General features: G+C 68.3%; 59 protein-coding genes and 4 pseudogenes (2 of these 63 cut by a window edge). 17 read left to right on the top strand and 46 right to left on the bottom strand.

Features of this window, described 5'->3' with window-relative positions:
* The 15 genes from recQ to OG390_RS30440 form a co-directional block, all read right to left on the bottom strand.
* A protein-coding gene (gene recQ, locus OG390_RS30510; RefSeq protein ID WP_406172655.1) for a DNA helicase RecQ crosses the window boundary here: on the bottom strand, positions 1-1200 show its 5' portion. 801 nt of this gene lie to the left of the window's left edge; only the first 1200 of its 2001 coding nucleotides appear in the window; its start codon is at positions 1198-1200; its stop codon lies beyond the left edge, outside the window.
* Between the two features lie 405 nt (positions 1201-1605).
* Complete coding sequence (nuoN, locus tag OG390_RS30505) at positions 1606-3255, bottom strand: NADH-quinone oxidoreductase subunit NuoN (RefSeq protein ID WP_406172654.1); 1650 nt, start codon at positions 3253-3255, stop codon at positions 1606-1608.
* Positions 3252-4823: an NADH-quinone oxidoreductase subunit M gene (locus OG390_RS30500; RefSeq protein ID WP_406172653.1), complete on the bottom strand. Its 1572-nt coding sequence runs from the start codon at positions 4821-4823 to the stop codon at positions 3252-3254. Before OG390_RS30500 ends, nuoN begins: the two co-directional genes overlap by 4 nt.
* A 5-nt stretch (positions 4824-4828) precedes the next feature.
* Positions 4829-6742 carry an NADH-quinone oxidoreductase subunit L gene (gene nuoL, locus OG390_RS30495; RefSeq protein ID WP_406172652.1) on the bottom strand — a complete coding sequence of 638 codons (1914 nt, stop codon included), beginning with the start codon at positions 6740-6742 and terminating at the stop codon, positions 4829-4831.
* A 14-nt stretch (positions 6743-6756) separates the two neighbouring features.
* Positions 6757-7056, bottom strand: a complete 300-nt coding sequence (gene nuoK, locus OG390_RS30490) for an NADH-quinone oxidoreductase subunit NuoK (RefSeq protein WP_006382214.1) — start codon at positions 7054-7056, stop codon at positions 6757-6759.
* Entirely contained in the window at positions 7053-7871 is an 819-nt protein-coding gene (locus OG390_RS30485) for an NADH-quinone oxidoreductase subunit J (protein WP_406172651.1), read from the bottom strand. Before OG390_RS30485 ends, nuoK begins: the two co-directional genes overlap by 4 nt.
* Entirely contained in the window at positions 7868-8470 is a 603-nt protein-coding gene (nuoI, locus tag OG390_RS30480) for an NADH-quinone oxidoreductase subunit NuoI (protein ID WP_406172650.1), read from the bottom strand. The genes OG390_RS30485 and nuoI overlap by 4 nt, the downstream gene beginning before the upstream one ends.
* Positions 8463-9836: an NADH-quinone oxidoreductase subunit NuoH gene (nuoH, locus tag OG390_RS30475; protein ID WP_406172649.1), complete on the bottom strand. Its 1374-nt coding sequence runs from the start codon at positions 9834-9836 to the stop codon at positions 8463-8465. Before nuoH ends, nuoI begins: the two co-directional genes overlap by 8 nt.
* Entirely contained in the window at positions 9833-12337 is a 2505-nt protein-coding gene (locus OG390_RS30470) for an NADH-quinone oxidoreductase subunit G (protein ID WP_406172648.1), read from the bottom strand. Before OG390_RS30470 ends, nuoH begins: the two co-directional genes overlap by 4 nt.
* Entirely contained in the window at positions 12334-13683 is a 1350-nt protein-coding gene (nuoF, locus tag OG390_RS30465; protein ID WP_406172647.1) for an NADH-quinone oxidoreductase subunit NuoF, read from the bottom strand. The genes OG390_RS30470 and nuoF overlap by 4 nt, the downstream gene beginning before the upstream one ends.
* Positions 13680-14489 carry an NADH-quinone oxidoreductase subunit NuoE gene (gene nuoE / locus OG390_RS30460; RefSeq protein ID WP_406177926.1) on the bottom strand — a complete coding sequence of 270 codons (810 nt, stop codon included), beginning with the start codon at positions 14487-14489 and terminating at the stop codon, positions 13680-13682. Before nuoE ends, nuoF begins: the two co-directional genes overlap by 4 nt.
* Positions 14490-14518: 29 nt before the next feature.
* Positions 14519-15859 (bottom strand): NADH-quinone oxidoreductase subunit D, encoded by a 1341-nt coding sequence (locus OG390_RS30455; protein WP_406172646.1) that lies wholly within the window; start codon positions 15857-15859, stop codon positions 14519-14521.
* Positions 15856-16617 carry an NADH-quinone oxidoreductase subunit C gene (locus OG390_RS30450; RefSeq protein ID WP_406172645.1) on the bottom strand — a complete coding sequence of 254 codons (762 nt, stop codon included), beginning with the start codon at positions 16615-16617 and terminating at the stop codon, positions 15856-15858. Before OG390_RS30450 ends, OG390_RS30455 begins: the two co-directional genes overlap by 4 nt.
* Positions 16614-17168, bottom strand: a complete 555-nt coding sequence (locus tag OG390_RS30445; protein WP_003998928.1) for an NADH-quinone oxidoreductase subunit B family protein — start codon at positions 17166-17168, stop codon at positions 16614-16616. Before OG390_RS30445 ends, OG390_RS30450 begins: the two co-directional genes overlap by 4 nt.
* A gap of 14 nt (positions 17169-17182) precedes the next feature.
* Positions 17183-17542 carry an NADH-quinone oxidoreductase subunit A gene (locus OG390_RS30440; protein ID WP_007383963.1) on the bottom strand — a complete coding sequence of 120 codons (360 nt, stop codon included), beginning with the start codon at positions 17540-17542 and terminating at the stop codon, positions 17183-17185.
* A 714-nt stretch (positions 17543-18256) separates the two neighbouring features.
* Here OG390_RS30440 and OG390_RS30435 point away from each other — a divergent pair.
* Complete coding sequence (locus OG390_RS30435) at positions 18257-19084, top strand: C40 family peptidase (RefSeq protein WP_406172644.1); 828 nt, start codon at positions 18257-18259, stop codon at positions 19082-19084.
* A gap of 92 nt (positions 19085-19176) precedes the next feature.
* Here the strand turns inward: OG390_RS30435 and OG390_RS30430 are convergent, their stop codons facing one another.
* Entirely contained in the window at positions 19177-20985 is a 1809-nt protein-coding gene (locus tag OG390_RS30430) for an FAD-dependent oxidoreductase (RefSeq protein WP_406172643.1), read from the bottom strand.
* Positions 20986-21077: 92 nt separating this feature from the next.
* Here OG390_RS30430 and def point away from each other — a divergent pair, with 92 nt between their 5' ends.
* Positions 21078-21704, top strand: coding sequence for a peptide deformylase (gene def / locus OG390_RS30425; protein ID WP_406172642.1), 627 nt, complete (start codon positions 21078-21080; stop codon positions 21702-21704).
* Positions 21705-21713: 9 nt separating this feature from the next.
* Here def and OG390_RS30420 read toward each other — a convergent pair whose 3' ends face one another.
* Positions 21714-23009 carry a geranylgeranyl reductase family protein gene (locus OG390_RS30420; RefSeq protein WP_406172641.1) on the bottom strand — a complete coding sequence of 432 codons (1296 nt, stop codon included), beginning with the start codon at positions 23007-23009 and terminating at the stop codon, positions 21714-21716.
* Between the two features lie 98 nt (positions 23010-23107).
* Between OG390_RS30420 and OG390_RS30415 the strand changes: the two genes are divergently transcribed.
* Positions 23108-23614, top strand: coding sequence for a GNAT family N-acetyltransferase (locus OG390_RS30415; RefSeq protein WP_406172640.1), 507 nt, complete (start codon positions 23108-23110; stop codon positions 23612-23614).
* 108 nt (positions 23615-23722) lie between these two features.
* On the top strand, positions 23723-24031 hold the full coding sequence (locus OG390_RS30410) for a PASTA domain-containing protein (protein ID WP_406172639.1): 309 nt from the start codon (positions 23723-23725) through the stop codon (positions 24029-24031).
* A gap of 291 nt (positions 24032-24322) precedes the next feature.
* Here OG390_RS30410 and OG390_RS30405 read toward each other — a convergent pair whose 3' ends face one another.
* From OG390_RS30405 to OG390_RS30375, 7 genes and pseudogenes are all read right to left on the bottom strand, one after another.
* Entirely contained in the window at positions 24323-25015 is a 693-nt protein-coding gene (locus OG390_RS30405) for a demethylmenaquinone methyltransferase (RefSeq protein ID WP_406172638.1), read from the bottom strand.
* Positions 25016-25097: 82 nt separating this feature from the next.
* Complete coding sequence (locus tag OG390_RS30400) at positions 25098-26216, bottom strand: acyltransferase (protein ID WP_406172637.1); 1119 nt, start codon at positions 26214-26216, stop codon at positions 25098-25100.
* Positions 26102-26377, bottom strand: a pseudogene (locus tag OG390_RS30395) (glycosyltransferase); the annotation flags it as partial. The gene OG390_RS30400 and the pseudogene OG390_RS30395, both read right to left, overlap by 115 nt.
* A 15-nt stretch (positions 26378-26392) precedes the next feature.
* Positions 26393-26578: a hypothetical protein gene (locus OG390_RS30390; RefSeq protein ID WP_406172636.1), complete on the bottom strand. Its 186-nt coding sequence runs from the start codon at positions 26576-26578 to the stop codon at positions 26393-26395.
* On the bottom strand, positions 26560-27318 hold the full coding sequence (locus OG390_RS30385) for a polysaccharide deacetylase family protein (protein WP_406172635.1): 759 nt from the start codon (positions 27316-27318) through the stop codon (positions 26560-26562). The genes OG390_RS30390 and OG390_RS30385 overlap by 19 nt, the downstream gene beginning before the upstream one ends.
* Complete coding sequence (locus tag OG390_RS30380) at positions 27279-27707, bottom strand: hypothetical protein (protein ID WP_406172634.1); 429 nt, start codon at positions 27705-27707, stop codon at positions 27279-27281. The genes OG390_RS30385 and OG390_RS30380 overlap by 40 nt, the downstream gene beginning before the upstream one ends.
* A gap of 19 nt (positions 27708-27726) precedes the next feature.
* The gene (locus OG390_RS30375) at positions 27727-28125 is read right to left on the bottom strand and encodes a hypothetical protein (protein WP_406172633.1); all 399 of its coding nucleotides are present in this window, start codon (positions 28123-28125) and stop codon (positions 27727-27729) included.
* Positions 28126-28432: 307 nt separating this feature from the next.
* Here OG390_RS30375 and OG390_RS30370 point away from each other — a divergent pair.
* Positions 28433-29464 (top strand): annotated as a pseudogene (locus OG390_RS30370) (chitinase).
* A gap of 136 nt (positions 29465-29600) precedes the next feature.
* Here the strand turns inward: OG390_RS30370 and OG390_RS30365 are convergent.
* The 4 genes from OG390_RS30365 to OG390_RS30350 all read right to left on the bottom strand — a co-directional run bounded on the left by OG390_RS30365 (position 29601) and on the right by OG390_RS30350 (position 35417).
* Entirely contained in the window at positions 29601-30053 is a 453-nt protein-coding gene (locus OG390_RS30365; RefSeq protein WP_406172632.1) for a hypothetical protein, read from the bottom strand.
* A gap of 17 nt (positions 30054-30070) precedes the next feature.
* On the bottom strand, positions 30071-31270 hold the full coding sequence (gene mqnC / locus OG390_RS30360) for a cyclic dehypoxanthinyl futalosine synthase (protein ID WP_406172631.1): 1200 nt from the start codon (positions 31268-31270) through the stop codon (positions 30071-30073).
* Positions 31271-31373: 103 nt separating this feature from the next.
* Positions 31374-32267 carry a prepilin peptidase gene (locus OG390_RS30355; RefSeq protein ID WP_406172630.1) on the bottom strand — a complete coding sequence of 298 codons (894 nt, stop codon included), beginning with the start codon at positions 32265-32267 and terminating at the stop codon, positions 31374-31376.
* A gap of 180 nt (positions 32268-32447) precedes the next feature.
* Entirely contained in the window at positions 32448-35417 is a 2970-nt protein-coding gene (locus tag OG390_RS30350; protein WP_406172629.1) for a BTAD domain-containing putative transcriptional regulator, read from the bottom strand.
* Between the two features lie 353 nt (positions 35418-35770).
* Here OG390_RS30350 and OG390_RS30345 point away from each other — a divergent pair, with 353 nt between their 5' ends.
* The 4 genes from OG390_RS30345 to OG390_RS30330 all read left to right on the top strand — a co-directional run bounded on the left by OG390_RS30345 (position 35771) and on the right by OG390_RS30330 (position 38562).
* Positions 35771-36409: a hypothetical protein gene (locus tag OG390_RS30345; RefSeq protein WP_406172628.1), complete on the top strand. Its 639-nt coding sequence runs from the start codon at positions 35771-35773 to the stop codon at positions 36407-36409.
* Positions 36409-37476: a hypothetical protein gene (locus OG390_RS30340; protein ID WP_406172627.1), complete on the top strand. Its 1068-nt coding sequence runs from the start codon at positions 36409-36411 to the stop codon at positions 37474-37476. The genes OG390_RS30345 and OG390_RS30340 overlap by 1 nt, the downstream gene beginning before the upstream one ends.
* Positions 37477-37634: 158 nt before the next feature.
* The gene (locus OG390_RS30335) at positions 37635-38180 is read left to right on the top strand and encodes a SitI3 family protein (protein ID WP_406172626.1); all 546 of its coding nucleotides are present in this window, start codon (positions 37635-37637) and stop codon (positions 38178-38180) included.
* A gap of 7 nt (positions 38181-38187) precedes the next feature.
* Positions 38188-38562 (top strand): DUF6086 family protein, encoded by a 375-nt coding sequence (locus OG390_RS30330; RefSeq protein WP_406172625.1) that lies wholly within the window; start codon positions 38188-38190, stop codon positions 38560-38562.
* A 119-nt stretch (positions 38563-38681) separates the two neighbouring features.
* Here the strand turns inward: OG390_RS30330 and OG390_RS30325 are convergent, their stop codons facing one another.
* Positions 38682-39584, bottom strand: coding sequence for a hypothetical protein (locus OG390_RS30325; RefSeq protein ID WP_406172624.1), 903 nt, complete (start codon positions 39582-39584; stop codon positions 38682-38684).
* A 33-nt stretch (positions 39585-39617) separates the two neighbouring features.
* A pseudogene (locus OG390_RS30320) lies at positions 39618-39920 on the bottom strand (ATP-binding protein); the annotation flags it as partial.
* Between OG390_RS30320 and OG390_RS30315 the strand changes: the two are divergent.
* Positions 39894-40106 (top strand): annotated as a pseudogene (locus tag OG390_RS30315) (Scr1 family TA system antitoxin-like transcriptional regulator); the annotation flags it as partial. The pseudogenes OG390_RS30320 and OG390_RS30315 sit on opposite strands and share 27 nt — an antisense overlap.
* An 8-nt stretch (positions 40107-40114) precedes the next feature.
* Positions 40115-40318 (top strand): DUF397 domain-containing protein, encoded by a 204-nt coding sequence (locus OG390_RS30310; RefSeq protein WP_406172623.1) that lies wholly within the window; start codon positions 40115-40117, stop codon positions 40316-40318.
* 110 nt (positions 40319-40428) lie between these two features.
* Here OG390_RS30310 and OG390_RS30305 read toward each other — a convergent pair whose 3' ends face one another.
* The 14 genes from OG390_RS30305 to OG390_RS30240 form a co-directional block, all read right to left on the bottom strand.
* Entirely contained in the window at positions 40429-41157 is a 729-nt protein-coding gene (locus tag OG390_RS30305) for a hypothetical protein (RefSeq protein WP_406172622.1), read from the bottom strand.
* 3 nt (positions 41158-41160) lie between these two features.
* A complete protein-coding gene (locus OG390_RS30300; RefSeq protein ID WP_406172621.1) occupies positions 41161-41622 on the bottom strand; it encodes a TadE/TadG family type IV pilus assembly protein in 462 nt (153 codons plus the stop codon).
* Positions 41623-41630: 8 nt separating this feature from the next.
* Positions 41631-42086: a TadE/TadG family type IV pilus assembly protein gene (locus OG390_RS30295; protein WP_406172620.1), complete on the bottom strand. Its 456-nt coding sequence runs from the start codon at positions 42084-42086 to the stop codon at positions 41631-41633.
* Positions 42086-42466 (bottom strand): TadE family protein, encoded by a 381-nt coding sequence (locus tag OG390_RS30290; protein ID WP_229703639.1) that lies wholly within the window; start codon positions 42464-42466, stop codon positions 42086-42088. The genes OG390_RS30295 and OG390_RS30290 overlap by 1 nt, the downstream gene beginning before the upstream one ends.
* A 107-nt stretch (positions 42467-42573) precedes the next feature.
* Positions 42574-42825: a hypothetical protein gene (locus OG390_RS30285; protein ID WP_028805786.1), complete on the bottom strand. Its 252-nt coding sequence runs from the start codon at positions 42823-42825 to the stop codon at positions 42574-42576.
* Between the two features lie 51 nt (positions 42826-42876).
* A complete protein-coding gene (locus tag OG390_RS30280; protein ID WP_406172619.1) occupies positions 42877-43800 on the bottom strand; it encodes a type II secretion system F family protein in 924 nt (307 codons plus the stop codon).
* Positions 43797-44777, bottom strand: a complete 981-nt coding sequence (locus OG390_RS30275) for a type II secretion system F family protein (protein WP_406172618.1) — start codon at positions 44775-44777, stop codon at positions 43797-43799. The genes OG390_RS30280 and OG390_RS30275 overlap by 4 nt, the downstream gene beginning before the upstream one ends.
* Before the next feature lie 7 nt (positions 44778-44784).
* On the bottom strand, positions 44785-46098 hold the full coding sequence (locus OG390_RS30270) for a CpaF family protein (protein WP_406172617.1): 1314 nt from the start codon (positions 46096-46098) through the stop codon (positions 44785-44787).
* Entirely contained in the window at positions 46095-46949 is an 855-nt protein-coding gene (locus tag OG390_RS30265; protein ID WP_406172616.1) for a hypothetical protein, read from the bottom strand. Before OG390_RS30265 ends, OG390_RS30270 begins: the two co-directional genes overlap by 4 nt.
* Before the next feature lie 20 nt (positions 46950-46969).
* Positions 46970-47689 (bottom strand): hypothetical protein, encoded by a 720-nt coding sequence (locus tag OG390_RS30260; RefSeq protein ID WP_406172615.1) that lies wholly within the window; start codon positions 47687-47689, stop codon positions 46970-46972.
* Positions 47690-48173: 484 nt separating this feature from the next.
* Positions 48174-48410, bottom strand: a complete 237-nt coding sequence (locus tag OG390_RS30255; protein WP_406172614.1) for a transposase — start codon at positions 48408-48410, stop codon at positions 48174-48176.
* Between the two features lie 54 nt (positions 48411-48464).
* A complete protein-coding gene (locus OG390_RS30250) occupies positions 48465-49109 on the bottom strand; it encodes a hypothetical protein (protein ID WP_406172613.1) in 645 nt (214 codons plus the stop codon).
* Between the two features lie 354 nt (positions 49110-49463).
* Positions 49464-49856 carry a hypothetical protein gene (locus OG390_RS30245; protein ID WP_406172612.1) on the bottom strand — a complete coding sequence of 131 codons (393 nt, stop codon included), beginning with the start codon at positions 49854-49856 and terminating at the stop codon, positions 49464-49466.
* A complete protein-coding gene (locus OG390_RS30240) occupies positions 49853-50134 on the bottom strand; it encodes an Arc family DNA-binding protein (protein WP_406172611.1) in 282 nt (93 codons plus the stop codon). The genes OG390_RS30245 and OG390_RS30240 overlap by 4 nt, the downstream gene beginning before the upstream one ends.
* On the opposite strand from OG390_RS30240, the gene OG390_RS30235 reads away from it, so the two are divergent.
* A complete protein-coding gene (locus OG390_RS30235; protein ID WP_406172610.1) occupies positions 50133-50591 on the top strand; it encodes a hypothetical protein in 459 nt (152 codons plus the stop codon). The two genes, OG390_RS30240 and OG390_RS30235, sit on opposite strands and share 2 nt — an antisense overlap.
* Before the next feature lie 124 nt (positions 50592-50715).
* Here OG390_RS30235 and OG390_RS30230 read toward each other — a convergent pair whose 3' ends face one another.
* Entirely contained in the window at positions 50716-51207 is a 492-nt protein-coding gene (locus OG390_RS30230) for a Uma2 family endonuclease (RefSeq protein WP_406172609.1), read from the bottom strand.
* Here OG390_RS30230 and OG390_RS30225 point away from each other — a divergent pair.
* On the top strand, positions 51206-51529 hold the full coding sequence (locus OG390_RS30225) for a hypothetical protein (RefSeq protein ID WP_406172608.1): 324 nt from the start codon (positions 51206-51208) through the stop codon (positions 51527-51529). The two genes, OG390_RS30230 and OG390_RS30225, sit on opposite strands and share 2 nt — an antisense overlap.
* A gap of 92 nt (positions 51530-51621) precedes the next feature.
* Here the strand turns inward: OG390_RS30225 and OG390_RS30220 are convergent, their stop codons facing one another.
* Positions 51622-52236, bottom strand: coding sequence for a hypothetical protein (locus OG390_RS30220; protein WP_406172607.1), 615 nt, complete (start codon positions 52234-52236; stop codon positions 51622-51624).
* Positions 52237-52744: 508 nt separating this feature from the next.
* On the opposite strand from OG390_RS30220, the gene OG390_RS30215 reads away from it, so the two are divergent.
* The 4 genes from OG390_RS30215 to OG390_RS30200 all read left to right on the top strand — a co-directional run.
* On the top strand, positions 52745-53416 hold the full coding sequence (locus OG390_RS30215; protein WP_406177924.1) for a hypothetical protein: 672 nt from the start codon (positions 52745-52747) through the stop codon (positions 53414-53416).
* On the top strand, positions 53413-54498 hold the full coding sequence (locus OG390_RS30210; protein ID WP_406172606.1) for a hypothetical protein: 1086 nt from the start codon (positions 53413-53415) through the stop codon (positions 54496-54498). The genes OG390_RS30215 and OG390_RS30210 overlap by 4 nt, the downstream gene beginning before the upstream one ends.
* A gap of 207 nt (positions 54499-54705) precedes the next feature.
* Positions 54706-55017, top strand: a complete 312-nt coding sequence (locus tag OG390_RS30205; protein WP_406172605.1) for a hypothetical protein — start codon at positions 54706-54708, stop codon at positions 55015-55017.
* 7 nt (positions 55018-55024) lie between these two features.
* On the top strand, positions 55025-55590 hold the 5' portion of the coding sequence (locus OG390_RS30200; protein WP_406172604.1) for a polymorphic toxin type 30 domain-containing protein. Its footprint extends 3832 nt past the window's final position; only the first 566 of its 4398 coding nucleotides appear in the window; its start codon is at positions 55025-55027; its stop codon lies off the right edge, out of view.

Here is a 55590-nt window from a genome sequence, read left to right as displayed (position 1 = left end):
GGCCAGGAGCTGGGAGCGCCGGCACTGGGCCGTCTCGCACAGCGCGAGCATCGAGTCCAGATGGGCGGCCGCCCGGCGGCGGAACGCCTCGTCGCCTTCCGAGCCCTGGATCAGCTTGCGCTGCTGGACCACGTCCTGAAGGCCGTACGCCATCCATGCCGTGGACGGCAGTCCGTCACGGCCCGCACGGCCCGTCTCCTGGTAGTAGCCCTCGACGGACTTCGGCAGGTCGAGGTGGGCGACGAACCGCACGTCCGGCTTGTCGATGCCCATGCCGAAGGCGATGGTGGCGACCACGACCAGTCCCTCTTCGCGCAGGAAGCGCGACTGGTGGGCCGCACGGGTGCCCGCGTCCAGCCCCGCGTGGTACGGAACTGCCTCGATGCCGTTGCGGGAGAGGAACTCGGACGTCTTCTCCACCGAGTTGCGCGAGAGGCAGTACACGATGCCCGCGTCGCCCGCGTGCTCCTCGCGCAGGAAGGACAGCAGCTGCTTCTTGGGGTCGGCCTTCGGGACGACCCGGTACTGGATGTTGGGGCGGTCGAAGCTCGCCTCGAAGTGCCGGGCCTTCGGCATGCCGAGGCGCTGGGTGATCTCCTTGTGCGTCGCGCGAGTGGCCGTGGCCGTCAGCGCGATCCGCGGAACCTCGGGCCAGCGCTCACCCAGCAGCGACAGCGCCAGATAATCTGGGCGGAAGTCGTGGCCCCACTGGGCCACGCAGTGCGCCTCGTCGATGGCGAAGACGGAGATCTTCGCGCGCGACAGCAGGTCCAGCGTCGTGTCCAGACGGAGCCGCTCCGGGGCCAGGTAGAGCAGGTCCAGCTCCCCTGCCAGGAACTCCGCCTCCACCACCCGCCGCTCGTCGAAGTCCTGCGTGGAGTTCATGAACCCGGCGCGCACGCCCAGCGCGCGCAGCGCGTCCACCTGGTCCTGCATCAGCGCGATAAGCGGGGAGACCACGACGCCCGTGCCCGGTCTGACCAGCGCGGGAATCTGGTAGCAGAGCGACTTGCCGCCACCCGTCGGCATCAGGACGACGGCGTCACCGCCCGTCACCACATGCTCGATGATCGCTTCCTGCTCGCCGCGGAAGGCGTCGTACCCGAAGACCCGGTGGAGCGTGGCCAGTGCCTCGCTGTCGCCCAGTGTCTCCGTCGTGTCCGCTCCGGTCATCGCACCTGCCCCGCCCATCCCGCTCATCGCCCGTCGTCCCCCGTATGTCGTGCTTCGCCCACGACAGCCACCATAGGGCCCCGCACCGACAGCCTCAGAGTTATCCACAGGCTGCAACCGGACGGCTTCGGTACGCACCGGCGCCCGGCCCCTCGCGCTGCCACGGACACGCCCTGTCGGCGTTCAGCCCGTCGGCCCCTTCCGCATGGCGACCCCTCGCGACCGCGGACCGATGCCCGGCCACACCGCCACCATGCCGATCCACTACGACCTGCACGCTGGCTCTACAAAGGCAACCCCCACGGCCTGTTCGACCGGTGGAATCCCACGGTGAAGTGCCCAGCCGACACAGCCCCCTCGACACACTCCGCCCACTGAACGTGCTGCGGGCCCCGCTCCCGAGGAGGGAGCGAGGCCCGGCACCTGCGCGGTTCAGCGGACGAAGACCCCCGCCTGGCCTGCGAGGTCGAGGAAGTACTGGGGCGCCACACCCAGCACCAGCGTGACCGCCACACCCACCCCGATCGCCGTCATGGTCAGCGGCGACGGCACGGCCACCGTCGGCCCTTCCGGCCGCGGCTCGCTGAAGAACATCAGCACGATCACTCGGATGTAGAAGAACGCCGCGATCGCCGACGAGATCACACCGACCACGACCAGCGGGCCCGCGCCGCCTTCCGCCGCCGCCTTGAAGACGGCGAACTTTCCGGCGAAACCGGAGGTCAGCGGGATGCCCGCGAAGGCCAGCAGGAACACCGCGAACACGGCCGCCACCAGCGGGGACCTGCGTCCCAGCCCCGCCCACTTGGACAGGTGTGTGGCCTCGCCGCCCGCGTCCCGGACGAGCGTCACGACGGCGAAGGCGCCGATCGTGACGAACGAGTACGCACCCAGGTAGAAGAGAACGGACGAGACGCCGTCGGGCGAGGTCGCGATGACACCCGCGAGGATGAAGCCCGCGTGGGCGATCGACGAGTACGCCAGCAGCCGCTTGATGTCGGTCTGGGTGATCGCGACGATCGCACCACCCAGCATGGTGACGATCGCGACGGCCCACATGACGGGCCGCCAGTCCCAGCGCAGGCCCGGCAGGACGACGTACAGCAGACGCAGCAGCGCGCCGAAGGCGGCCACCTTCGTCGCCGCCGCCATGAAGCCGGTGACCGGTGTCGGCGCGCCCTGGTAGACGTCCGGCGTCCACATGTGGAACGGCACCGCGCCGACCTTGAACAGCAGGCCCATGACGACCATGGCCGCGCCGATCAGCAGCAGCGCGTCGTTGCCCATGGTGCCGGCCAGCGGCGGGTCGACATTCGTGATCGTGCCGTCGACGACCTGCGCGATCGTCGCGTACGACACCGAGCCCGCGTAGCCGTAGAGCAGGGCGATGCCGAAGAGCGTGAACGCGGAGGCGAAGGCGCCGAGCAGGAAGTACTTGACCGCGGCCTCCTGCGACATGAGCCGCTTGCGGCGGGCCACGGCACACAACAAATACAGGGGCAGCGAGAAGACTTCCAGGGCGATGAACAGCGTCAGCAGATCGTTGGCCGACGGGAAGACCAGCATGCCGCCGATCGCGAAAAGCAGGAGCGGGAACACCTCAGTGGTGGTGAACCCTGCCTTCACGGCGGCCTTCTCGCTGTCACTGCCGGGCACGGAGGCGGCCTGCGCGGCGAACGAATCGACGCGATTGCCGTGCGCCTCCGGGTCGAGCCGCCGCTCGGCGAAGGTGAATACGCCGAGGATGCCCGCGAGCAGGATCGTGCCCTGCAGGAACAGGGAAGGGCCGTCGACCGCGATCGCGCCCATCGCCGCGATGTGCGCCTTGGTGGTGCCGTATCCGCCTGCCGCGAGCGCGACGACCGCGGCGAACGCGGCCGCGAGTGCGACGACGGAGACGAATACCTGGGCGTAGTAGCGCGACTTGCGCGGCAGGAACGCCTCGATCAACACCCCGACGATCGCCGCGCCGATGACGATCAAGGTGGGCGACAATTGCCCGTATTCGATCTTCGGCGCGTCGATCTTGGAAATCGGATCGGTCGCCGTTGTCCACAGGCTGTGGACGGCTGCTGTGCTCACTTGGCCGCCTCCACCTCGGGCTTGGGGTCCTTTTGCTGGACGTCGGACATGGTCTGCTTGACCGCCGGATTGACGATGTCGGTGACCGGCTTCGGGTAGACGCCCAGGAAGATCAGCAGTGCGATCAGCGGGGCGACCACCAGGAGCTCACGCACCCTGAGGTCGGGCATCTCGGCGACCTCCGCCTTCACCGGGCCCGTCATCGTCCGCTGGTAGAGGACGAGTGTGTAGAGCGCGGCGAGGACGATGCCGAAGGTGGCGATGATGCCGACGGCCGGGTAGCGCGTGAACGTGCCGACCAGGACCAGGAATTCACTCACGAAGGGCGCGAGCCCGGGGAGCGAGAGGGTCGCCAGGCCGCCGATCAGGAAGGTGCCCGCGAGCACCGGGGCGACTTTCTGCACCCCTCCGTAGTCGGCGATCAGACGCGAACCGCGCCGCGAGATCAGGAAGCCCGCCACCAGCATCAGGGCGGCGGTCGAGATCCCGTGGTTGACCATGTAGAGCGTCGCGCCCGACTGGCCCTGGCTGGTCATCGCGAAGATGCCCAGGACGATGAAGCCGAAGTGGGAGATCGACGCGTACGCGACCAGCCGCTTGATATCGCGCTGGCCGACCGCGACCAGCGCCCCGTAGATGATGCTGATGAGCGCCAGCACGAGGATGACGGGCGTCGCCCACTTCGACGCCTCCGGGAACAGTTGGAGGCAGAAGCGGAGCATCGCGAAAGTGCCGACCTTGTCGACAACTGCCGTGATCAGTACGGCTACCGGGGCGGTGGCCTCACCCATGGCGTTGGGCAGCCAGGTGTGCAGCGGCCACAGCGGCGCCTTCACCGCGAACGCGAAGAAGAAGCCCAGGAAGAGCCACCGCTCCGTGCTGGTCGCCATGTGCAGCGAACCGTTGGCGCGGGCCTGCACGATCTCCGGGAGCGAGAAGTTTCCGGCCACCACGTAGAGACCGATCACCGCGGCCAGCATGATCAGACCGCCGACCAGGTTGTAGAGGAGGAACTTCACGGCGGCGTAAGTGCGTTGCGTCGCCGCCGCCTTGTCGCCGTGCTCGTGGGCACGGTCCCCGAAGCCGCCGATGAGGAAGTACATCGGGATGAGCATGGCTTCGAAGAAGATGTAGAAGAGGAAGACGTCGGTGGCCTCGAAGGAGATGATCACCATCGCCTCGACGGCCAGGATCAGGGCGAAGAAACCCTGGGTCGGCCGCCAGCGCCTGCTTCCGGTCTCGTGCGGGTCGGCGTCGTGCCAGCCCGCGAGGATCACGAAGGGGATCAGCAGCGCCGTGAGCGCGATGAGCGCCACCGCGATGCCGTCCACCCCGAGCTCGTACCGCACCCCGAAGTCCTTGATCCAGGCGTGGGATTCGGTGAGCTGGTAGCGGTCGCCGCCGGGATCGAAACGCACCAGGATGACGGCGGCGAGCACCAGGGTGCCGAGCGAGACGAGCAGCGCCAGCCACTTGGCGGCGACGCGCTGCGCGGCCGGCACAGCAGCCGTGGCGATCGCCCCGAGGGCCGGGAGCGCCGCCGTCGCTGTCAGCAGAGGAAAGGACATCGGTATCAGACCGCCCTCATCAGCAGGGTCGCGGCGACGAGGATCGCCGCACCGCCGAACATCGAGACCGCGTAACTGCGCGCATAGCCGTTCTGCAGTTTGCGGAGCCGCCCGGAGAGGCCGCCCATCGAGGCCGCCGTCCCGTTGACGACCCCGTCGACCAGGGTGTGGTCGACGTACACCAGGGAGCGCGTGAGGTGCTCTCCGCCGCGCACCAGCACGACGTGGTTGAAGTCGTCCTGGAGCAGGTCACGCCGGGCGGCCCGGGTGAGCAGGGAGCCGCGCGGGGCGACGACCGGAACGGGGTTACGGCCGTACTGGGCGTACGCGATTCCGGCGCCGACGACAAGCAGCACCATGGTGGCCAGCGTGACCGTGAGGGCGCTGACGGGCGAGTTGCCCTCCGAGTGCCCGGTGACCGGCTCCAGCCAGTGCAGGAAGCGATCGCCGAAGCTGAAGAAACCGCCCGCGAAGACCGATCCGAAGGCCAGCGCGACCATGGGGATCGTCATGGACTTGGGCGACTCGTGCGGGTGCGGCTCGTGGCCATCCGCGTCCGGCTGCCAGCGCTTCTCCCCGAAGAAGGTCAGGATCATCACGCGTGTCATGTAGTACGCGGTGATCGCGGCGCCCAGCAGGGCGGCGCCGCCGAGGATCCAGCCCTCGGTGCCGCCCTTGGCGAAGGCCGCCTCGATGATCTTGTCCTTGGAGAAGAAGCCGGACAGGCCCGGGAAGCCGATGATGGCGAGGTAGCCGAAGCCGAAGGTGACGAAGGTGACCGGCATGTACTTGCGAAGGCCCCCGTACTTGCGCATGTCGACCTCGTCGTTCATGCCGTGCATGACCGAGCCGGCGCCGAGGAACAGTCCGGCCTTGAAGAAGCCGTGCGTCACCAGGTGCATGATCGCGAAGACGTAGCCGATGGGGCCGAGGCCCGCCGCCAGCACCATGTAGCCGATCTGCGACATGGTCGAACCGGCGAGCGCCTTCTTGATGTCGTCCTTCGCGCAACCGACGATCGCACCGAAGAGGAGCGTGACGGCGCCGACCACGGTGACGACGAGCTGCGCGTCGGGCGCGGCATTGAAAATCGTGGCCGAGCGGACGATCAGATACACACCCGCGGTCACCATGGTCGCGGCGTGGATGAGGGCCGAGACCGGGGTCGGACCCTCCATCGCGTCCCCGAGCCAGGACTGCAGCGGTACCTGGGCCGACTTGCCGCAGGCTGCGAGCAGAAGCATCAGGCCGATGGCGGTGAGCTTGCCCTCCGTGGCGCCTCCGACCAGCCCCGGATGCTCCTCGGTGCCGAGCACCGGCCCGAAGGCGAACGTCCCGAAGGTGGTGAACATCAGCATGATCGCGATCGACAGCCCCATGTCACCGACGCGGTTGACCAGGAAGGCCTTCTTCGCGGCGGTGGCGGCGCTGGGCTTGTGCTGCCAGAAGCCGATCAGCAGATACGAGGCGAGACCGACGCCCTCCCAGCCGACGTACAGCAGGAGGTAGTTGTCGGCGAGGACGAGCAGCAGCATCGCCGCGAGGAACAGGTTCAGATAGCCGAAGAAGCGGCGCCTGCGCTCGTCGTGCTCCATGTACCCGACCGAGTACAGGTGGATCAGCGAGCCGACGCCGGTGATCAGCAGCACGAACGTCATCGACAGCTGGTCGAGCTGGAAGGAGACGTCGGCCCGGAAGCTGCCGACCGAGATCCAGGTGTACAAGTGTTGGCCGATGGCCCGGTGCTCCGCGTTCTTCCCCAGCATGTCGGCGAAGAGCACCACGCCGATCACGAAGGAGGTGGCCGCGAGGGCCGTACCGATCCAGTGGCCGACGGCGTCAAGGCGCCGTCCGCCGCACAGCAGTACGGCCGCTCCGAGCAGGGGCGCCGCTACCAGCAGCGCAATCAGGTTCTCCACGATTCAGCGACCCCTTACAGCTTCATCAGGCTGGCGTCGTCGACCGAGGCCGAGTGGCGGGAACGGAAGAGCGACACGATGATCGCGAGCCCGACCACGACCTCCGCGGCGGCGACGACCATCGTGAAGAAGGCGATGACCTGGCCGTCGAGATTGCCGTGCATACGGGAGAAGGTGACGAACGCGAGATTGCAGGCGTTGAGCATGAGCTCGACGCACATGAACACCACGATCGCGTTCCGCCTGATCAGCACGCCTGTGGCGCCGATCGTGAACAACAGGGCGGCGAGATAGAGGTAGTTGACCGGGTTCACTTCGACCCCTCTCCCGAGTTCGTGCGCTCCAGGCGCTCCTCGGCGCGCTGCTCCAGGGCCTTCAGATCGCTCAGCGCCTCGGTCGACACGTCACGGATCTGCCCGCGCTCACGCAGCGTCTTGCTGACGGTCAGCTCGGACGGGGTGCCGTCGGGCAGCAGGCCGGCGATGTCCACCGCGTTGTGCCGGGCGTAGACGCCGGGGGCCGGCAGCGGCGGTACGTGCTTGCCCTCCCGTACGCGCTGCTCGGACAGCTCGCGTTGGGTCTTGGCACGCTCGGTGCGCTCGCGGTGCGTGAGGACCATGGCACCGACGGCGGCCGTGATGAGCAGGGCGCCGGTGATTTCGAAGGCGAACACGTACTTCGTGAAGATGAGGGCGGCGAGCCCCTCCACATTGCCGTTCGCATTCGCCTTGGCCAGGCCGTTGAAGTCCTTGATGGACGCGTTGCCGATGCCCGCGAACAGCAGGATGCCGAAGCCGAGCCCGCACACCAGGGCCAGCCAGCGCTGGCCCTTGATGGTCTCCTTCAGGGAGTCCGCCGCGGTGACGCCGACGAGCATGACCACGAAGAGGAAGAGCATCATGATCGCGCCGGTGTAGACGACGATCTGCACGATGCCCAGGAAGTACGCGCCGTTGGCGAGATAGAACACCGCCAGGACGATCATGGTCCCGGCGAGACAGAGCGCACTGTGCACGGCCTTCTTCATGAAGACGGTGCCCAGGGCGCCGAACACGGCGACGGTGCCGAGGACCCAGAACTGGAAGGCCTCTCCGGTGGAGGTGGAGTAGGCGGCGAGCTGCGCACTCATGCCTCCACCTCCTCTCCAGCGGGCTTCTCACCCTTGGACAAGGCCACCTGGCGCTCGGTGCCGGGCGCAGCCTCCGTCACCAGGCCCCGGTAGTAGTCCTGCTCGTCCGTGCCGGGGAAGATCGCGTGCGGTGTGTCGACCATGCCCTCATCAAGCCCGGCGAGCAGTTGCTCCTTGGTGTAGATGAGGTTGGCGCGGCTGCTGTCGGCGAGCTCGAACTCGTTCGTCATCGTGAGCGCGCGCGTGGGGCACGCCTCGATGCACAAGCCGCAGAGAATGCAGCGGGCGTAGTTGATCTGGTAGACGCGGCCGTACCGCTCGCCCGGCGAGTAGCGCTCCTCGTCGGTGTTGTCCGCGCCCTCCACATAGATGGCGTCCGCGGGGCAGGCCCAGGCGCACAGCTCGCAGCCGACACACTTCTCCAGGCCGTCCGGGTGGCGGTTGAGCTGGTGCCGGCCGTGGAACCGCGGGGCGGTGGTCTTCTGCTGCTCCGGGTACTGCTCGGTCAGCCGCTTCTTGAACATGGCCTTGAAGGTCACGCCGAAGCCGGCGACGGGGTTCTGGAAACCGGGCTTGGTCTCCTTCGGCTCCTCAGCCATCGGACCCCTCCTTTCCGTCACGAGATCCGTCAATCGATCCGTCACTCGCAGTATCCGACCCACCACTGACAATCAACTCCCGCTCGCGGCGCGGGCGGCGCCGCGGTACCGGCGGAAGCTCCTGTCCCGGCAGCGGCGGTACGGGGAATCCGCCCGCCATCGGGTCGAAGGCGGCGGGTTCGGCGGGCGCCTCCTCGGCACCCTGCTTGTCGCGGAAGATGTCCGCGGCGAAAGAGAGCAGCAGCAGGACGAGGACGCCTCCGCCGACGTAGAGGGCGATGTCCGCGAAGTCGTAGTTCTCGTTCCTCAGCGTCCGTACCGTCGCGACGAGCATCAGCCAGACCACGGAGACCGGGATGAGAACCTTCCAACCGAGCTTCATCAGCTGGTCGTAGCGGACACGCGGGAGCGTGCCGCGCAGCCAGATGAAGAAGAACAGCAGCAACTGCACCTTCACCACGAACCAGAGCATCGGCCACCAGCCGTGGTTGGCGCCCTCCCAGAAGGTGCTGATCGGCCAGGGGGCCCGCCAACCGCCCAGGAAGAGCGTGGTCGACACGGCCGAGACCGTCACCATGTTGACGTACTCGGCGAGCATGAACATCGCGAACTTGATGGACGAGTACTCGGTGTTGAAGCCGCCGACCAGGTCGCCCTCGGACTCCGGCATGTCGAAGGGGGCGCGGTTGGTCTCGCCGACCATCGTCACGATGTAGATCAGGAACGAGACCGGCAGCAGGACGATGTACCAGCGGTCGTGCTGCTGCTCGACGATCGTCGACGTCGACATCGACCCGGAGTAGAGGAACACCGAGGCGAACGCGGCGCCCATGGCGATCTCGTACGAGATCATCTGCGCGCAGGACCTCAGGCCACCGAGCAGCGGGTAGGTGGATCCAGAACTCCAACCCGCGAGCACGATCCCGTAGATGCCCACCGAGGCGACCGCGAGGATGTAGAGCAGCGCGATCGGGAGGTCGGTGAGCTGCATCGTGGTGCGCTGGCCGAAGATCGAGATCTCGTTGTCGGCCGGTCCGAAGGGGATCACCGCGATCGCCATGAAGGCCGGGATGGCCGCGACGATCGGTGCGAGGACGTAGACCACCTTGTCCGCGCGTTTGACGATGACGTCTTCCTTGAGCATCAGTTTGATGCCGTCGGCGAGCGACTGGAGCATGCCCCAGGGGCCGTGCCGGTTGGGGCCGATGCGCAGCTGCATCCAGGCGACGACCTTGCGTTCCCACACGATGGAGAACAGCACGGTCACCATCAGGAAGGCGAAGCAGAAGACCGCCTTGATGACAACCAGCCACCAGGGGTCGCGGCCGAACATGGAGAGGTCTTCAGCGGCGAGGTACGGGCTCATGCCTCCACCTCCTTGGGGGCCTCGGCGGGCAGGGTCGCCGGGCCGATGCGGACGAGGGCGCCGGACAGCGCCCCGGTGTCGGAGGCGACGCCCCCTCCGGTGGAGTTCAGCGGGAGCCAGACCACGCGGTCGGGCATCTCGGTGATCTGCAGCGGAAGTTCAACCACTCCGGTGGGACCGGCCACGGCAAGGACGTCGCCGTCCTTGACGCCCGCCTCGGCGGCCGTGGCGGCCGACAGGCGCGCGCGTGCTGCGTGCCGGGTCCCGGCGAGCGCTTCGTCACCCTCCTGGAGGCGGCCCTGGTCGAGCAGCAGCCGGTGCCCGGCCAGTACGGCCTCTCCGGCGGCCGGGCGCGGCAAATGCGCCGCGACCTCCAGGGGCTCGGTGGCCCGCGGCCCGTCCCAGGCACCGAGCCGGTCCAGCTCCCCGCGCGCGGTGCGCAGATCCGGCAGCCCCAGGTGTACGTCCATGGCGTCGGCCAGCATCTGCAGGACGCGCGCGTCGGTGGGCGCCAGTCGGCGGGTCATCTGGTCGGGCTTGAGCGCCGCCTCGAAGGAGCGGGCCCGGCCTTCCCAGTTGAGGAACGTGCCCGCCTTCTCGGCGACCGCGGCGACCGGAAGGACGACATCGGCGTGCTCGGTGACCTCGCTGGGGCGCATTTCCAGCGACACCAGGAAGCCCACTTCGGACAGTGCCGCACGCGCGCGTGCCGGGTCGGGAAGGTCGCCGACCTCCACGCCCGCGGCCACCAGGGCCCGCAGTTCGCCACCGGCGGCGGCCTCGACGATCTGTCCGGTGTCGCGGCCGTAGCGGTGCGGAAGTTCGGAGACTCCCCAGGCCGCCGCGACCTCGTCCCGCGCGCGCGGATCGGTGGCCGGACGTCCGCCCGGCAGCAGCGACGGCAGCGCGCCCGCCTCGATCGCGCCCCGCTCGCCCGCCCGGCGGGGAATCCACACCAGCTGGGCGCCGGTCGCGGACGCGGCCCGCGCGGCGGCGGTGAGCCCGCCCGCCACGGCCGCGAGCCGCTCGCCGACGACGATCACCGCACCCTCGGCGCGCAGCGCCTCGGAGGCCTTGGCACCGTCGCCCTCCAGGCCGACACCGCTCGCGAGCGCGTCCAGCCACTCGGTCTCGGTGCCGGGCGCGGCCGGCAGCAGCGTGCCACCCGCCTTCTCCAGGCCGCGCGTCGCGTGCGTGGCGAGCGAGAAGGTCTTCTGTCCGTGCCCCCGCCACGCCTTGCGCAGTCGCAGGAAGACGCCGGGCGCCTCCTCCTCGGACTCGAATCCGGCGAGCAGGACGGCGGGCGCCTTCTCCAGAGAGGTGTACGTGACGCCCGTACCGTCGAGGTCCCGTCCGCGTCCGGCGATCCGGGCCGCCAGGAAGTCGGCCTCCTCGGCGCTGTGCACACGCGCGCGGAAGTCGATGTCGTTCGTGTCGAGGGCCACGCGCGCGAACTTGCTGTACGCGTAGGCGTCTTCGACGGTGAGCCGGCCACCGATGAGGACGCCGGTCCGGCCGCGGGCGCCCGACAGCCCCTCGGCGGCGATCGAGAGGGCCTCCGGCCAGGAAGCGGGCACGAGTTCACCGGACTCGTCGCGAACGAGAGGCGTCTCCAGCCGGTCCCGCTGCTGCGCGTACCGGAAGGCGAACCGCCCCTTGTCGCAGAGCCACTCCTCGTTGACCTCGGGGTCGGGAGCCGCGAGCCGCCGCATGACCTTGCCGCGCCGGTGGTCGGTGCGGGTGGCACAGCCGCCGGAGCAGTGCTCGCACACCGAGTGCGAGGAGATGAGGTCGAAGGGGCGCGAGCGGAAGCGATACGCCGCCGACGTCAGCGCGCCCACCGGGCAGATCTGGATCGTGTTCCCGGAGAAGTACGACTCGAAGGGGTCGCCCTCACCGGTGCCGACCTGCTGGAGCGCGCCCCGCTCGAGCAGCTCGATCATCGGGTCGCCCGCGATCTGGTTGGAGAACCGGGTGCATCGGGCGCACAGCACGCACCGCTCGCGGTCGAGCAGCACCTGGGTGGAGATCGCCACCGGCTTCTCGTACGTACGCTTCTTGCCCTCGAAGCGGGACTCGGCGTTGCCGTGCGACATCGCCTGGTTCTGCAGGGGACACTCGCCGCCCTTGTCGCAGACGGGGCAGTCCAGCGGGTGGTTGATGAGCAGCAGCTCCATGACACCGTGCTGGGCCTTCTCGGCCACCGGGGAGGTGAGGTGAGTCTTGACGACCATCCCGTCCGTACACGTGATCGTGCAGGACGCCATCGGCTTGCGCTGGCCCTCGACCTCGACGATGCACTGGCGGCAGGCGCCGACCGGGTCGAGGAGCGGGTGGTCGCAGAAGCGGGGGATCTCGATGCCGAGTTGTTCGGCGGCCCGGATCACCAGGGTGCCCTTGGGCACGCTGATCTCCACGCCGTCGATCGTCAGCGAGATCAGATCTTCCGGCGGAACCGCCCTCTCTCCTCCACCGGAGGGAGCGCTGGTGGTCACCGTCATGCGTTCACCTCCGTGCGGTCGGCCCAAGCCGTGGACTTGGCCGGGTCAAAGGGGCAGCCGCGGCCCGTGATGTGCTGCTCGTACTCCTCGCGGAAGTACTTGAGAGAGGAGAAGATCGGCGAGGCGGCACCGTCGCCGAGGGCGCAGAAGGACTTGCCGTTGATGTTGTCGGCGATGTCGTTCAGCTTGTCGAGGTCGGACATGACGCCCTTGCCTGCCTCGATGTCGCGCAGCAACTGCACGAGCCAGTACGTGCCTTCGCGGCACGGTGTGCACTTGCCGCAGGACTCATGGGCGTAGAACTCGGTCCAGCGGGTGACGGCGCGGACGACGCACGTCGTCTCGTCGAAGCACTGCAGGGCCTTGGTCCCGAGCATGGAACCCGCGGCACCCACTCCTTCGTAATCAAGAGGGACGTCGAGGTGCTCGTCGGTGAACATCGGCGTCGAGGAGCCGCCCGGCGTCCAGAACTTCAGCCGGTGGCCGGGCCGCATCCCGCCGCTCATCTCCAGGAGTTGACGGAGTGTGATGCCGAGCGGGGCCTCGTACTGGCCGGGATTGGCGACGTGTCCACTGAGTGAGTACAGCGTGAAGCCCGGGGACTTCTCGCTTCCCATCGACCGGAACCATTCCTTGCCTTTTTGCAGAATTGCGGGAACTGACGCGATCGACTCGACGTTATTTACAACAGTTGGGCACGCATAGAGGCCCGCGACGGCAGGGAAAGGGGGACGAAGCCGCGGTTGACCACGGCGGCCTTCGAGCGAGTCGAGCAGTGCGGTCTCCTCACCACAGATGTACGCGCCCGCGCCCGCGTGCACGGTGAGCTTGAGGTCGAGTCCGCTGCCCAGGATGTTCTCGCCGAGGTAGCCCGCCGCGTAGGCCTCACGCACGGCCTCGTGCAACCGCCGCAGTACGGGGACCACTTCACCGCGCAGATAGATGAACGCATGCGAAGACCGGATGGCGTAACACGCGATCACAATGCCCTCGATGAGGCTGTGCGGGTTCGCGAAGAGGAGCGGGATGTCCTTGCAGGTCCCCGGCTCCGATTCGTCGGCGTTGACAACTAGATAGTGAGGCTTGCCATCGCCCTGGGGAATGAACTGCCATTTCATTCCCGTCGGGAATCCCGCGCCGCCGCGGCCGCGCAGTCCGGATTCCTTGACATACGCGATCAGGTCGTCCGGCGACATGGCCAGCGCCTTGCGCAGCCCCTCGTACCCCTCGTGCCGCCGGTAGACATCGAGCGTCCAGGACTCGTCCTCGTCCCAGAAGGCCGACAGCACGGGTACGAGCAGTTTCTCGGGGCTCGTCTCGTTGATCTCGGGTGCCAAGGTCATCACTCCCCCTCCTCGGCTGCAGGACCCGCCGGGTGGGACGGATCGGAGGCCGATGTGTCCTGCGGCGCGTCGTGTGAGCTCAAGTGCTCGGCAGGCGACTCGTCCTGGGGTGCCTCTCCGCCGCGCGGATGCACCACGCGCGCTGGGGCGGTCTCGCCCTTGGCCAGACGAAGGCCGATCAGGGAGGCGGGTCCCGCGCTGCCGCCCGCTTCGACGGCCCCGGCACGCTCGTCGGGGAAGCCCGCCAGGATCCGGGCGGTGTCCTTGAAGGTGCACAACGGGGCGCCGCGGGTGGGCTCGACCTGTGCTCCAGCGCGCAGGTCGTCGACGAGGCTCTTGGCGGAGTCCACGGTCTGGTTGTCGAAGAACTCCCAGTTGACCATCACGACCGGCGCGAAGTCGCAGGCCGCGTTGCACTCGATGTGCTCCAGGGTGACCTTGCCGTCGTCGGTGGTCTCGCCGTTGCCGACGCCCAAGTGGTCCTGGAGGGCCTCGAAGATCGCGTCGCCGCCCATGACCGCGCACAGGGTGTTGGTGCAGACACCCACCTGGTAGTCGCCGCTCGGCTTGCGCCGGTACATCGAGTAGAAGGTCGCGACCGCGGCGACCTCGGCCGTGGTCAGGCCGAGCATGTCCGCACAGAACTGCTGCCCCGTGCGCGTGACATGGCCCTCCTCCGACTGCACGAGATGCAGCAACGGAAGGAGCGCCGAGCGGGAGTCCGGGTAGCGGGCGATGATCTCGCCCGCATCCGCTTCGAGCCGGGCTCGAACGTCGTCCGGGTAGTCGGGCGCGGGCAGTTGGGGCATGCCCAGGCTGACGCCCTCGGGGGTGGTGGTCACCGGTCGACGCCTCCCATCACGGGGTCGATGGACGCCACGGCGACGATGACGTCGGCGACCTGGCCGCCCTCGCACATCGCCGCCATGGCCTGCAGATTGGTGAAGGACGGGTCCCGGAAGTGGACCCGGTAGGGGCGGGTGCCTCCGTCGGACACGGCGTGCACCCCGAGCTCGCCCTTGGGCGACTCGACCGCCGCGTACGCCTGTCCCGGCGGGACGCGGAAGCCCTCGGTCACCAGCTTGAAGTGGTGGATCAGGGCCTCCATGGAGGTGCCCATGATCTTCTTGATGTGGTCGAGGGAGTTACCGAGACCGTCGGGGCCGAGCGCGAGCTGGGCGGGCCAGGCGATCTTCTTGTCGGCGACCATGACCGGGCCGGGCTGCAGCCGGTCCAGGCACTGCTCGACGATCCGCAGCGACTGGCGCATCTCCTCCAGGCGGATCAGGAAGCGCCCGTAGGAGTCGCAGGTGTCGGCGGTCGGGACGTCGAAGTCGTACGTCTCATAGCCGCAGTACGGCTGACTCTTGCGCAGGTCGTGCGGCAGACCGGCGGAGCGCACGATCGGGCCGGTGGCGCCGAGGGCCATGCAGCCGGCCAGGTCCAGGTAGCCGACGTCCTGCATACGGGCCTTGAAGATGGGGTTCCCGGTGGCGAGCTTGTCGTACTCGGGAAGGTTCTTCTTCATCTTCTTCACGAACTCGCGGATCTGGTCCACCGCCCCCGGGGGCAGGTCCTGGGCGAGTCCGCCGGGACGGATGTACGCGTGGTTCATCCGCAGGCCGGTGATCAGCTCGTAGATGTCGAGAATGAGTTCACGATCACGGAAGCCGTAGATCATGATCGTGGTGGCGCCCAGCTCCATGCCGCCGGTGGCGATGCACACCAGATGGGAGGAGAGCCGGTTCAGCTCCATCAGGAGCACGCGGATGATCGTGGCCCGGTCGGGGATCTGGTCCGTGATGCCGAGGAGTTTCTCGACCGCGAGACAGTAGGCGGTCTCGTTGAAGAACGGCGTCAGGTAGTCCATGCGCGTCACGAACGTGGTGCCCTGGGTCCACGTTCGGAACTCGAGGTTCTTCTCGATGCCGGTGTGGAGATAGCCGATGCCGCAGCGGGCCTCGGTGACCGTCTCGCCGTCGATCTCCAGGATGAGCCGGAGCACACCGTGCGTGGAGGGGTGCTGCGGCCCCATGTTGACAATGATGCGCTCGTCGTCGGACTTCGCCGCGGACTGGGCGATCTCGTCCCAGTCGCCACCGGTGACCGTATATACGGTGCCCTCGGTCGTCTCCCGGGCCGCAGCGGATGCTGCAGAAGAAGGGGTCTGCGTGCTCATGAGTACGACCTCCGCTGGTCCGGAGCCGGGATCTGGGCGCCCTTGTACTCGACGGGGATGCCGCCGAGGGGGTAGTCCTTGCGCTGCGGGAAGCCCTGCCAGTCGTCCGGCATCATGATCCGCGTCAGCGCCGGGTGACCGTCGAAGATCAGCCCGAAGAAGTCGTACGTCTCGCGCTCGTGCCAGTCGTTCGTCGGATAGACGGAGACGAGCGAGGGAACGTGCGGGTCGGCGTCGGGGGCGCTGACCTCCAGACGGATCAGCCGGTTGTGGGTGATCGAGCGCAGGTGGTAGACGGCGTGCAGCTCGCGGCCCTTGTCGCTGGGGTAGTGCACTCCGCTGACGCCCGTGCACAGTTCGAAGCGGAGGGCCGGGTCGTCGCGCAGGGTCTGGGCGACGCGGACCAGGTACTCGCGTTCGATGTGGAAGGTGATCTCGTCGCGGTCGACGACCGTCTTCTCGATGACGTTGTCGGGGACGAGTCCCTGTTCCTCCAGGGCGCCTTCCAGCTCGTCGGCGACCTCGTCGAACCAGCCACCGTAGGGCCGGGCGGCCGGACCGGGCAGCCGGATGGAGCGGACCAGGCCGCCGTAGCCGGAGGTGTCGCCACCGTTGTTGGCGCCGAACATGCCGCGCTGGACGCGGATCTCCTCGCCGCCCTCGCCGCGCTGGCCGGGAAGGTTCTGGGCGCCGAGGTCCTTCTCGGGGTTGACGCCGTTGCCCGACGTGTTCGCCCCGTTACCGTTCGCGTCGCTCACCGCAGCAGGCCCTTCATCTCGATGGTGGGGAGCGCCTTGAGCGCCGCTTCCTCCGCCTCGCGGGCCGCCTCCTCGGCGTTCACGCCGAGCTTGGAGGTCTGGATCTTCTGGTGGAGCTTGAGAATCGCGTCCATCAGCATCTCGGGCCGCGGCGGACAGCCGGGCAAGTAGATGTCGACCGGGACGATGTGGTCGACGCCCTGCACAATGGCGTAATTGTTGAACATTCCACCTGATGAGGCGCAAACCCCCATGGAGATCACCCACTTGGGGTTGGGCATCTGGTCATAGACCTGCCGCAGCACCGGCGCCATCTTCTGGCTGACCCGGCCGGCCACGATCATCAGGTCTGCCTGGCGCGGTGATCCGCGGAAGACCTCCATGCCGAAGCGGGCCAGGTCGTAGCGCCCGGCGCCGGTCGTCATCATCTCGATGGCGCAGCAGGCGAGTCCGAACGTGGCGGGGAAGACGGACGCCTTGCGCACCCAGCCCGCGGCCTGCTCGACGGTGGTCAGCAGGAATCCGCTCGGCAGTTTTTCTTCGAGTCCCATGTCTTAAAGGCCCCTCAGTCCCATTCCAGGCCGCCGCGCCGCCATACGTACGCGTACGCGACGAAGACGGTGAGCACGAAGAGCAGCATCTCCACGAGCCCGAAAACACCCAGGGCGTCGAAGGTGACGGCCCAGGGGTAGAGGAAGACGATCTCGATGTCGAAGACGATGAAGAGCATCGCCGTCAGGTAGTACTTGATGGGGAAGCGCCCGCCGCCGGCCGGCGTGGGGGTCGGCTCGATACCGCACTCGTAGGCCTCGAGCTTGGCGCGGTTGTACCGCTTCGGACCGATCAGCGTGGCCATGACCACGGAGAAGATCGCAAAGCCTGCCCCGAGGGCTCCCAGTACGAGGATCGGCGCATATGCGTTCACGCTCCTCGCTCCTCTCAGTCGGCACTGACTGCTGGCGGTTGCGTCGGGCGAGCACTTCTGCCCCACGTGTCCCACGAGCCCCGTGCGTCCCGGCGAAGATCGCGAACATGTGAAGCAGGTCACAAGCCCAACTGCCTCGCATCTTATGCCCGGCGGTCTGTGATCTGCGACACGGGGTATTGCACAAGCTTTGTGATCTCCACCACCTGACGAACGATCATGAAGTCGGATGAGCAGTGATCTTCATACGTGAAGCGTCCGGGCGATCACCAGAGGTGACATTTCCGCTCGTCACCGCAGGTCCCGGGCGGCGTCTCCATATCAAGAGGGTTCCGCTGCATGCAAATTGGTGCTGGACGTGGCGCCTTGATAGAGGACCGCATTCACACCTCAGGGGGAGGTGTGTGGACGGGTGTGGACGCGTGCACACGTTCACGAGCGAACGGGGCGGGGACTCCCGCGCGAGACGCCACCTTCGCGGTGACCGTTCCGTGACCTGCGCCACATCTACCTATGGGTCAGACAAGCGGGGCTTGGCCATCCGTTCCCACCAGTGGTAGGTGGCGGGCAATTCGGACGTAATGCGGAAAGCCCTTGATCACGGCCTTGATGGGCCATGTCCGCAATGCCCGTTACGGCGTCAATAAAGAGTGACGCGGGGCAAATTCGGCCGGGGATTGAACAACTGTGGCGCACCACACGTTTCTTGAAGGTATGGAGGAGCCCCTGGTACCGCTTGTACCCATGTCCCACACCGCTCACATACGAAGCCACCGGAAGCCCCGTCGCAACGCGTCGTCGCTCGCGATGCGCGCCGGAGTTGCCGGTGGCGTTCTCAGCACCCTGGCAGTGGCCGGTGCGTCGGGTGCGGCGAACGCTGCCGAATCCACGACGCAGACTCTCGAAATGCCCACCCTGACGGCCGACCTGGCCACCCAGGTCGCCCAGTCGGCGGACGCCACGCGGCAGGCCGCGGCCAACTACGAGCTGCAGGCGGAGCGTGACGCGGCCGCCGCCAAGGCCGCCAAGCAGGCCAAGGCCGACCTCGCCGAGGCCAAGAAGAAGGCGGAGGCCAAGAAGAAGGCCGAGGCCGCTCGCAAGGCCGCCGCCGCCCAGGCCGCCTCGCGCTCCTCGGAGCGGACCGCCCTGTCCGCCTCCACGAGCTCGAACGTCTCCGCCCCGGCCAGCGGCAGTGTCGCGACCGTCATCGCCTTCCTCAAGGCGCAGGTCGGCGACGCCTACGTCATGGGTGGCACCGGCCCCAACGCGTGGGACTGCTCCGGTCTCGTGCAGGCCGCGTTCAAGCAGGTCGGCGTCGATCTGCCGCGCGTCTCGCAGGACCAGTCGACGGCCGGTACGCCGGTCTCGCTGTCCAACGTCCAGGTCGGCGACATCCTGTACTGGGGTTCGGCCGGTTCGGCGTACCACGTGGGTGTGTACATCGGTAACGGGCAGTACCTGGACGCCGCCAACCCCTCCAAGGGTGTGGTGATTCAGGACCTTTCGGGCTACCCGGCGACGGGTGCGGTGCGGGTCCTCTAAGGCGCACGAGCCACACGATCTGAGGGTCGCCGCCTCGGGGGCGGCGACCCTTTCGCCCCATCCAGGATGAATTGCCCTGGTACGAACTCGCTCTATCCGAGGTCGAATGTGTTGGGCAGGCCCAGCTTGTAGCGGAGTTCGTCCACGCGCTTGAGGGGCTCCATCTCCGGCGGCCGGTACAGCTCCCAGATCCCACAGCGCTCTGCGCCCGAATTGTCCGCATCCAGGAGTGCGTTGACGGCCCGGCGTGCGGACTCGTTGGCGCCTTCCATGGTGGCCAGGTCCACGTCGGTGCGGACATAGTCGCCCGCGAGGAAGAAGTTCGGCACCGCCGTGCGGGCGGACGGACGGTTGTAGAGGGTTCCCGTCGGGTGGATGAGGAGCGGCTCCCGGTTCTGCGGGTCCGGGCCGCCGAGCCCCGTCACCGCCGGGTCCATGAACCAGCCGAGCCGGTCGGCATCCGTGAGCGTCGTCTTCCCGGAGTCGTTGAGGCCGTCCTTCAGCTGCGCCCAGGCCTCGGCGACGATCTCCTCCTTGGTGCACTCACGGGCTGTCTTGCCGTACAGGATCCCCGGCTTGTCCCACTCCGAGACGATGGCCGAGAGGCAGTCGTGGGCGCTGCCGTCTCCGTAGTCGGCCGAAAAGTCGCGTACGTCCCAGAATTGGGCCTGGCCGATGCCCGTCACCGACCACGGTGAGTCAAGGCAGTTGATGTGTCCGTGCACCACGGGCATCGGCGTGCGCAGATAGAACTGGATGCCCACCATCCAGTCCGTCTTCAGGGCATCGCACTTGGCCAGCTGCGGGTCGGCGGCGCGCAGGGCCGGGCCCCAGGTCCCGCGGGCATGCTCCACCGGCATCGCCGAGACATAGTGGTCGGCGGTGATCGTGCGTTCCTGGCTTCCGTCGGGAGCCGAGACGCGTACACCGGTGACACGTCCGCCCGCGTACAGGACCTCCCGCACCTGGGTTCGCATGACGAACTCGACGCCCAGCGAGCGCAGATACGCCTCCCACGGAGCGATCCACGCCTCGCTCGTCGGGGCGTTGAGGACGCGGTCGACGTCGGCGTCGCCGTCCATGCCGCGGCCGAGCAGACCCCACAGCAGCAGCGCCTCGATGATGACGCGGCCGACGGTGCGCGTGGAGGCGACCTCGGCGCGGGTGGCGACGAGGTTGCGGGTCTGGCCGATGCCGAGGAGCGTCCGGTACTCCTCGCTCATCCTCTCGGCGCGGATGAAGTCCCACCAGGAGGTCTTCTCCCACTGGTCCTCTCGGCGCGCGTCGCAGCTGGTGAGGTGGACGAGGAGGCGGTCGGCGAAGTACGCGGCCTCGTGGGCGGGCAGCCGCGTCCCCAGGTCCAGGACGGACAGGAGCTGGTCGCGGATCCAGGACGGGGTGACGTCGCCGGGTGCGGGCGGAGTGGTCACCCGCCGCAGCGGGAAGTGCAGATCGGGGCGGCCGGCTTCGCGGGCGAACAGGGCCTCGGTGCCGCCGCGGAGGTTGTCGTGGACGCCGTTCGCGTTACCTGGGAAGGGGATCCGGCGCATCACATCCGGGAGGTTCCGGTAGAAACCGGGGAAGAACCGGAAGCCGTGTTCGCCGGGCAGCGACTTGCGGCCGCCGCCGGCCGTTCCGGGGACGTCCATCGAGCGGGCCTTGCCCCCGAGGACGTCGTAGTACTCGTAGACGGTCACCGCGTAGCCCCGCTCGACGAGTTCATGGGCGGCGCTGAGGCCGGAGACACCGCCCCCGAGGACGGCGACACGCTTGCCTGAGGCGGCGCTCGCGCTCCCGGGCCATAAGGCGACGGCGCCGAGGGCACCTCCGGCACCGGCCAGGAAGCGTCTGCGTGAGTGTCCGATGTGCTCCTGGGACTGTTCCGAGTGTTCTGTTGTCATGAGTACGGGAGGGTAGGGAGCGGCGCCGGAGGCCGGAAGGCCGTCGCCCGGCCACCCACAGCATCCACACACCGACCGAAGGAGAACCAGCCATGCCCCGTGTGTTCGTCCAGGGAAAGCCCGTCACGTCCTACCCCCGGTTGACGCCGGACGCCGCTCGCGGATCGGTGCGGCGGATCACCGAGGTGGGGGAAGAGGTGTTGCACAAGGCGTGCCGGGACGTGACCGAGTTCGGTCCCGACCTCGCCGCGCTCATCGACGACATGTTCCTGACGATGTACGTCGCCGACGGGGCCGGGCTCGCGGCCAATCAAGTGGGCGTCGACCTGCGGCTGTTCGTGTACGACTGCCCGGACGACGACGGGGTCCGGCACGTCGGCCACATCGCCAACCCGGTCCTGGACCAGCTCGACCCGGCCGGCCGACGCCTCCTCGACGAGGGCGAGGGGTGTCTGTCCGTACCGGGCGCCGTGATGGACGTGCCCCGCCCCGATCGCGCTGTCGTACGCGGCGTCGACCGGGACGGGAACGCCCTGGTCATCGAGGGAACCGGGTACTTCGCCCGCTGTCTCCAGCACGAGACCGACCACGTCAACGGTCGCGTCTACCTGGACCGGCTCTCCAAGCGGGAGCGGAAGGACGCCTTGCGGCAGGTGGCCGACCGGCGCGAGCGGGTGCTCGCCCGCCGCGCCGACAAGGAAGCCGAACTCAGCCGGTAGCCCGGGGAGCTACGCCTTCGGAGCCACCTTCGACAGGCCGTTGATGATGCGGTCCATCGCGTCACCGCCCGTCGGGTCCGTCAGGTTCGCGAGCATCTTCAGCGTGAACTTCATCAGCAGGGGGTGGGTCAGGCCGCGCTGGGCGGCGATCTTCATGACCTTCGGGTTGCCGATGAGCTTCACGAAGGCGCGGCCGAGGGTGTAGTAGCCGCCGTAGGTGTCCTTGAGGACCCGTGGGTAGCGCTGCAGTGCCAGTTCGCGCTGGCCGGGGGTGGCGCGCGCGTGGGCCTGGACGATGACGTCGGCGGCGATCTGGCCGGACTCCATCGCGTAGGCGATGCCCTCGCCGTTGAAGGGGTTCACCAGACCGCCGGCGTCGCCGACCAGCAACAGCCCCTTCGTGTAGTGCGGTTGGCGGTTGAAGGCCATGGGGAGGGCGGCGCCGCGGATCGGGCCGGTCATGTTCTCGGGGGTGTAACCCCAGTCTTCCGGCATGGACGCGCACCACGCCTTCAGGACTTCCCGCCAGTCCAGCTCCTTGAAGGAGTCGGAGGTGTTCAGCACACCGAGGCCGACGTTCGACGTGCCGTCGCCCATGCCGAAGATCCAGCCGTAGCCGGGCAGAAGACGGTCCTCGGCACCGCGCCGGTCCCACAGCTCCAGCCAGGACTCCAGGTAGTCGTCCTCGTGACGCGGGGAGGTGAAGTACGTACGGACCGCGACGCCCATCGGGCGGTCCTCGCGGCGGTGCAGGCCCATCGCCAGGGACAGCCGGGTGGAGTTGCCGTCCGCGGCGACGACCAGCGGCGCGTGGAAGGTGACCTCGCGCTTCTCGCAGGCGTCACCGAGCTTGGCGTGGACGCCGGTGATGCGGCCGGTGCGCTCGTCGATGATCGGGGCGCCGACGTTGCAGCGCTCGTACAACCGCGCGCCCGCCTTCTGCGCCTGCCGCGCCAACTGCTCGTCGAAGTCGTCCCGCTTGCGTACGAGGCCGTAGTCGGGGAAGGAGGCGAGATCCGGCCAGTCCAGCTGGAGGCGGACGCCGCCGCCGATGATGCGCAGGCCCTTGTTCCGCAGCCAGCCGGCCTCCTCCGAGATGTCGATGCCCATCGAGACGAGCTGCTTGGTGGCGCGCGGGGTCAGCCCGTCACCGCAGACCTTCTCGCGCGGGAACGCGGTCTTCTCGAGGAGCAGGACGTCCAGTCCCGCCTTCGCCAGGTAGTACGCGGTGGTGGAACCGGCTGGCCCGGCCCCGACGACGATGACATCGGCGGTGTTTTCGGAGAGGGGCTGGGGCTCGGTCACGGCGGGTTCTCCCCAAGATGCGAAATCAACGTGCCGACGGGCACTGGACACGGGCAGTCTATGCAGCGGTACTGATCACCTGGTTGAAGGGCTGCCCCGTGAACCGAGCTCTGCCCGACGTACAGCTCCGTGTCCCCACCGACGAGGACGTCTTCGCCTGGCACCGAGTCTTCGCCGACCCGGAAGTCATGGAGTTCCACGGGGGCCGGGCGGCCGAGCTGTCCGTGTACGAGGAGCTCACCGCGCGGCAGCGACGGCACGACGCGGAGCTCGGGTTCTGTCTGTGGACGATGGTCGACTCCGACGGCGAGGTGCTCGGTTTCACGGGCGCGCAACCGTGGCCGAAGGAATGGGGCCCCACGGGCGAGATCGAGATCGGCTGGCGGCTCGGTCGGGCCCACTGGGGCAAGGGGTACGCGACGGCGGCCGGGCTGGCCACGCTGGACAGGGTGCGCGCGGCGGGCGTCTCCCAGGTCGTCGCCATGGTCAGAGCCGACAACGAGCGGTCCATCGCCGTGACCCGGCGCCTCGGCATGGAACTGGCCGAGCACTTCCCGCACCCGACGCTGGAGCAGCCCGCGCACTGCTACCGACTGGCCCTCTGACGGCTCCCGGCAAGCCATCCGACGGCTTCCGGAATGGCCCGGGCCCGGCTTACCCTGCCGGTACCGCTGGGGGTGACGTCTGTGCGCCTAACACCCAAGACACCCGAAGTGCGCGTACCGCGGCTCGTGGGCCTGATGGCCGTGGACGCGCGTGAGACGGCCGAGGCGCGAGGAGTGCTGCTCGCCGCGCCCGACCGGCCCGACTTCCATCTCGCGGTCGTCGACTACGTCGTACGCCAATATCCCCTGCCCGGCGTCGAGGTCCCGCGCGGTGCCGTGGTCACGGTGTGGTTCGACCTCGGTGACTCCGAGGGCGGCGGCGCGGGGGTGCGCGAGCCACGGCTGCCGCGGCCGCCGTCGGGCGGGATGCGCCGCGAGCTCGACGAGCCGGGCGACCCGTTCGAGGTTCTCAGGTGATCGGTGCCGGGTGTGCAGGTGCCCCGGTCAGGCCGTGAAGCGCCGCACGGGTTGAGGCACCGCACAACCCGAAGCGCCCGCACGGGTTGAGGCACCGCACAACCCGAAGCGCCCGCACGGGTTGAGGCACCGCACAACCCGAAGCGCCCGCACGGGTTGAGGCACCGCACAACCCGAAGCGCCCGCACGGGTTGAGGCACCGCACAACCCGAGAGGCCGCACGGCTCCGGCTCGAAACGGCTCAGGCATGGAAGCGCCTCAGGCCTTCAAGGGCCGCACGGCTGAGGCGCCTCAGGCCTTGAAGCCCCGGTGCAGCGCCACGACCCCGCCCGTCAGGTTCCGCCAGGCCACCTTCGACCAGCCGGCCTTGCGCAGCCGCTCGGCGAGCTCGGGCTGATTCGGCCAGGCGCGGATGGACTCGGCGAGATAGACGTACGCCTCGGGGTTGGAGGAGACCGCGCGGGCGACCGGCGGCAGCGCGCGCATCAGGTACTCGGTGTACACCGTGCGGAACGGCGCCCAGGTGGGGTGCGAGAACTCGCAGATCACGACGCGACCGCCGGGCTTGGTCACCCGGTACAGCTCGCTCAGCGCGGCGTCGGTGTCCTGCACGTTGCGCAGTCCGAAGGAGATCGTGACCGCGTCGAAGGTGTCGTCCTTGAAGGGCAACTTCGTCGCGTCGCCCGCGGTCAGGGGGAGCCAGGGGTGGTTCTTCTTGCCGACCCGCAGCATGCCGAGGGAGAAGTCGCAGGGCACGACGTACGCGCCCGTGCGGGCGAAGGGCAGGGACGAGGTCGCGGTGCCGGCCGCCAGGTCCAGGATCTTCTGCGCGGGCCGCGCGTCGACCGCCTTCGCGACCTCCTTGCGCCATCGCCGGTCCTGGCCGAGGGACAGCACGTCATTCGTGAGGTCGTACCGTTCCGCCACGTTGTCGAACATCGAGGCGACTTCGTGCGGCTGCTTGTCCAGGGATGCGCGGGTCACAAACCCATTGTGGCAGTACGGACCGGACGACTCTCCAGCACCCGGCCCGTACGCCGGTCTCACACAACCCCTCGGGGCGCGCTCAAGGCAGCAGCTTCGGCTTCTTCTTCGCGGCCACGTCCTCGACCCACCCGACGAGCGGGATGGCGACCCAGATCAGCACCCAGCCGATGCCGAACATGAACCACTGACTCTCCAGCGGCAGCCACTTCTCGAAGGCGGGCACCTTCCAGAACTGGTCGATCAGCGGGACCGCGAGCACCAACGCGATCTCGTGCCAGAGGTAGATCGTCACCGCCCGCCCGTTGAAGATCGTCACGATCCGGTCGAGCCGCTTGAAGCGGGCGAGCCAGCCGAAGTCGACGTTGTAGTACGCCTTGAAGTACATCAGCAGCGTCACGAAGCCTGCCGACCAGAAGGTCTGGGCGAGCGACACCTCGTCCAGGTCGTAGGTGCCGAACTCCGCCTGGTGCCCGAAGGCGTACCAGCCGCCGTACGCCAGCAGGGCCCCCGACGCCAGGACCACCAGGGCCGGTTTCATCCGCTGGAGCACGCCCTCGCGGTGCGCGAAGCCGACCAGCCAGCAGAACAGGAAGGTGGCGAAGTCCGTGAGACCGCTGCCGAAGCGGTTGCACGGCGGCTGCCAGCCGTACTGGAAGACCACGATCGGGACGAGGGAGAGGAGCAGGAGCGGAATCGGGGCCTTGCGGAAGACCTTCAGGAGCAGCGGGGACAGCAGCACGAACCAGAGGTACGTCCGCAGGTACCAGAGGATCTCCCAGGCCTGGACGCCCCACTGGTTACCCGGCGGGTCGCCGACCGGCACGATCCAGAAGACGATCTGCCAGCCCGGCATCCAGTCGTGGATCAGCATCGCCAGCACGACGAAGAATCCCCAGAACCAGAAGGGCGGCAGCAGTCGTCGCATCCGGCTCTTGACCACCTTGAACGCGGGGCGCTCCAGGGACTTGGCCATCAGCGAGCCGGCGAGCGCGAACATCACACCCATGGAGGGGAGCCCATCACGTACTCGATGTGCTGCCAGGCCCCGATCATGGTGTTGCGGTTGCCGACCTTGGCGTTGCCCGCGACCGCGCCGATCTCCGGGTCCGCGAAGGGCTGCACGGGCTGGTGCACGGCGTCGGGTTCGAAGACGGTGTCGCCGTCCATCATCACGACGATGTCGTAACTCGCTTTGCACACACTTTTGTTGAGGGCGGCGGGCTTGCCCGCGTTCTCCTGCCGGATGACCCGGACATTCGGCATGCCGAGCGATTCGGCGATCTCGGACGTGTTGCCCTCGGAACCGTCGTCGACGACGATGATCTCGATCGGATGGGTGCTCTTCGCCAGCGACTTCAAGGTGTTGGCGATGCACTACTTCTCGTCGTACGCGGGCACGATCACGGTCACCGGCCGGGTGACCGTCGGCCCCCAGCCGAACTTCCCGCCCCTGCCGCGCTTTCTGTTGCGCTGTCTGCAGTGGCGGCGGGCGAGGATCAGCATCATCCCGAACCGGCCCATCACGGCGACACCGACGACGATCAGGAAGTAGGACAGCACCGGAACGACCCACTCGGCGACCGCACCGCCCAGATGAGGGCCTTGCCCTCGTAGAGGGTGGCGCCGGTGGCCTTGCTGTGGGCGGCCTGCTCGACGCGGACCGTGCCGGCCGCGCTCGTGCCGCGCCCCTGTTGGGGCCCGCCGGTCGGCTGCGCACCGCCGGGCTGCTGTCCGGAACCGGTGGCCTGTCCGGTGGGCTGCCCGGCGGCACCCGCCTGCTGGGCGTTCTGCTGCCGGCTCTGGTTGTTGGCCTTGGCCATCGCGCCGCTGACGGTGGTGAAGGTGTAGCCCTTCGCCTTCATCTTCTTGATGTACGTGCCGAGCGCAGTGACCGTCTCCGAACGGTCGCCGCCCGCGTCGTGCATGAGGACGATGGCGCCCCTGTTCTTCTTCGGCGTCGCCCACTGGACGATCTTCGAGACGCCGGGCTTCTTCCAGTCGTCGCTGTCGGTGTCGACGAAGACGCTGGTGTAGCCCAGGTTGCCGATCTGCTGGTAGACCGGCCAGCTGTAGTTGTCGACGGCGTTGATCTCCGACGAGTACGGGGCGCGGAACAGCGTGGTCTGGATCCCCGCGGCGCCCGCGAGCGCGAGCTGCGTCTGCTTGAGTTCGCGCTGGAGCCGCGCGGTGCTCTGGTAGGAGAGGTCGACGTGCGTGAAGGTGTGGATGCCGACCTCGTCGCCCTGGTCCACCAGGTCCTTCACCACGCCGGGATAGCGCGAGACCATCGAGCCGACCATGAAGAAAGTGCCCTCGACGTCATTGTCCTCGAGGCCCTTGAGGACCTGGGGGGGGTCCAGGTCGCCGTCGGCCCGTCGTCGAAGGTGAGCACGATGGTCTTGTTCGGCACGGACTCGGTCTTCGCGGTGCCGTTGTTGAACGTCAGGAGGGGGCCGCCGTCAAGGATCTTCTGGGGGACCTTGTCGTAGGCCGCGCCGTCGCGTACACGCGAGTCGTTGCCGATCTCGGAGCGCAGGTAGCCGTCGAGCAGCATCACGCTGACGAGCGCCAGCAGGAGCAGCAGGGCGAGGATGACGCGCGGTTTCTGCAGCGCCGCGGCCTTGCCGGCCGCCCGCTCCATCTTGGAGGGGGCGCGCCGACGGCCGCGCGAGGGCGTGGTCGAAGTCATGGGTGTGGATGCGTCCCAGTCAGTTGACGCCGGTGGAGGCGGACGCGGTGGGGGACGGAGGCTCGCCCGTGGCGGCGCCCGTGGGCGGAGTGCCGGTGGGCCTCGCGGGCGGGGTGCCGGTGGCGGCGGCGCCGCCCTGCGGCTGCAGGTTGCCCCCGGGAGCGGAGCCGGCCCGGCCGCCGCAGAAGGGGAACAGTGAGGAAGGCGTCAGCGAGGTGCCCCAGCCCATGAAGGCCATACCGAGCACGACCGCGTAGCCGAGACAGACGACGCCGACGAGCATGCCGATTCTGCGCAGCAGGCGGGCCCGGCGCCCAGAGTTGTCAACGAACACGGGGCCGTCCCCGGCCCCGTTGCCGCGTTTGCGGCGGCGGCCGCGCACTTGGGCGCGGTTTTCGATGGCTGACTCGGATTGCATTCCCCGGATATTAGGGCGCCTTTATGTGGCCAATTCTCTGCTTCTCATGTGAGAGGACCATGAGAGTGCGCCCAAACTGTCCGTTCCCTAAGAGAATGCAAGAACATCTGCGCAGCTCAGGCCGGGCACATATGCCCCTTATGTCCCACCCTCACGCCCTACTCATCCGCTTTACACCCCCTTTCCTGTGCCCTTCCCATGCACTTCCTGTATTCATGAATCACCACCGGATGTGCCACCTTTGAACTCCGGAATCGCACTTTGTTTCCGTCCTGAGACAGAAATCACGAGAGCGGGTGCATGCGCAATGAGGAGTTTCCTGAAGCCGGCCGCCGGGCTCGTCTGCCTGGTAGCTCTGGCCTGTGCGGGGTGCTCCTCGGGCGGTGACGACGCATCGGACGCGGCACCCGCGCAGACCCCGCGGACCAGTGCGGCGCCCTCCGAGAGCGAGTCCTCGTCGACCACCTCGTACGCCCCGTACGTGAGCGCCACCACCGCGTCCGACACCGACTCCACCGGGTCGCCGACGACATACAACCTGGCCTTCGTGATCTCCGACGGCAGCGACTGCACGCCGAAGTGGAACGGGACGTACACCCTCGGCAACGCGGCCGTGAAGACCCGGATCTCAGCGCTGAAGGAGTCCGGCGCGAGCGTGCGGGTCTCCTTCGGCGGCGCGTCCGGCAAGGAGCCGGCCGAGGTCTGCGACAGCGCGACCGAGCTCGCTGCGGCATACTGGGCTGTTCTGGACGCCGCCGGCTCGGCCCAGGCGGACTTCGACATCGAGGGGGACGCGCTGACCGACTCCGACTCGGTCGCGCTGCGCTCCAAGGCGATCGCGCTGCTCCAGAAGGAGCGCACCGACCTGAAGGTCTCCTTCACACTACCGGTGATGCCGTCCGGCCTCGACGACGACAGCCTGGCGCTCCTGGAGTCCGCCAACGACAACGCCGTGAGGGTCTCCACCGTCAACATCATGACGATGAACTACGGCAGTTCGTACACGGGCGACATGGGCGACTACGCCGAGACGTCCGCCAAGGCGGCCCACGATCAACTGCAGGATGTCTTCGGGCTGTCGAGCGCGGGCGCCTGGCAGGGGCTCGCCCTCACCTCGATGATCGGCGAACAGGACGTCTCGGGCTAGACGTTCACCCTCTCGGACGCGGCGCAGGTACGGGCATTCGCGGAGGAGAAGGGGGTGGCCTGGGTGTCGATATGGTCGACCTTCCGGGACCAGCAGTGCGAGGACGACAACTCCGCGTCCGACGATGCGGCAACCAACTGCAGTGGGGTGACGCAGAGTTCGGGGGCGTTTGCGGAGGCGTTGGCCGGCTGAGTGCGCAAGCTGCGGACCGCCCTGGGCCGCTCACACAGTTCCCCGCATCCCTGAAGGGGAGCTGCGGACCGCCCTGGGCCACTCGCACAGTTCCCGCATCCCTGAACGGGAGCTCCAGCGCACGGGGCCGGCAAGCTCAGCGGCGTCTGTGCACCAGACGTCCCGCGCACACAGTGGCGATGCAGGCGCCGTCCTCACCGAAGACGGCGAGGTCGGCGCGGCCGGTCTGGATGATCGCGGGCCGCCGTGCCGCACTCCCGAGGACCACGACGTCGTTCCGCTCGGCGGCGGCCCGGAGTTCGGGCGTATCGACGTACTCCTCGAGGACTGCCACCGCACCGAGTTTCAGCACCGCGTGAATACGTTCACGCGGTGTCGGCGCGTCAGGGAGCGGGCCTGCGTGGACGAGAGCGGGCCCCAGCGCGCCGGGCCACCGCCGTACGCGCGCGTCGGGAGCCCTCTCCCGCATCTCGGCCAAGGTGCCGACGGCCCCGACGCGGTCACGGCCCACGATCACCGCGCCGTCCTTGACCGGCTCTCCGGTGTGCCAGCTGATCCACAGCTCGTCGGCCGCGTGAATCGTCTCCAAGTCAGCTCCGACCGATGCTAGTTGGACGCCAGCAGCTTCAGCTCGGGGTGGGCCGTGCCGCCCTCGATCGCCGTCGAGGAGATGTGGGACATGACCCGCTCGTCGACCGGGTCGTTCGCCGGGTCGTCGTGGACGACGATGTGCTCGTACGTCGTCGTCCGCTGGGCGGGCACGCGCCCGGCCTTGCGGATCAGGTCGATGATCTCCATGCGGTTGGAGCGGTGCTTGGCGCCGGCCGAGGAGACGACGTTCTCCTCCAGCATGATCGAGCCGAGGTCGTCCGCTCCGTAGTGCAGGGAGAGCTGGCCGACCTCCTTGCCGGTGGTGAGCCAGGAGCCCTGGATGTGGGCGATGTTGTCCATGAACAGCCGCGCGATGGCGATCATCCGCAGGTACTCGAAGAGCGTGGCCTGCGTACGGCCCTTCAGGTGATTGTTCTCGGGCTGGTAGGTGTACGGGATGAAGGCGCGGAAGCCGCCCGTCCGGTCCTGTACGTCACGGATCATCCGCAGGTGCTCGATGCGCTCGGCGTTGGTCTCGCCGGTGCCCATGAGCATGGTGGACGTGGACTCCACGCCCAGCCGGTGCGCGGTCTCCATGATCTCCAGCCAGCGCTCGCCGCTCTCCTTCAGCGGGGCGATCGCCTTGCGCGGCCGCTCGGGGAGCAGCTCGGCGCCGGCGCCGGCGAAGGAGTCGAGGCCGGCCGCGTGGATGCGCTGGATGGCCTCCTCCACGCTCACCTTGGAGATACGGGCCATGTGCTCGACCTCGGACGCGCCGAGGGAGTGGATGACCAGCTGCGGGAATTCCTTCTTGATCGCGGAGAAGTGCTTCTCGTAGTACTCGACGCCGTAGTCCGGGTGGTGGCCGCCCTGGAACATGATCTGCGTACCGCCGAGCTCGACGGTCTCGGCGCACCGCCGCAGGATGTCGTCGAGGTCGCGCGTCCAGCCCTTGTCCGTGTCCTTCGGGGCCGCGTAGAACGCGCAGAACTTGCACGCCGTGACGCACACGTTCGTGTAGTTGATGTTGCGCTCGATGATGTACGTGGCGATGTGCTCGGTACCGGCGTACCGGCGGCGGCGTACGGCGTCGGCGGCCGCGCCCAGCGCGTGCAGCGGGGCGTCGCGGTAGAGGTCGAGCGCCTCTTCCGGGGTGATCCGCCCACCCTCGGCGGCACGGTCGAGGACGGACTGAAGGTCGGCCTTCTCGGTCACCGGGGCGTCCCTTTCGTAAGGGTTGTGGACGGACCGAACCAGCCTACGCCAGCCGGTTGCGGCCCCCGACGTCAGGCCGCGTGCGCCGTCGATTCCGCCCTGCTCAGGCCGCGTACGCCCCGATCAGGAGCCCGACGTACGCGCCCGCGATCAGGAACGGCCCGAACGGGATCGATGTCTTCCGCCCGGCGCGCCTCACCACGACGAGCCCCATCCCGTACAGCCCGCCGAACAGGAACCCGGCGAAGGTCCCCAGGAACACCACGCTCCACCCGTACCAGCCGAGCAGGGCCCCGAGCCCCAGCGCGAGCTTCACATCCCCGAACCCCATCCCATGGGGGTTGATGAGGAAGAGAAGGAAGTACGCGCCCCCCAGCGCGAGCGCTCCGAACAGCGCCGTCAGCCACTCCCCCGCGTGCTCGGGCACCGCCGCGACGACTGCGAGCAGCGCGAGAGCGGCGCCCGCGAGCGGCAGGGTGAGCAGATCCGGCAGCCGCTGCACCCTGAAGTCGACGACGGCGAGCAGCACACCGAGCGGCGCGAGCAGCAGCCAGACCACCAGCTCCGGCCGCGTACCTGTCGTGAGCGCGAGCCCGGCACAGACGAGTGCGGTGGCGAGGGAGAGCAGGAGGGCACCGGGTCCGTACGAGGCGGGGGCGCGACCGGCGGCCACGTGTCCCGCATCGTCGTGCACGGCCTCCGCCGCACGAGACGTAGGAGACGTAGGAGACGTAGGAGACGTAGGAGACGTAGGAGACGTAGGAGACGTGGGAGACGTGGGAGACGTGGGAACGGAGTCGGCACATCGACCGCACCGGGCGAGCCCGAGCCAGCCGTCCGCGACCCCGGCTATCGCGTGCCCCTCGGGACACCGGTCCCGCCACGCCTCGTCCGGCTCGACGGAGAACCGGTACGCGGCCCGCGGCACCAGCGACCCGGCCGCCGCGCCCCACAGGGCGGCACCGCCGGTCAACCAGAGATCGAGATCCACGCGCACACCCTACGTAGGCCGTTCGAGGACTGTCGCCACCGTTGCCGCTACCGCTGTGGGCAGTCGCTCCGCAGGGCGATGGGGGTCCCCCTGGTCGGGCGAAGGCGAGAGATGGGGCGAGGGTGGGCACAGCCTGCAGCGCCGGGCGCCCGGACAAAAGAGGTCCAGCCCCAGGGCCGGGGCAAGTCACCCGACAGCGGCCACGCCACTGCGCCACGTGGGCAGCAGTTCATCCAGCAACGCCTCCGTCCGCGGAGGCAACCCGCGCGCCCCACTGCGGGCGACGAGGTCGGCCGCGAGCCGCTTCAACCGCTCACTGTCCCCCGTGGCGTGCGTCGCCCGAAGCAACTCGTTCCAGAGCCGCTCGTCCCCCGGGGCGGACCCCAACGCCGCGTTCAGCGCCTCGATCGCCTTCTCCGCCCGGTCCTTCTCCAGATGGAACGCGGAGAGCGCGAGCCCGATGTCCGCCACGAGCAGCGGAAGCTGGGCGTCGATGATCTCGTGTGTGAGCCAGCCGTACCGCCCCCGCGGACGATCGGCGAGCAGCGGCCCGCGTACGAGCACGAGCGCGTCCGTGAGCAACCGCCCACGCACAGCACGGCTGTTGACGCCCTTGCCCTGCGTCGCCTCGTGGTAGAGCGAGCGCAGCACATCCAGGTCGGACACGACCGACTTGGCGAGCGTGAGCCGCCCGGTCGTGTCGGTGCCGAGGCGGGGCGTGCCGTCGGGCTCGTTGCCGAGCCAGTCGCGCAGCCGCTCGACGAGCGCGTCCCGCACGTCGTCGGTGACACCGCGCGGCCACAGCGCGGAGGACAGCACCCGCGGATGCACGCCTTCGCGGTGCAGGAGCAGCAGCGCCAGCGCCTCGTGCAGCAGCGGGCTGCGCTCGCCGTCGGGCGTCTCCAGACCGATGATCTCGTACGGGCCCACGAGGCGCGCGTACACCGCCGGACGCCCCTGCTCGCTGACGTCGACGAGGAACGGCGGCGCGGAGGCATTGGTGCTCTCCCGCTCGGGGTCCGCCTCGACGAACAGCTCGACGACCGCCCGCTGCTGCGCCACCGGCAGCAACTGCGCGTCGAGTTCGAGTCCGAGCAGCGGGGCGAGCAGCTTGCCCTGGCTGGTGATCTCCATCTCCCAGGCAGCGCCCGGCAGATCGCCGCTCTCGGTGCCGACGAGATAGCCGATGCCCAACCGGCTGGCGTCGGCGGCGAGTTCGGCGAGCTTGACGGCGTCCTCGCCGGACGGCTCGGCGGCGAGCAGCACGAGGTGGGGCGCCCAACGGGTGTGCTGGGCGGGGCCGGTGCGGCCGGTGAGCACCGAGTCGTGACCCGCGGCCCCCAGCGCACCGCGCCGCTGCCGCGTCTCCGCCTCCATGGTCTCCACCAGCGCCTCGACGTCGTCGAGGTGGCGCAGCCGGTTGGGCGCGAGCGGCGTCAGGTCCTGCCCGAACCCGACGAGCGTGATCGTCATGCGGTCCGACCATCCATTGGTCGCCAACTCCGCGGCGACCGAGGCGAAGACGCCCGCACGGTCGCTCTCGCTGCCGCTGAGCGAGACGATGCCGGGGACGGACTCGAGATTGAGGAGCAGCCGGGAGTCGTCCATGGTGCCCAGGCTGACCAGCCCGGGGTAGGGCGCGGCAGTGTCGACGTCCTCGTACCGTTCCGCGTCCGTCCGCGCCAGCATCCAGAACGTCTGGTCCTGCCCGAGCTGCCAGGGCGCGGGCGGCTTCCCGGCCGGCTGGGCGAGCTGCAGGTGCAGATCGCCGTTGCCGCTGAGCCAGGCCGCGTAGACGGTCGGCAACGGGCGTGACTCGGCCGCGAGCGCCGCCGCGAGTCCGCGCAGGGACAGGTCGAGCAGGCGTACGCCCTCGGGGTCGGCACCCACGAGCAGCGCGTCCTGGGCGTCCGCGGCGGACCCGGTCGGAACCGGCGGCTCCATGCCGCGCCGCCCGCCGACCGCACCGAGCGCGGACTGCCACAGCGCCTGGCGGCGCCGGCGGCCGAGGGCGCCGAGGAGGCCGGCGGCGAGGAGAGGCGCGCCGACGAGGGCTTCGGGCAGCCCGAAGGAGAACCCGCTCTCCTCCGAACCGGCCTGCCCCTGCTGTTGGTTGCCGCTGCCCTGGTCGCTGCCGGTCCGCTGCTGGGGCACGTGGATGTGCGCGGTGTCCCGGTCGCCGCCCTGTTGAGTTCCGCTGCCGCCCTGCTGGCTGCCTCCGCCCTGCTGGTGATCCCCGGTCTTGGCGTAGTCGTGGATCTGCTGCTGGACCTGCTCCGAGACCTTGGGCGCCTCGTCGGGCATCTCCACGAGCTCGCCGCCATGGGCGTCGCCGGGCATTTCGAGGATCCACCCGGGCCGGATCAGGCTGGCCTCCGAGAGCTTGGACCCGTCGGGCTGCGTACGGTCCTTGTTGAGCTGGTAGATCTCCTTGTACCGGCGCCCGTCCCCGAGATGCCGCTGGGCGATCTCCCAGAGCGAGTCGTGGTGGCGTCCCTCGGGCGGCTGGATCCGGTAGTACTTGGTGTCGCCCTGCTCGGCCGTACTGCCGCTGTCGGCATGCGAGGCCGCGTGGGCGGCCTGTTCGGCGATCGCGGCGGCCGTGTCTGCGGCCTGCTCCTGCTGCTGCCCGAACAGCCCGCCCGGGGTCTGCTGCGCCGCGGCGACGGTCCCCTTCTGGTTCCCCTCCATGCTGTGCCCGAGCTGCGACAGCCCCGGCGTGAGGCTGGCCGCGGTGGCACCGACGAGCAGCAGCGCGGCGACGAGCTGCCGCGCCAGCAACTGGCTGGGCCCCGAACCCGGTACATGGCCCGGCATCCCCACGCCGGACAGCGCCGCCTTCACCTCCACGAGCACACAGGCCGTGAACTGCGCCCAGGCGAGCCAGACCACCACGGTCAGCACGTGGACGAACGTGCCGACGGTGATCTCCTGCTGCAGCCAGTCCAGCGACGGCACCCCGTGCGGCAACGGCCAGCCGACCATGACGGCGAGCGCCCCCGGCACGCCGACCACGAGCACAACGAGCGCCACGAAGGCCAAGAAGGCCTTCAGGAAGTCCCCGAACGTCCGACGACGCCGGGGCAGGGGCTGCGGCGTCCGATTCCTCGGACCCGGCGAGCTTCCCGTCGAGCTGGAAGTGGTGCGTCGCGCCATGGCAGGTGTCCTGGGGTCGTGTGCGGAGGGAGTGGTCAAGTGGGGTGAGCTGAGCCTACTGAGATCTTAAGGAGGGTGTCGAAGAGCAGACAGGGGGCAAGGTCGGACGGCCCACCCGATTCCTCACCACCAGTCCCCTAAGCCCGAGTTGCCCCGCACCCCCTTCCCGTGCAGTGTCCAGCTTCCACGGCATTCGCAACCGTCACGTCACAGTTCTCACGGTCCCCACACAATCCCCTTTTGCCGCACCAATGCCCTTTACGGGCCCCTGATAGCTTCGTTCTCTGCTGCACACAGCTGCGCACACACCGAAAGCCGCACATAGGGGGAGAAGGCCCGTGTCCCGTCGCGCCATGACCACCACCGCCGCCGCACTCACCGCGACAGCGGCACTGCTGCTCACTGCCTGCGGCGGAGGTGACGATTCGTCGTCCGGTGACATCAAGGGGGCGGATACGGGGTCGGGGTCGCCGTCGGCTTCCGCCTCCGCGTCCGGTGCCTCGAACGTGAAGCGTCCGGAGATCACCCTCCCGAAGAACTTCGAGTTGACCTTCCAGGACTGGACGAGCAGCGACCCTGTCGAACAGGCAGTTCTCAACGACGCCAGAGAGCAGCTCCGTGCAGGATATGCGGCGATCACCGCGAACAAGCCCGACGGCGGGGCGGCCCTGGCCTTCTACGACACCGACTCCGGCCTCTCGCAGGACCGGCGGTGGATCAAGACCTACACCGACAAGAACCTCACGGTCTTCGGCAAGTTGCCCGCGTTCGACGCCAAAGGCGCCCTCCTCGGAGACAACAAGACACGAGCGGTCCTCAATTACTGCACGGACGAGAGCAAGGCGTACACGAGGGACCGCAAGACGAGCAAGGTCGAGGGCAACCCCGCGGGCACGAACCCCCACGTGTTCTACACCGTGACGCTCCGCAAGAACTCCGAAGGCGTCTGGCAGAACGTCTCCACCGAGTCGAAGAGGGGCGGTTGCCAGTGATGAGGCCTCAGCGCGGAATACCTGCCCTGACGACCGCGTCAGTGGCCGCACTCCTCCTCGCCTCCACCCCGGCCGGCGCGGTGGGAGGAGGGGGCACCAACGACTCCGGCGGCAAGACCGACGGCAAGGGCAACGTCTCCGCGTACGCCTCGGCCACGCAATCCCGGATCAAGGTCCGTCAGGTGAAGGGCCCCACCAGTGGAAAGCGGGGCAACGTCACGTCGGCGGACACGACTTGGAAGCCGCCCGCCTGTTGGTACGAACCCGTCTTCACGCCCGAGGGTCTGAAGGCGTTCGTGGACAAGTCGGACGGCAACGGCGACGTGGGCGTCCACGAGTCCTGGTTCGGCAAGCGCCTGTGGACCGACCACTACGAGGACGGCAAGCCGGAGACGAACTTCGACGACAAGCAAAGCGCCGCCGAGGGCTACAAGAATTACAACATCGGCAAGGGCGGCTACTTCTGGCGCAGCGTCGCACCCGACGACACCGACCCCGACTCCTGGGACTGCGGCCGGATCATGTTCTGGGAGCCCGACACGCAGATCCCGAAGATCCCGCACGCGCCGACCCCGAAAACGCTGGCCGAGTACGCCTACAACCAGGTCAAGGTCCCGGAGACCAAGATCGAGCTGAAGCCCGAAGGTAAGTCGACAGTCAACCTGCCCACCTGGATCTGGCTCGACAAGGGCACGTTCCAGGACGTCACGGTCCGCGCCGAGCTCCCGAACACCGGTTTGTGGGCCGAGACCACGGCGAAGCCCGTCAGCCTCCACCTCGACGCCGGTACGGAAGACGCCGACACCTACCCCGCCTCCGGCGAGTGCAAGTTCAAAGAGGACGGCTCCATCGGCACCCCGTACAAGACAGGCGACGCCGACAAGACGCCGCCCTGCGGCATCACTTACCTCCACGCCACGAGCGGAAAGCCGTACCAGCTGAAGGCGTCGGTGACTTGGCAGATCACCTGGCAGGGCACGGGCGGAGCCAAGGGCGACCTCCCCGACGGCACCTTCCAGAGCACCCAGGACATCAACGTCCAGGAGATCCAGTCGATCAACCGGTAACACGCTCCAACGAAGGCCGGCCCGTTCCGCACGATGCGAACGGACCGGTGTGGACGCCACACCGTCTCGCGCTGATCTCACAGGACTACGACCGCACCACTTACAAAATTGACTAGCAGTTCCAGGACTGGCCCCTCGACCGGCTGAAAGAGGTCCTGATGATCGACCGCACCGGGAACGCGTTCCACCTCTATCCGTTGAATTCGAAGGAAATAACCTGCATGGCAATCGCTTACGACCTCGATTGCGCGACGCAATTGACCGTGGTCGAGGTTGCGAACCGACTGGAAGAGATCGGCAAAGACCTCGGTGTCTTTGATGCGTCGGTTACCTCCGAGCTGCTGGTAGAACAGGGGGTGAACGCCCGGCTGGACACATGGATTCGCGTGGCTGAGGAACAACCGTCTCTGTGGCCCCCCGTAATCAACGATCTACGCTTCATTCCGACCGCCGCCGTGGTGTTCCGTATGGCCAGCGGCATCGAAATCTCGGACCAGCAGGACGACATGCTCCGGCTGGTCGTGCCGCTGCTGGGGCGAATCGACGGCGACACGGTGCTGCACTACCAGTTCGAGGAGATCTGGCTGCTCCGCCGGAATGGCGGACTGAGCCTGAACGAGGACGACGACCTCTGGCGCCCCCAGCGCCTGGCCCTCATCACGCAACCCTACTGCCGGGAAACCCACACCATGGACTTTGATTGAGCCGCCAGTGAAGTTCAGGTTCCACTCCAGCGACCTGCCCGGCCGGGACATCTGGTGCCCCGGTGCCGACGTCGCCCACGCCTTCGTAGGGACCGCCGAGGTCTTCGCCGGGGTGTTCGGCGTCGGCTCGGGCACCGGCTTGCCCGCCGACGGCGTATGCGTCATCGACTTCCGGGACTTCGGGGGGCTCTCCGCCGCGGCTGTCGACCGGTTCAGCACGTCGGATCAGGGGATCCTACGGTCCCTGTCCCTCGGTTTCATCGCGACCTCTCTGGTGCTCATCGACCGCGCCGGCCATCCTGCTCCCGCAATGCCCGGGCATGCCCAGGAACTGGCCTGGAGGACTCTGCGGGACCAGCACGCGCGCGCCATGCCGGTCTGATGCGAGGGAGGAGGCCGCCTCCTCCCACTCGAAGGACGACCTGCCGGACGGCCCTCCCAGACCACCCAGACGATCCAGTCGCTCAACCGCTGAGACACTCCCGGCCCCCGGCGGCCGGATCAGGGTCGGTCGTCGGCGAACAAGTCCTCCGCCTTCGCTGCGTGGACCGCCCGCTGAGCCCAGGTCTCCAGCTGCACCAGGTCGGAGCAGGCCTCAACCCGCTCCCTAACAGCGTCAGGTACCGGGAGTCCACGCCACTCCAGGATGCGCAGGGTCATCTCCGCACGATCCTTGACTCGCCCCTCTTCCCGGCCCTCTTCCCGGCCCTCCTCGCGGACCTGCTCTGCCAGCGGGTGCCGCCAGAAGTATTGGATCGCCGTCATCAGGTCCCTCCAGATCTGCTTCGCCTGGGGGTCGGCCAGGCATGAATCAACGAACTGCACGAAGACCGCCGCGCTGTCGGAATCGATGGTCCGCAGAGCGGTGGCCAGGGAATCCAGTATGGCGGCGGCCTGCGGGCCTGTGCCATGTGTCATCGCCGAGAGCACCGCGAGCGAAACGTCCCGCTCGGCCTCCCGCGCATCCGCGATCACCGGCACATTGTTCGGCCCCAGCACGAGCGGCCGGACCGTCAGCGAGTGCCAGCCGGGCAGGCCGCGCCGGATGGGCTGTGCCGCCCAGCGGGCCGTGGCACTGCTCTGGGTGATGACGATGAGCACCGGCTCGCAGCGGTACTTCTCGTACAGGTATGAGAGGTAGTAGGGCCAGCTTCCGCGCTTGCCCTCGTCCTTCTTCCTCTGTGACTCGACGACCAGGAGGTAGGCACCCTCATCCGTCTCCACCCGCATCAGCGTGTCGACACGTCGCTCGACCGGTGCGACTTCCGTCAAGTCGACGTTCATGGCCACGAATTCACGCGGCTCCGGGAACGGCACGTGCAGCACGCGTTGCAGGGCGCGAGTCAGTAACGCCGGGTCTTTCTGGAAGATCCGATGCAGGGCCTCATGCGACGAGCTGACCATCAGCTCTCCTTTCGGTACGACGTGATCAACGCGCTACGCCGCAAGGAGGTCACACCACACGTACTTGCCGGTGTCGCCGCCCTGACGCCGCGGATACCAGCCCCAGTCGTCGGCGCAGGCCCGGACGAGTTCGAGTCCACGGCCCTCCTCCGCGTCGACGACGTGGGTCAGCTCCAGCCGGGTCGGCGGTGGTTCGGGGCTCGCGTCCCACGCGCCGATGCGCAGGACTCCGTCGCGCCAGCACAGACGCAGGGCCGCCGGCCCCTTCGTATGCCGTACGGCGTTGGAGACCAGCTCGGCCGCCAGCAAGGTTTCGCCGGCGCGGACAGCACCATGGTGTACGCGGGCGGAGCGGTACCCAAACTGGATACGGTCGTGCGCGACGCTCCACACGGCACGGCCTTCATCGACTCCGAGGCCCAACTCAGCCGCTTTCGAACGCTTTTCCGTAGAATGAAGGCCGCGTCACTCGAACCCGAGCGGTCGCGGGACTTCATCCACAGGCTGGCGAAGGAACTGTGAGGCGCACCATGAGCACGCCCGACAACTGGCAGAAGTCATCTTTCTCCGGCAGCGGGGATGGCAATGCCTGCGTCGAAATCGCCGCCACCCCCACCACCCTCCGCCTCCGCGAATCCGACGACCCCACCACCGTCCTCACCACCACCCCCACCCCCCTCGCCCAACTCCTGTGCGGCATACGCTCGGGAGCCCTCGCCATGCCCCTGACGTAGGGCTCGCTGTACGACTTCGAGTCCGGCTGGTCGCCAAGTACGTCTCGGGCGGCGTGAGGACAGAGACGAAGGGCGGAGGCAAGGGCGGCGCCAAGTAGCCCCTCCGCCCCCTACGCCTCCCGCAACACCGCCAGCGCGAAGGCCAGGCGGCGGTCCAGCCAGCTGGCGTGGGGCTGGTACACCGTGACCCCGTCCAGATGGCCGAGGGTCAGGACGACGCGCTCCTCCTCGCCCTCTGCCCGCCAGGTCACGTGGTTCGGGGTGCGCAAGCTCGCCCGCTCGTCGTCTTCGGCGCCGAAGCTCAGGATGGAGTCGACCACGCTGCCGGCGAGTTCGCCCGCCTCACGCTTCGCTCTCTCCTTGCCCCGCGCAGCGATCTCCTTCGCACTGCCCCTCGCCCAGTGGTAGCGGGCCACGATGTCCGAGTGCCCCGGCTGTTGGAGCCACCAGCTGTGCTGGATGGTGCGTTTGGCGGCGGGGGTGCGGTGGACCAGGCCGAGTTCCTCGCCCTGAGCGTCGGTGACGCGGTAGCGTGCGCCGCCCTTCACCGGGGTGAGTGCGCACAGCAGGTTGCCTGACTGTTCCGCCTCATGCAGCTCGTACGAAGGGGGCTCGGAGTCCGCTCGGTCGGCCGACGACACCAGTGCCGCCGGGGCGAAGTACCGTACCCCGTCCCGCATCGTCGGCACCCGCACGGCCCGCTCTCCCGTCAGCGCCTTGCGGCGGAACGTCGCGGAGCGCAGTACGTCGCCGACCGTGAACCAGTCGGGTCCGCCGGACCCGTCCCAGGGCACGGGGTCGATCGTCGGCTCGTCCTTCTTGCGCCCGAGGATGCCCATGGCTCAGCCGACCTCGTTCTTCGCGACCGCCTGGCCGTGCACGACGACGTCTCCGCCGTAGAACATGCCGGTGAAGACCGGGGAGTACGTGAGCTGGACCTCGACCTCGACCTCGTCGGCGTTCGCCGCCACGCAGTGGGTCGCGGCGATGTCGGCGCCGGACATGCCCATCTCGCGGGCGAATGCCTTCACGCGGGCGCCGCAGTTCTCGTAGCGGATGGGGGCTCCGTCCTTGCCCTGGTTCTGGTACAGGGCTTCCTTGTCCACGTCCTGGGCGGCGTAACGGGCGGCCTGTTCCGCTATGTCGGCGGCCCGTTCCCGCTTCGAGATGGACATGCCGCCGTCGATGACGAAGGCGGAGAGGGAGAGGAAGACGATCGCGAAGATGATGACCGCGCCGGCGCCCGAGCCTCGGTCGTCCAGGCGGGCCTTGCGCGCCTCGACCCACAGCCTCAGATACTCCATCTCCCCCGTCACGCCTTCCTCTTGAACGGGTCCAACGGCGCCGTGAACGAACCCGTCAGCCGCGTCGGCACGTCCAGGCCGAGCATCGCCAGTCCCCGTACCTCGCAGCTGACCTCGACCGTGAAGAGGTCGGCATCCTTGAAACCGGCGCTGGTCTTGGTCACCGCCACCGGGCCCGAGCAGACGTCCGACAGGTCGGCGTCGGCCGCCTTCTGCGCCTCCGACATGGCCGTGCCCACCTCGCGCTGGAGGGAACCGGCGCGGGCGGCGTCCCGCGCCGCCCCGTCGATCGCCCCGCGTCCGTCGACCAGTTGCCCGAAGGCCACCAGGACGAGGATGAAGAGGATCATCACCGGAGCGAGGATCACGACCTCGATCGTGGACAGGCCGCCGTCTCTGCCCGACTGCTCGCGGCCCACCGTAATCCTGGCCCTCAGAAGCCTCACCACGGAGAGGAGAGCCATCAGTTCTCCCCCTCCTTCACGAACCTCTCCACCGGCCCCACCGACTGCGCGTGCACCGTCAGGTTCAGCCCCGGGAAGACCGTGGGGACCCGGGCCGTGATCTCCACCCCGACCTTGTTCTGCTCGGGCTGGAGCATCTTCACGTTCGGGCCCAGAACCAGCTGCGGGCCGAGTTGCTGGATATAGCTGTCGACCACGTCCTGCGCCTCGCCCCGCCACGCGCCGGGCTGTTCGTCGGCCGTCGCGCGGGCCTTGCGCGCGCCCGCCTGGGCCGCCGCCTGGGCCACATGGTCCGCGAAGAAGTACAGCGCGAACTGCACCGTCGCGAAGATCATGAAGAAGAGCACCGGTGTGAGCAGCACGAACTCGATCGCGGTCATGCCGGAGTCGCCGCGGGTGGAGGCTGCCTCCACCCTGCGGCGCACCCAGCGACGTACCCTTCGGCGTGCGCGCACCCGTATCCCCGTATGAGAAGTGGACGAAGAACTCAGCAGGTCTTGCCCGCGTCCGCGCCCTTGATGCAGTCGCCCACCTTGTTGGCGCCGTCGCTCAGCGCGGCGTTGATGATCGCGGCGACCACGCCGACGATCGCGACCACGACCGCCGAGATGATGACCCACTCCACCGCGGACGCACCGCGGTCGAGCTCCCCGGAGCGGGCGCGCTGCACCCGGCCCTGGAGGAAGGTGATGAGGAAGTCCACCCCCGGGATCCCGGTGCTGAAGTTCCGTCCGTTCATGGTGAGTTGTCCTCTCAAAAAGAAAATCGTCGTCTTCGGGCCGGTTCGGAATCAGACCTGGAACACGCGCATCGCCGCCGGAAAGATCAGGAACACCAGGAAGCCGGCGCACAGCAGCAGCTGGGCCACGAGCATCGACTGCGACTTCTCGCCCGCGCTGCCCTCGATCTCGGCGAGTTCGCGGTGCCGCATCGTCTCGGCGCGCGAGGCGAGCGACTCGCGCACCTTCGCGCCGTCGTCCGCGACCAGCGCCAGCGAGGCCGACAGGTCCTTCAGTTCCTCGACGCCCAGTTCCTCGCCGAGCGAGCCGAGCGCCTGCCACTGGCTGATGCCGGTGATGCGGGCGTCGGCCAGCGCGTTGCGGATGCGCTGCGTCGCCCATCCGTCGGAGACTTCCGCGGCCGCCATCAGCGCCTCGGGAAGGCCGCGGCCACCGGCGAGGCTCATGGACACCAGGTCCAGATACGCGCCGATCACGCGCCGCAGGTCACGGCGCTTGTCGGCCGCGTCCCGCCGCACCTCCACGTCCGGCAGGATGAAGAAGATTCCCGCGAAGAGCAGCGCCAGCCAGACCGGGATGATCGGACTGCTGCCGAAGCCCAGAGTCCAGACGATGGCGAAGAGGAACGGGCCGAAGAAGAGGCCCGCCGCGGCCAGCAGAACCTTCGTCGCGAGGAACTTCTCCCAACTCCGGTCCAGTACAGCGAGGTCGGCACGGAGCGAGCGCTGCTCCCAGCCCTGCTGCATATAGAACTCGGCGACCCGCCGGCCGACTTGGGCCCGTACGCTCCCGAGCCGCCCCGCGTCCGTCCCGCCGCGGTGCGCGGATTCGTACGCCGCTCCCCGCGCCCGCATCGCGTCGATGCGCGCGACCTGGGCGACCGCGCTCCGCTTCGAGGGCATGAGGGCACGTACGAGGGCGTAGATGCCCAGGCCCATGACGGCGCCGATCAGGATCGGCATGGTGAGGTTCACCGCCGTACCCCCTCTTCCTGCTGGGACGGCGTCCGGGGACGTACGAACTGGACCGACGACTCGTCCCGTACGAGGAAGCGCTCGGGCGTCTCGATCGTCGACAGCTTGCGCAGCCACCAGAAGCCGAGCGCGAACAGGCCGCAGACACAGGCCAGTACGAGCTGACCGACCGGCGTGCCGTACGGCTTGACGAACTCGCGGTTGAAGATCGACAGCCCGAGGACGAAGGCGATGGAGACAGCGACGACGATCTGGACCGAGCGGCGGGTGGAGGCGCGCTGTGCCATCACCCGCTGTCGCATGTCGACCTCCTCGCGCGCCGACTTGGCCAGGGCGCCGAGCACTTGGCGCAGACCCGGGCCGCGCAGGCGGGCGTTGAGGATGAGCGCGGCGACGATGATGTCGGCGGAGGCGTCGTTGATCTCGTCGGCGAGGTGCTGGAGGGCCTCGGGCAGCGGCGTGCGTGAGCGGAGCCGGTCCACGAGGGCGTCGAGGTGCGGGCGAAGGACCGGAGCGGACGCGCGCGCCGAGGCGGGAATCGCCTGTTCCAGGCCGACCGCGCCCGCGATCGTGTCGCGCAGCGATTCCGTCCAGGAGGCCAGGGCCTCCACGCGGCGCATGGCGGCCCGCTCCTCCGAGGCACCGCCGAAGAGCTTGTCCCAGAAGAAGACGAGGACACCGGCCGCGATACCCGCCACGGCCCAGCGCGTCAGCAGCAGCACGACGAGACCGGCACCGGCGGCGATGGAGCCGCGCTGTCCGGCGAACCGCACCAGCTCACCGGCCCGTTCGCTCGCCTTCTGCTTCTCGTGCTCGGGCTTGGCCGGCAGTCCCCGCACCGCGACGGCGAACAGCGCGAGGCCGCCGCCGACGGCGACACCGGACGCGAGCGCGTACAGGACGGTCGTGGAGAAGAGCCCGCCCATGGAACCGAGCGAGTCGAGAGCCGCGAGAGAAGTAACGGACGTGGACGTCATACGGTGGTCACCCCCAGCTTCCGCCACCGGGCAACCGGTAGCCGTGCGCGACGAGTTCGTCGAGACAGGCTATGGGCGCGTGCGGCACGATCCGACCGTCGGGAGCCTCGGCGAACACCTCGCTGGACAGCACCCGACCGTCCACGCCGTTGACCTCGCGGACGGAGGTGACCATGCGCTGGAGGCGGCCGCCCGACTCGTAGTTGTTGCGCCGCTGGATGAAGACGACGAAGTTCACCGCGCCCGCGATGAGCATCTGGCTGGCCTCGATGGGCAGCCGCTCGGACGCCTGGAGCGCGTACGTGGAAATACGGTTGAAGACCTCGCTGGAGCTGTTCGCGTGGATCGTGGACAGCGAACCGTCGTTGCCCTGCGACATGGCGTTGAGCATGGTCACGATCTCGTCGCCGAGGACCTCACCGACGATGACGCGGGAGGGGTTCATACGCAGGGACCGGCGGACCAACTCGGCCATGGAGATGGTGCCCTGGCCTTCCGAGTTGGGAAGGCGCTCCTCGAATGCGACGACATTCGGGTGGAGGTCGGTGAAGGTGTCGAGCCCGAGCTCCAGGGCGCGCTCGACGGTGATGAGGCGCTCCTGCGGCGGGATCTCGTTGGCGAGAGCGCGGAGAAGGGTCGTCTTACCGGCGTTCGTCGCGCCCGCGATCATGATGTTCTTACGGGCCCGCACGGCACATGCCAGGAAGTGCGCGACCTCGGGCGTGATCGTCCCGTTCCCGACCAGGTCGGAGACGAAGACCTTGCCCATCCGCGCGCGACGGATGGAGAGGGCGGGCCGACGCGTCACGTCCATGACGGCGGAGAGCCGGGACCCGTCCGGCAGCCGCAGGTCGAGCTGCGGATTGGCGGAGTCGAAGGGCCGGGAGGACAGTCCCGAGTACGCGCCGAGGACCTGAATCAACTCGATGAGCTCTTCGTCGTTCTCGGCGACGGGATCGCCTGTTACTTCCCGTCCGTCCGCGTACCCGATGAAGACCTGGTCGTACCCGTTGATGTCGATGTTCTCGACTTCCGGGTTGTCGAGCAGCGGCTGGAGCCGGCCGACGCCGAAGAGCGCCGCGTGCACGGCGGCCGCGTACTGCTCCTCGGTCTCGGCGTCGAGGGGAGTGCGGCCGAGATTGATCTCGGTGCGCGCGTAGTCCTCGAGTATCTGGGCGATGACGGCGCGCGCGTAGTGCCGCTCGTCCTCGTTGGACATCGGCGTGACGTTGCGGACCTGGTCCTCGCGGCGCTGCTCGGCGATACGGTCACCGGCGTCCTGCCGGAACCGCTTGACCAGCTGGTGGTCGACGGCGGTCATCGGCCGGCTCCGGCATGAGGAGCTTGGGGACCTTGCGCTTGCGCGGGTACGGCCCACGCGGCGCCGTACTGCTGGTACAGGTCCGCGGTGACCTTGCGGGCCGAGCGGATGAGCAGCGACTTGTCGAGCCGACCGCGCTTGCGCCCCGCCAACTGGTCGGCACCCGCCGGGTCGTCGGCGAGCGTGCCCACGACCCGCGCACCGGTCTGCGCCGCCACCAGCATGTCGTTGACTTGGTGGACGAGCTTCGCGGAGTCGCTCGGGTCGGCGATGAGGATGACGCCGATGAGGGGCGTGGCGAGCGTGGCGGCCCCGCGCGGACCGCCGTGCAACTTGGCGCTCAGCGCCGCGGCCCGGTCGCGTACGCGGGCGATGGCCTCGGGCTCGGTGCGGGAGATCAGCAGTACCAGGGCGGCCTGGGAGAACATCTCCACGGCCGGGGTGTCCCCGCTGATCCGCCCGCAGTCGGCGATGACGTCGGCGGGCGCGTGCGGGGAGTCCCCGAGCTGGGCGAAGGCACGGCCGAGGGTGGGCCACAGCCCGGCGAGCCCGGCGGCCTGCTCGGCGATACCGAGCCCGACGAGGACTTCGAGCCCGCCGCTCAACGGCTGGACGTGGTCCCAGAGTTGATCGGGCACGAGGCCTCGACGGGCGGTCGCCGCTATCGACAGCATGCCGGTGTTGGGGTTCAGCGGACCGCCGTGCGCCGCGGCGCTGCGGTAGACGAGGTCTCCGCCGGCCGGGTCGGTCTCGGCCAGCAGGACCCTGCGGGGCCAGACCGCCGACAGGGCTACGGCAGCGGTGGTGACGCCGGGCGAACCCTTGTCTGCGGCGAGGGCGATGAGCGCCATGTCTCTTTACTCACTCGCCTTTAGTTGCCGGGGACGAGCACGACGGAGACCTCGCCTGCGGCGGCGGCCGCGGTGAGGGCGGGGACGTCGCTCTGATCGACGAGCAGGGTGATGGAGAGGTTGCCGGTGCTGATCGTGGAGTCGTCGTTGCTGCTCACCGTGTCGACGCGGGCGCTGTCGACGAGAGGGGAGTTGCTGCTCGACGTACCACCGGACGACGTGCCCTTGTCGGAACTGGAGCTGCTGCTGTCACTGCCGACGCGGTAGGCGGCGACGAGCTCTCCGGCCTTCAGGGTCGAGGGGTACTGCCCCTCCTTGAGGGCGAGGCCCACGGAGGCCTTGCCGGTGGGGAGACTGCTCTTGCTGGCGAACATGTCGCCGATGACGACCGTGCCCTTGTAGATGGTGGACTTGGCCTTCAGCTTCTGGAGAGCCGCGCGCTGGGTCCACTTGACGTAGTTGATGTTCACGTCATCCGCGACCAACACGGAGGTCACGTGGTTGCCCACCGACTCCCCGGCCTGGATGTCGCTCGTCACTTGCACGACCTCGACACGGTCGCCCGCGCGCAGCACGAGCATCGTGGCGCCCAGCGCACCGACGAGGATGAGGAGCACCGCGAGAGCGGCGAGCGCGGGTTTGCGCTCGCGAGGCGGCGTGGGAAGACGCTCACCCATCGCCGGCTGGGCCGACGTGGCGGAACGGTGGTTGCCCGCCCCCGGACGCTCTTGGATCTTCACGCAACCGCTCCCCGTACACCCAAGAAAATTTCTGCCAATTCACATGCCAATTGGGACACTTCGCCCCGGTCCGCCCTTGCCGGACGTACCGCCCGACCTGGCCAAATAGCCAGCGCTGAAGCGAGTGTCAAGCCATGGCACCGTATCAGCCGCACATAAGCCCCTCAAGGCGCGTTACGGCTCGCGAAGCTCACGGGACTCGACGTTATCCACGCGCAACGGGGGCGGGTGGTTCCCTGTTGAGGGCGGGATTACGGACACCAGCACCGGTGTGCGCGCGCGAAGCGAAGAAGGACCCGGCCTGGCGGTTCGTCACGGGGGGCGCGAAGTCTGCACGAGGTGTTCACGGGGCGGCGGGCAGGCGTGGTGGTCTTTCAGTCTCATGAGGAACGAGCAAGGCAGCCGCGTTAGTCGGATAGCCGGGGGCGGCGACGGCCTCGAAGACGCCCGCGTTACACGCCTGGACGAACAGGTTGTAGGTGGTCTACCAGGTCCCGAACCCGGCCGGCATCTCGCGCCACTGGCTGCCGCTGTGGAACCGCCAGGTCACCCCCTCGAACTGGTCGCGCAGCCGCTCAGGGCACGGGCCGAACCTGCCAACCGGCGGGAACGGCCCGATCAACCGCCATTCGTCATCGGTGAGCTGCGCACGCGCCCCACATCGATTCCCACCGGCTCCCTGTCCCGGCCGGGACCAGGACCCAGTTTTGATTACAACCAAAGACCGGACCCAGTACGGGTGACGGCGGCCGGATCGAACACCGGCCGACGCGGCTCAGTCGAGGTCCTCGAACGCGGGGCGCCGACCCGTGCGGCGGCGTACGAACCCGCGCCGGCCCGCCAGCAGGGTGATGCCCGTCCATCCGACGACGCCCATGACGAGAGTGCCGAGTTGGCTGCCCGGATCGACATCCGAGGCCGCCTCCAGCGGGACGACGCCCTCCGGGTCGCTGATGACCTCGATCCGGTCGCCCACCTCCCACTCCGGGTCGGCCCCGTCGTAGTCCAAGGTCTCCTTGAGCTCCCCCGACCGGCCGATGAGGGTGAAGCGGTGGTTCGAGCCGTCGTCGTCGGCGGCGCTGTCAGCTGCGATGCGGACGGTCTCGCGCACCCCACGGCTGTCAAGCGCGGCCTCGGGGGCGTACTGGACCGAGCCCACGAGGACGAACACCGCCGGCAGGAAGGAGAAGAAGGCGAGCCACCACGCGTGGTGGAGGAAACGCAGGAGGATCACGAAGACGAGGCACCCGATGAGCCCGGTGATGATCGGGATCACTTCCATGCCCAACGCGAGATACGAGATCCCGGTGTTGGCCGCCGCGATGACCCAGCCGAGCCCCACCACGACGAGGGTGAGCAGGAGGTACGTACCCCGGTCCACGGTCCCACCCTGTGATTTCTTCATGTCCACTTCAGCCATCAGGGCAGCATAGGCAGCCGACCCGCCACGGCCCGCGTCCGGGCCCGGCAGATCCGTCCCGCGGCGCGCATGCCCACCACGTCCCACACGCCCGTCAGCAACAGGGCCAAGCCCGCGCGCAGGCCGGGCGGAACTCGCAGGTGACGGAAGGGCCATTCGCCGGCGCCGCCGCCAGGCCGCCCGTACGAATCCGCCGGGCGGCCTCCGCACCGCCAGCCGCCCAAAAAACGCCACATGATCAGACTGCATGAGAGCGGCTCACGCCAGCAGGGAAGGTCACTGGAAACCTGTACGCCATCCCTGGGTGCGCGGGACGACCGCGCACCACTCTCGGGCTCGGGTGGAGTCGGCTGCTCAGCGGTTCAGGTCCATGACTCCGACTTCGAGTCCCTCGTAGGACTCCGGCGCAACGGTGGCGACGAGGGCTCCCTCGGGAAGCATCTGATTCGGCCGCGCGGCGTGCACGGCGGCGCCGACATCGAAGGAGACGCCGTCGCGGCACAGTTCGGCAATGGTCACCGCCATCGCGTAGTCATCGTCGATCAGGTGCAGTACGTCGACCAGTACGCCGACGTGCTCAACGATCCCCGCACGTTCGCGCTCCGCTTCCAGCAGACACAGGACAGGCACCCACAGCCGAACGTCACTGCTGGCCGCTGCGGCATGTATGAGACCGGAGACCTGCTTGTTGCCGCCCATCGCCAGGAGAGTCGGGACGTCTAAGACGTAGTGCTCAGTCTCGTTCAACGGGAGGACTCCGTCACGGCGAGGGCGGCACGGTGAGCGGCAGTGGCCTCACGCATCTTGCGACGCATTTCGGCGGACTCCTCGTCCGTCACGTAATGGCCGAACCGCTCGGCGAGAAGGGTCCGCATGCGATCGGCTCGTTCCCGAATCTGCTCCGGGGTGAGCGTCTGAGCGGCTATCTCCTGCATCAGAGCTCGAAGGCTGGTGCCACGTGCTTCGGCGACGGCAGCGAGCTGGTCACGGACCTCGGCGGGAACGCGGATCATGACGTCGGACATGCAATCAGTATACGCGGCGTATACGTCCAGCGTCGTGGCTTCAGCTCAAGTTTGCGAGGACCGTATCCACGACACCGCCCGACGGGCCCCCGGTGACCGCACGCCCACCGGTCGCACGTCACACTCGCCGTCGGCGCACCGCCGACGACCCTGTCGAGCCCACGAGGCCCATGCAGCGACCTGCAGCGGCTTCACCGCCAAGGCGAATGGCAACAACAGCCCGTACGACTCGGTCACCGCCGAAACCACCGACAAGGCGGGAGACGAGTCCCTCGCCTTCAAATCCACCATGACGTTCAGGGGCGTCACGCGCATACTCCACTCGACAGCCGTGCGCTACGACGACGCCATCGCCGTCTACTTCTCGGTGAACGGCACGGCCATTGCCGAATCCAGGCCAATCGACGCCAAGTTGCCCACGAGCGTGGTCAAGGCGCAGAACGCGAAGCTCGGTTGATCTGGTGACCTGCACTGGCCCGAGCCCTTCCCGGCGTTCGGTGCCAGTGCCTCATTCAGGGCGGACCCGAGGCCTCCCCTTACGCGTCACGCATCGCGCGTGGGAAAGGTACTGGTGTCGACCTTTACACGCTCACCAGTGGCCAAGGGAAGCTGACCGTCTGCCCGTACGGGATCTCTGCGGCCCGCCCGTAGCCGGAGGCATGCGGCTCCGACATCAGCGTGACCATCTTTTTGAACGGGTCGGCGATCATGTAGAAGTCGATCCCGTACCGCCCATACTTCTGCACGTTACGGACGTAGTCCTTCTCATCCTCCGGCTCGGAGGGGACCTCGACCACGGCAAGTACGTCGATGCAGGAGTAACTGTTCTTCCGGCGCTCGGCGTCGCATCCGACGATCGTCAGATCGGGCGCAGCGTCGTTCTCCCCGGGGAACGTAACCAGGACATCGCCGAAGACGCGCTCCCGTGCGATACCCGCAGCCTTGACGGCGTCCTTGACATCAGAGACGGTCCAGTCCCGCTCCCGGCTCTGCGGGGTCATGATCACCCTTCCGTCGAAGAGCTCGATCTTGTAGCCCCCGGGGATACCGCCTCGCTCGATCAGATCGCTCATGACAGTCACGGCAGCACACCTCCTGCGGGGCGGGGGAACGGGCCACGAGGTGCACGCGGCGACGGGCCCAGGCTTCAACGTCTACGCCTGCCCGGAGTGCGCCGACCACTACCCACCGCTGATGGACACCCTGAAGCTCCTCGAAGCCACCCCGAGGCCGTCCCGGATGACGATCCGCGTCTACAGGGTCACCGCCGAAGGCGCGGTCGCCCAGGACCGCGGCGAAGTCCACACCTGGACCGGAAGCCGAATCGACCCCACCCCACAGACCTCGGCCTTCCCGCCCTGCAAGTGTCCGAGGTGCAGACCTGCCACACGCTGACCGCCGCACCCCACACAGGAACAACTCGGCCCCGCACGCCACTCAAGGCGTACGGGGCCGCCCGCCCCGACGCATCACCTCGCGCCGAAGGCCTACTTGTTGGGGAACGTCCAGATGTACGGCTCGCCGTCCTCCTCCGACCAGTGAACCTCCACCGACTTCGCGTTCGCGGGGATCAGGTAGGACTCGCACAGGACATGGCTCTCGCCCTGCTTCCACCCCTCGATGTCGTACGGGTCCTCGCAGCCGGCCGAGTCGTCGGACGCCCCGATCAGCAGCGCACCGCGCTTTCCGTCAGCCCAGATCGTCGTGCCGTCGTTCGCGTCGGGGCTGTCCGTGAGTGCCGGGCCGGCCTTGTGCGTGAACTTCACATGCGCGACAGCGAGCACCATCCCCTTGGCGTCCGCCTTGTCCTGCACCAGCGCCTGGGCCTCGGCCTCCGTACCGATGTCGACCTTCTGCGCCGCGATGTCGTAGGTCACCTCGGCGTCGCCTTCCTTGACCTTCCCCGTGGCGCTCTCTCCCGTGGCGAGCTTGCCACCGGAGGCCGCCTCGGCCGGGGACTGGGACGCCTCGGCCGTCGACTGCGACTCCGACTGCTTCGGCTTCGCGTCCGCGTCGTCGCCCCCGCCGCCACACGCGGTCAGCGAAAGAGCGAGTACGGCAACGGGCGTGGCGGCGCGCAGCGCGGTCTTCCTGTACAGCAAAGAAACTCCTGGTAGATGTGTTCCCCCGAGTGATCCGCCAGATTAAAGGGCTGCCTCGCGACACAGAGAAGCAAGGAACGTTTCGTCCCCACTGCTTCACACCATCCACATGCCGCATCCGCTCCGCCTGCACTACCGCGAGCGGGCCACCTTGCATCGACAGTACGTCACTGCGGCAACAGTCCCATCCTCGAACAGGCCCCGACCGTGCGGCAGTAGGTGGGTGCGTCACACATAGCCCCGCCGAGCCCAGAGCTCAGACGAGCGAGTTACCGGGGCGAGTCGCCAACACGCCCCCTGGCCATGGTTCTTTCACCCCATCACGACCGTCAGCGTGGCCCCGACAGCCGCTGCGCGCCTAGACACGATCGAGCCACAAGACCAGCCATCCCGCCCCTTTCCTCCCTATCTACCCAATTCTGCAAGGAAGTTCACTGTGGCGAAACCGATCGCCACACGGATACCGTCATTGCTCTTGACTGAACCTCTGTCCCACGGGGAGACCACTGTGAAGCGCCGCTCTTTGCCCGTTGCTGCCGCGTTCGCCGCGACCGCAGCCCTGCTGCTGACGGCCTGCGGCAGCGGGGACGACAAGTCCAGCGACAACGACAAGATCGCCGGCGCCGACCAGGGAGGGGAGACGCCGAAGGAGTCGGCGGAACCGTCGGCGGCACCGGCGGAGGACAAGCCGGACGGCGTGGACGTGTCCCTGCCCAAGGACATGAACCTGGTCTTCGACTGGGACAAGCCGAAGGACAAGAACGAAGCGGCCGCGATGGACGACGCCGCGAACTACCTCCGCGCCATCTACCGGGGCGTCGACAAGCGCACGACCAAGGATGCGGCCCTGACCGCCTACGCCACCGGCGAGGGGCTCGACTACGCGAAGGTACAGATCAACGAATGGATCAAGGGCGGCTGGACGGCCACCGGCACCCGCCGTCACTACGAGGCCACCACACGGTCCGCTCCGAACGGCAACTCCGTGGAGGTCGCGTTCTGCGCCGACACCGGGAAGTTCTACGGCAAAGAGATCAAAACGGGGAAGGTCCTGAAAGCCAAGCCCAGCATCAAGGACTTCGACTTCTACAAGATCATCATGGTCAAGTTCCCCACGGGCGAGGGCCTGTGGCAGGCATCCAAGGTGTTCGTCGAGACGAAGGCGGAGAAGTGCCGGTGAAAAGGTCACGACGCACTGTCCTCGGCACCAGCACCGCTACCCTGGCCATCGCGATCAGCGCCCTCATCCTCACGGCTCCCAACTCCTCGGCGGAACCAGTGGATACAGGCAAGGGCGGCGGCACGGAAGAGAAGGGCGGCGGCGACGAAACCGGCATCTACGCAGCCGCACGGGTCCAGTACTCCGGAGCTGTCGCCAAGGGCGGCGGCCGTGGAAACGTGACCTCCTCCGACGTCAACTGGACGCCACCACCCTGCTGGTACGCCCCCTACCTCGGCGCCAAGGACTTCAAGAAGAAGATGTCCAAGGACATCGAGAGCTCAAAGAACGCGCCCGGCATGACTGGCCACGCGGGCTCGGCGATCGCCGAGGTGGAGCGCCACTACGAGGATGAGTACGGCTGGACCGACACCCCCGGCTACAAGGACTACAACGTCGAGAAAGACGGCGAAGGGATGTTCTGGGCCGGCGTCGAAAACCCCGACGAGCCGGACTATCTCAAGCGGAAATCGTGTACCGACCTCCCCTTCTGGGTCGACAACGGCGAGGCCCCGCCGCCCCAGTACGAGGAGGCCATCACTCCGGAGCTGCTCGCCGCCCTCGCGTACCAACACATGCAGCTCCCCGACACCAAGGTCACCCTCGCTCCCGAGGCCACCACCAAGGTGAATCTGCCGACTTGGGCCTGGCTCGACGAAGCCGTCTTCGACGAGATCCAGGCGACGGCGGCCATCAACGTCCCCGGCTTCAACATCCAGGCCACGACCACCGCCAAGCCGGTGTCCCTCAAGCTGGAGCCGGGCACCGAGGACGCCGAGACCTACCCGGCCTCCGGCGAGTGCCAGATCAACGACGACGATTCGATCGGCGAGCCCTACGCCAAGGGCAAGTCCGACGAGACACCGCCGTGCGGCATCAAGTACCTCCGCTCGTCGGGCGACGGGGCGTACAAACTCAAGGCGACCATCACGTGGGAGATCGACTGGACCGGCACCGGTGGTGCAGGCGGCGGTCTTCCTGACGGCACCTTCGGGACAACGCAGGACATCACTGTTCAGGAGATCCAGTCCGTCAACCGGTGACGGGGCAACCCAAGACGGGCAAGTGTCCGCCGATAATCACGGCGGCCTGAGGTGCGCAACCGCTCTCGGTTGCGCACCTCAGTCGTTCCCCCTTGCGCGCGACTACCTTTACTTGCCCTTGACCTGGGCCATGCCAGCCCAATAACCCTCCTCACTACGGTCATTGTGTTGGCATGTGCACAGAGTGAACTACGGGGGCGGACTCGCATGTCGGACCTGAAGAAGGAAGCGACGTCGCTGCACAAGGCAGCGGCCGGGTTGCGCAAGGTGGGGCATCACACGACGAAGCCGTTGCAGGAGTTCAAGGCGGAGGCGGATGACCTGGGCGCGCTCGGGAAGCTCGGCTCGCTGCTGGGCGCGAAGGACGACATACGCGACGGCATGCACACCCTGGCCAAGCTGACCAAGCAGTTGGATGAGGAGTGGCAGGCGGAGGCGAAGCTGATGGGCGAGGTGTCGGACGCCTTCGACCTGCTGGATGTGCTGCTGGCCGCGGCGGCTCGCGGGAAGAAGGGCTGAGGCTCTCGTGGTCGACCTCAATCCGCTGCATTACATCAACAAGTTCAACCACATGTTCGGCGACAGTGTCGCCAGCGGTCTGGAGTTCCTGGGGATCTCCGATCCGGCGGTGGACCCGGACGGCGTGCGGGAGATCGCGAAGAAGTGGCGGAATCTGGCCACGGGCCTGGATGACGCGGCCGCCGCCGCGGGGCGGGCGTTGTCGGACGTGGAGTGGGAGGGCAAGACCGCCAAGGCCTTCCACAAGCGGTCCAAGGCGACCCGTAAGAACGCCACCGACATGGCGCACTCCCTGCGGGAGGGCGCCAAGGCGCTGGACGATTTCGCCGACAAAGCGCACGAGCTGCTCTCCGAGATCGGCGTCATCCTCGCGGAGATCGTCGAGTTCGAGATCGCGGGCCTGGCCCTGTCCGTGCTGACCGCCGGGGCGTCCGAGGTGGCCTCCAACCTGATGGCCGGTGAGCGCGCACTGAAGGTCGTCGCACTGATCGGGCGGATCGAGGAAGAGGGCACCACACTGGGCTCGGCCGTGCGCGGGGTGATGGAGGTCATCCGGGGCGTGGAGCGGGCGCT

The organism is Streptomyces sp. NBC_00996, assembly GCF_045162675.1.
Classification (GTDB): domain Bacteria; phylum Actinomycetota; class Actinomycetes; order Streptomycetales; family Streptomycetaceae; genus Streptomyces.
Note: the sequence above shows the minus strand (reverse complement) of the source record. Positions and strands in the feature narration are given on the sequence as shown.

What these genes read in the sequence shown, in the direction of transcription:
- OG390_RS30500 (WP_406172653.1), bottom strand. Translation starts at nt 4,823, where the DNA reads ATGTCCTTTCCTCTGCTGACAGCGACGGCGGCGCTCCCGGCCCTCGGG.
- OG390_RS30485 (WP_406172651.1), bottom strand. Translation starts at nt 7,871, where the DNA reads ATGAGTGCGCAGCTCGCCGCCTACTCCACCTCCACCGGAGAGGCCTTC.
- nuoI (WP_406172650.1), bottom strand. Translation starts at nt 8,470, where the DNA reads ATGGCTGAGGAGCCGAAGGAGACCAAGCCCGGTTTCCAGAACCCCGTC.
- nuoH (WP_406172649.1), bottom strand. Translation starts at nt 9,836, where the DNA reads ATGAGCCCGTACCTCGCCGCTGAAGACCTCTCCATGTTCGGCCGCGAC.
- OG390_RS30470 (WP_406172648.1), bottom strand. Translation starts at nt 12,337, where the DNA reads ATGACGGTGACCACCAGCGCTCCCTCCGGTGGAGGAGAGAGGGCGGTT.
- nuoE (WP_406177926.1), bottom strand. Translation starts at nt 14,489, where the DNA reads ATGCCCCAACTGCCCGCGCCCGACTACCCGGACGACGTTCGAGCCCGG.
- OG390_RS30455 (WP_406172646.1), bottom strand. Translation starts at nt 15,859, where the DNA reads ATGAGCACGCAGACCCCTTCTTCTGCAGCATCCGCTGCGGCCCGGGAG.
- OG390_RS30445 (WP_003998928.1), bottom strand. Translation starts at nt 17,168, where the DNA reads ATGGGACTCGAAGAAAAACTGCCGAGCGGATTCCTGCTGACCACCGTC.
- OG390_RS30435 (WP_406172644.1), top strand. Translation starts at nt 18,257, where the DNA reads ATGGAGGAGCCCCTGGTACCGCTTGTACCCATGTCCCACACCGCTCAC.
- OG390_RS30430 (WP_406172643.1), bottom strand. Translation starts at nt 20,985, where the DNA reads ATGACAACAGAACACTCGGAACAGTCCCAGGAGCACATCGGACACTCA.
- def (WP_406172642.1), top strand. Translation starts at nt 21,078, where the DNA reads ATGCCCCGTGTGTTCGTCCAGGGAAAGCCCGTCACGTCCTACCCCCGG.
- OG390_RS30385 (WP_406172635.1), bottom strand. Translation starts at nt 27,318, where the DNA reads ATGGTCGGCTCGATGGTCTCGCGCTATCCCGGCGTGGTGAAGGACCTG.
- OG390_RS30380 (WP_406172634.1), bottom strand. Translation starts at nt 27,707, where the DNA reads ATGACTTCGACCACGCCCTCGCGCGGCCGTCGGCGCGCCCCCTCCAAG.
- OG390_RS30375 (WP_406172633.1), bottom strand. Translation starts at nt 28,125, where the DNA reads ATGCAATCCGAGTCAGCCATCGAAAACCGCGCCCAAGTGCGCGGCCGC.
- OG390_RS30350 (WP_406172629.1), bottom strand. Translation starts at nt 35,417, where the DNA reads ATGGCGCGACGCACCACTTCCAGCTCGACGGGAAGCTCGCCGGGTCCG.
- OG390_RS30345 (WP_406172628.1), top strand. Translation starts at nt 35,771, where the DNA reads ATGACCACCACCGCCGCCGCACTCACCGCGACAGCGGCACTGCTGCTC.
- OG390_RS30340 (WP_406172627.1), top strand. Translation starts at nt 36,409, where the DNA reads ATGAGGCCTCAGCGCGGAATACCTGCCCTGACGACCGCGTCAGTGGCC.
- OG390_RS30335 (WP_406172626.1), top strand. Translation starts at nt 37,635, where the DNA reads ATGATCGACCGCACCGGGAACGCGTTCCACCTCTATCCGTTGAATTCG.
- OG390_RS30325 (WP_406172624.1), bottom strand. Translation starts at nt 39,584, where the DNA reads ATGGTCAGCTCGTCGCATGAGGCCCTGCATCGGATCTTCCAGAAAGAC.
- OG390_RS30310 (WP_406172623.1), top strand. Translation starts at nt 40,115, where the DNA reads ATGAGCACGCCCGACAACTGGCAGAAGTCATCTTTCTCCGGCAGCGGG.
- OG390_RS30305 (WP_406172622.1), bottom strand. Translation starts at nt 41,157, where the DNA reads ATGGGCATCCTCGGGCGCAAGAAGGACGAGCCGACGATCGACCCCGTG.
- OG390_RS30300 (WP_406172621.1), bottom strand. Translation starts at nt 41,622, where the DNA reads ATGGAGTATCTGAGGCTGTGGGTCGAGGCGCGCAAGGCCCGCCTGGAC.
- OG390_RS30295 (WP_406172620.1), bottom strand. Translation starts at nt 42,086, where the DNA reads ATGGCTCTCCTCTCCGTGGTGAGGCTTCTGAGGGCCAGGATTACGGTG.
- OG390_RS30290 (WP_229703639.1), bottom strand. Translation starts at nt 42,466, where the DNA reads ATGACCGCGATCGAGTTCGTGCTGCTCACACCGGTGCTCTTCTTCATG.
- OG390_RS30285 (WP_028805786.1), bottom strand. Translation starts at nt 42,825, where the DNA reads ATGAACGGACGGAACTTCAGCACCGGGATCCCGGGGGTGGACTTCCTC.
- OG390_RS30275 (WP_406172618.1), bottom strand. Translation starts at nt 44,777, where the DNA reads ATGACGTCCACGTCCGTTACTTCTCTCGCGGCTCTCGACTCGCTCGGT.
- OG390_RS30270 (WP_406172617.1), bottom strand. Translation starts at nt 46,098, where the DNA reads ATGACCGCCGTCGACCACCAGCTGGTCAAGCGGTTCCGGCAGGACGCC.
- OG390_RS30265 (WP_406172616.1), bottom strand. Translation starts at nt 46,949, where the DNA reads ATGGCGCTCATCGCCCTCGCCGCAGACAAGGGTTCGCCCGGCGTCACC.
- OG390_RS30250 (WP_406172613.1), bottom strand. Translation starts at nt 49,109, where the DNA reads ATGGCTGAAGTGGACATGAAGAAATCACAGGGTGGGACCGTGGACCGG.
- OG390_RS30235 (WP_406172610.1), top strand. Translation starts at nt 50,133, where the DNA reads ATGCAATCAGTATACGCGGCGTATACGTCCAGCGTCGTGGCTTCAGCT.
- OG390_RS30240 (WP_406172611.1), bottom strand. Translation starts at nt 50,134, where the DNA reads ATGTCCGACGTCATGATCCGCGTTCCCGCCGAGGTCCGTGACCAGCTC.
- OG390_RS30225 (WP_406172608.1), top strand. Translation starts at nt 51,206, where the DNA reads ATGACAGTCACGGCAGCACACCTCCTGCGGGGCGGGGGAACGGGCCAC.
- OG390_RS30230 (WP_406172609.1), bottom strand. Translation starts at nt 51,207, where the DNA reads ATGAGCGATCTGATCGAGCGAGGCGGTATCCCCGGGGGCTACAAGATC.
- OG390_RS30205 (WP_406172605.1), top strand. Translation starts at nt 54,706, where the DNA reads ATGTCGGACCTGAAGAAGGAAGCGACGTCGCTGCACAAGGCAGCGGCC.